Origin of the sequence: Roseococcus sp. SDR (assembly GCF_019083995.1) — a bacterium.
In the GTDB taxonomy this organism is placed as follows: domain Bacteria; phylum Pseudomonadota; class Alphaproteobacteria; order Acetobacterales; family Acetobacteraceae; genus Roseococcus.
In genome coordinates this window covers 113,094-155,914 of record NZ_JAHRCU010000011.1, presented here as the reverse complement: position 1 = coordinate 155,914, position 42,821 = coordinate 113,094, and the positions used below count along the sequence as shown (strand labels likewise).

Annotated in this window: 44 protein-coding genes (1 of these 44 only partly in view); 20 read left to right on the top strand and 24 right to left on the bottom strand. The window is 71.3% G+C overall.

Annotated features, from left to right (window positions below):
• Positions 1 to 148: 148 nt before the first annotated feature.
• The 3 genes from KTR66_RS14230 to KTR66_RS14220 are packed head-to-tail and all read right to left on the bottom strand — an operon-like array spanning position 149 to position 4,383.
• Complete coding sequence (locus KTR66_RS14230) at positions 149 to 883, bottom strand: SDR family NAD(P)-dependent oxidoreductase (RefSeq protein WP_213613481.1); 735 nt, start codon at positions 881 to 883, stop codon at positions 149 to 151.
• On the bottom strand, positions 880 to 3,348 hold the full coding sequence (gene hrpB / locus KTR66_RS14225) for an ATP-dependent helicase HrpB (RefSeq protein ID WP_213613479.1): 2,469 nt from the start codon (positions 3,346 to 3,348) through the stop codon (positions 880 to 882). The genes KTR66_RS14230 and hrpB overlap by 4 nt, the downstream gene beginning before the upstream one ends.
• Positions 3,349 to 3,378: 30 nt before the next feature.
• The gene (locus KTR66_RS14220; RefSeq protein WP_213613477.1) at positions 3,379 to 4,383 is read right to left on the bottom strand and encodes a zinc-binding alcohol dehydrogenase family protein; all 1,005 of its coding nucleotides are present in this window, start codon (positions 4,381 to 4,383) and stop codon (positions 3,379 to 3,381) included.
• 106 nt (positions 4,384 to 4,489) lie between these two features.
• Between KTR66_RS14220 and KTR66_RS14215 the strand changes: the two genes are divergently transcribed.
• Together KTR66_RS14215 and KTR66_RS14210 are read left to right on the top strand one after the other, a co-directional pair.
• Complete coding sequence (locus tag KTR66_RS14215; RefSeq protein WP_213613476.1) at positions 4,490 to 5,479, top strand: MBL fold metallo-hydrolase; 990 nt, start codon at positions 4,490 to 4,492, stop codon at positions 5,477 to 5,479.
• A 126-nt stretch (positions 5,480 to 5,605) separates the two neighbouring features.
• Complete coding sequence (locus tag KTR66_RS14210) at positions 5,606 to 6,043, top strand: hypothetical protein (protein ID WP_213613474.1); 438 nt, start codon at positions 5,606 to 5,608, stop codon at positions 6,041 to 6,043.
• On the opposite strand, the gene KTR66_RS14205 is transcribed toward KTR66_RS14210, so the two are convergent.
• Positions 6,044 to 6,985, bottom strand: a complete 942-nt coding sequence (locus KTR66_RS14205) for a 2-hydroxyacid dehydrogenase (RefSeq protein WP_213613472.1) — start codon at positions 6,983 to 6,985, stop codon at positions 6,044 to 6,046.
• Between the two features lie 100 nt (positions 6,986 to 7,085).
• On the opposite strand from KTR66_RS14205, the gene KTR66_RS14200 reads away from it, so the two are divergent.
• Both KTR66_RS14200 and KTR66_RS14195 read left to right on the top strand, forming a co-directional pair.
• Complete coding sequence (locus KTR66_RS14200; protein ID WP_213613470.1) at positions 7,086 to 7,817, top strand: metallophosphoesterase; 732 nt, start codon at positions 7,086 to 7,088, stop codon at positions 7,815 to 7,817.
• Between the two features lie 2 nt (positions 7,818 to 7,819).
• Positions 7,820 to 9,190 (top strand): bifunctional serine/threonine-protein kinase/universal stress protein, encoded by a 1,371-nt coding sequence (locus KTR66_RS14195; RefSeq protein ID WP_213613469.1) that lies wholly within the window; start codon positions 7,820 to 7,822, stop codon positions 9,188 to 9,190.
• A gap of 88 nt (positions 9,191 to 9,278) precedes the next feature.
• Here the strand turns inward: KTR66_RS14195 and proC are convergent, their stop codons facing one another.
• On the bottom strand, positions 9,279 to 10,112 hold the full coding sequence (gene proC, locus KTR66_RS14190; RefSeq protein ID WP_213613468.1) for a pyrroline-5-carboxylate reductase: 834 nt from the start codon (positions 10,110 to 10,112) through the stop codon (positions 9,279 to 9,281).
• A gap of 163 nt (positions 10,113 to 10,275) precedes the next feature.
• Between proC and KTR66_RS14185 the strand changes: the two genes are divergently transcribed.
• A complete protein-coding gene (locus KTR66_RS14185) occupies positions 10,276 to 11,301 on the top strand; it encodes a P1 family peptidase (RefSeq protein ID WP_213613467.1) in 1,026 nt (341 codons plus the stop codon).
• Positions 11,302 to 11,316: 15 nt separating this feature from the next.
• Here the strand turns inward: KTR66_RS14185 and KTR66_RS14180 are convergent, their stop codons facing one another.
• Positions 11,317 to 11,682, bottom strand: a complete 366-nt coding sequence (locus KTR66_RS14180; RefSeq protein WP_213613466.1) for a hypothetical protein — start codon at positions 11,680 to 11,682, stop codon at positions 11,317 to 11,319.
• 153 nt (positions 11,683 to 11,835) lie between these two features.
• Between KTR66_RS14180 and KTR66_RS14175 the strand changes: the two genes are divergently transcribed.
• Positions 11,836 to 13,770 (top strand): methyl-accepting chemotaxis protein, encoded by a 1,935-nt coding sequence (locus tag KTR66_RS14175; protein WP_213613465.1) that lies wholly within the window; start codon positions 11,836 to 11,838, stop codon positions 13,768 to 13,770.
• On the opposite strand, the gene KTR66_RS14170 is transcribed toward KTR66_RS14175, so the two are convergent.
• Both KTR66_RS14170 and KTR66_RS14165 read right to left on the bottom strand, forming a co-directional pair.
• Positions 13,767 to 14,747, bottom strand: coding sequence for an N-acetyltransferase (locus tag KTR66_RS14170; RefSeq protein WP_249732113.1), 981 nt, complete (start codon positions 14,745 to 14,747; stop codon positions 13,767 to 13,769). The genes KTR66_RS14175 and KTR66_RS14170 overlap by 4 nt on opposite strands.
• A 56-nt stretch (positions 14,748 to 14,803) precedes the next feature.
• Positions 14,804 to 16,006 (bottom strand): pyridoxal phosphate-dependent aminotransferase, encoded by a 1,203-nt coding sequence (locus KTR66_RS14165; RefSeq protein ID WP_213613461.1) that lies wholly within the window; start codon positions 16,004 to 16,006, stop codon positions 14,804 to 14,806.
• A 179-nt stretch (positions 16,007 to 16,185) separates the two neighbouring features.
• On the opposite strand from KTR66_RS14165, the gene KTR66_RS14160 reads away from it, so the two are divergent.
• The 5 genes from KTR66_RS14160 (at position 16,186) to KTR66_RS14140 (ending at position 22,809) form a co-directional block, all read left to right on the top strand.
• A complete protein-coding gene (locus tag KTR66_RS14160; protein WP_213613459.1) occupies positions 16,186 to 18,894 on the top strand; it encodes a calcium-binding protein in 2,709 nt (902 codons plus the stop codon).
• 56 nt (positions 18,895 to 18,950) lie between these two features.
• Positions 18,951 to 19,907, top strand: coding sequence for an acetyl-CoA carboxylase carboxyltransferase subunit alpha (locus KTR66_RS14155; RefSeq protein ID WP_213613456.1), 957 nt, complete (start codon positions 18,951 to 18,953; stop codon positions 19,905 to 19,907).
• Positions 19,907 to 21,373, top strand: a complete 1,467-nt coding sequence (locus KTR66_RS14150) for an MFS transporter (RefSeq protein ID WP_213613454.1) — start codon at positions 19,907 to 19,909, stop codon at positions 21,371 to 21,373. Before KTR66_RS14155 ends, KTR66_RS14150 begins: the two co-directional genes overlap by 1 nt.
• A gap of 5 nt (positions 21,374 to 21,378) precedes the next feature.
• On the top strand, positions 21,379 to 22,053 hold the full coding sequence (locus tag KTR66_RS14145; RefSeq protein ID WP_213613453.1) for a type II CAAX prenyl endopeptidase Rce1 family protein: 675 nt from the start codon (positions 21,379 to 21,381) through the stop codon (positions 22,051 to 22,053).
• A gap of 207 nt (positions 22,054 to 22,260) precedes the next feature.
• Positions 22,261 to 22,809, top strand: coding sequence for a transposase (locus KTR66_RS14140; RefSeq protein WP_213613452.1), 549 nt, complete (start codon positions 22,261 to 22,263; stop codon positions 22,807 to 22,809).
• A 57-nt stretch (positions 22,810 to 22,866) separates the two neighbouring features.
• On the opposite strand, the gene KTR66_RS14135 is transcribed toward KTR66_RS14140, so the two are convergent.
• Positions 22,867 to 24,030: a tetratricopeptide repeat protein gene (locus tag KTR66_RS14135; protein WP_213613451.1), complete on the bottom strand. Its 1,164-nt coding sequence runs from the start codon at positions 24,028 to 24,030 to the stop codon at positions 22,867 to 22,869.
• 157 nt (positions 24,031 to 24,187) lie between these two features.
• Here KTR66_RS14135 and KTR66_RS14130 point away from each other — a divergent pair, with 157 nt between their 5' ends.
• A complete protein-coding gene (locus tag KTR66_RS14130) occupies positions 24,188 to 25,171 on the top strand; it encodes a tripartite tricarboxylate transporter substrate binding protein BugD (RefSeq protein ID WP_213613449.1) in 984 nt (327 codons plus the stop codon).
• Here the strand turns inward: KTR66_RS14130 and KTR66_RS14125 are convergent.
• The 6 genes from KTR66_RS14125 to KTR66_RS14100 form a co-directional block, all read right to left on the bottom strand.
• Entirely contained in the window at positions 25,140 to 25,730 is a 591-nt protein-coding gene (locus KTR66_RS14125) for a hypothetical protein (protein WP_213613447.1), read from the bottom strand. The two genes, KTR66_RS14130 and KTR66_RS14125, sit on opposite strands and share 32 nt — an antisense overlap.
• Complete coding sequence (locus KTR66_RS14120) at positions 25,730 to 26,395, bottom strand: C39 family peptidase (RefSeq protein ID WP_213613445.1); 666 nt, start codon at positions 26,393 to 26,395, stop codon at positions 25,730 to 25,732. Before KTR66_RS14120 ends, KTR66_RS14125 begins: the two co-directional genes overlap by 1 nt.
• Positions 26,396 to 26,397: 2 nt before the next feature.
• Positions 26,398 to 27,456, bottom strand: coding sequence for a hypothetical protein (locus KTR66_RS14115; RefSeq protein WP_213613443.1), 1,059 nt, complete (start codon positions 27,454 to 27,456; stop codon positions 26,398 to 26,400).
• 85 nt (positions 27,457 to 27,541) lie between these two features.
• Entirely contained in the window at positions 27,542 to 27,895 is a 354-nt protein-coding gene (locus tag KTR66_RS14110; protein ID WP_213613441.1) for a hypothetical protein, read from the bottom strand.
• Between the two features lie 70 nt (positions 27,896 to 27,965).
• Positions 27,966 to 29,318: a cyclopropane-fatty-acyl-phospholipid synthase family protein gene (locus KTR66_RS14105; protein WP_213613439.1), complete on the bottom strand. Its 1,353-nt coding sequence runs from the start codon at positions 29,316 to 29,318 to the stop codon at positions 27,966 to 27,968.
• Positions 29,319 to 29,376: 58 nt separating this feature from the next.
• On the bottom strand, positions 29,377 to 29,562 hold the full coding sequence (locus KTR66_RS14100) for a rubredoxin (protein ID WP_213613436.1): 186 nt from the start codon (positions 29,560 to 29,562) through the stop codon (positions 29,377 to 29,379).
• 81 nt (positions 29,563 to 29,643) lie between these two features.
• Between KTR66_RS14100 and KTR66_RS14095 the strand changes: the two genes are divergently transcribed.
• Complete coding sequence (locus tag KTR66_RS14095) at positions 29,644 to 30,135, top strand: nucleoside deaminase (RefSeq protein WP_213613434.1); 492 nt, start codon at positions 29,644 to 29,646, stop codon at positions 30,133 to 30,135.
• Positions 30,136 to 30,173: 38 nt separating this feature from the next.
• Here the strand turns inward: KTR66_RS14095 and KTR66_RS14090 are convergent, their stop codons facing one another.
• On the bottom strand, positions 30,174 to 30,755 hold the full coding sequence (locus KTR66_RS14090; protein WP_213613421.1) for a glutathione S-transferase family protein: 582 nt from the start codon (positions 30,753 to 30,755) through the stop codon (positions 30,174 to 30,176).
• A 74-nt stretch (positions 30,756 to 30,829) separates the two neighbouring features.
• Here KTR66_RS14090 and ettA point away from each other — a divergent pair, with 74 nt between their 5' ends.
• Genes ettA through KTR66_RS14075 form a run of 3 tightly spaced genes read left to right on the top strand, consistent with a single transcriptional unit; the run spans position 30,830 to position 33,617 of the window.
• Positions 30,830 to 32,509, top strand: coding sequence for an energy-dependent translational throttle protein EttA (ettA, locus tag KTR66_RS14085; protein ID WP_213613419.1), 1,680 nt, complete (start codon positions 30,830 to 30,832; stop codon positions 32,507 to 32,509).
• Positions 32,510 to 32,512: 3 nt separating this feature from the next.
• Positions 32,513 to 33,091 carry a hypothetical protein gene (locus tag KTR66_RS14080; protein WP_213613417.1) on the top strand — a complete coding sequence of 193 codons (579 nt, stop codon included), beginning with the start codon at positions 32,513 to 32,515 and terminating at the stop codon, positions 33,089 to 33,091.
• A 4-nt stretch (positions 33,092 to 33,095) separates the two neighbouring features.
• On the top strand, positions 33,096 to 33,617 hold the full coding sequence (locus tag KTR66_RS14075; protein ID WP_371819128.1) for a GNAT family N-acetyltransferase: 522 nt from the start codon (positions 33,096 to 33,098) through the stop codon (positions 33,615 to 33,617).
• Here KTR66_RS14075 and KTR66_RS14070 read toward each other — a convergent pair.
• The 6 genes from KTR66_RS14070 to KTR66_RS14045 form a co-directional block, all read right to left on the bottom strand.
• The gene (locus KTR66_RS14070; RefSeq protein WP_213613413.1) at positions 33,614 to 34,180 is read right to left on the bottom strand and encodes a hypothetical protein; all 567 of its coding nucleotides are present in this window, start codon (positions 34,178 to 34,180) and stop codon (positions 33,614 to 33,616) included. The genes KTR66_RS14075 and KTR66_RS14070 overlap by 4 nt on opposite strands.
• Positions 34,181 to 34,288: 108 nt before the next feature.
• A complete protein-coding gene (locus KTR66_RS14065; protein ID WP_213613411.1) occupies positions 34,289 to 36,262 on the bottom strand; it encodes a DNA/RNA helicase domain-containing protein in 1,974 nt (657 codons plus the stop codon).
• Between the two features lie 58 nt (positions 36,263 to 36,320).
• Complete coding sequence (locus tag KTR66_RS14060; protein WP_213613409.1) at positions 36,321 to 37,199, bottom strand: DMT family transporter; 879 nt, start codon at positions 37,197 to 37,199, stop codon at positions 36,321 to 36,323.
• Positions 37,200 to 37,314: 115 nt separating this feature from the next.
• Positions 37,315 to 38,460: a GNAT family N-acetyltransferase gene (locus KTR66_RS14055; RefSeq protein ID WP_213613407.1), complete on the bottom strand. Its 1,146-nt coding sequence runs from the start codon at positions 38,458 to 38,460 to the stop codon at positions 37,315 to 37,317.
• 26 nt (positions 38,461 to 38,486) lie between these two features.
• On the bottom strand, positions 38,487 to 38,954 hold the full coding sequence (locus tag KTR66_RS14050) for a RidA family protein (RefSeq protein WP_213613499.1): 468 nt from the start codon (positions 38,952 to 38,954) through the stop codon (positions 38,487 to 38,489).
• On the bottom strand, positions 38,951 to 40,453 hold the full coding sequence (locus KTR66_RS14045) for a TSCPD domain-containing protein (RefSeq protein WP_213613405.1): 1,503 nt from the start codon (positions 40,451 to 40,453) through the stop codon (positions 38,951 to 38,953). The genes KTR66_RS14050 and KTR66_RS14045 overlap by 4 nt, the downstream gene beginning before the upstream one ends.
• Positions 40,454 to 40,601: 148 nt before the next feature.
• Here KTR66_RS14045 and KTR66_RS14040 point away from each other — a divergent pair, with 148 nt between their 5' ends.
• Genes KTR66_RS14040 through KTR66_RS14025 form a run of 4 tightly spaced genes read left to right on the top strand, consistent with a single transcriptional unit; the run spans position 40,602 to position 42,068 of the window.
• Positions 40,602 to 40,955, top strand: coding sequence for an NADH-ubiquinone oxidoreductase subunit NDUFA12 family protein (locus KTR66_RS14040; protein ID WP_213613403.1), 354 nt, complete (start codon positions 40,602 to 40,604; stop codon positions 40,953 to 40,955).
• A gap of 35 nt (positions 40,956 to 40,990) precedes the next feature.
• On the top strand, positions 40,991 to 41,494 hold the full coding sequence (mlaD, locus tag KTR66_RS14035; RefSeq protein ID WP_213613400.1) for an outer membrane lipid asymmetry maintenance protein MlaD: 504 nt from the start codon (positions 40,991 to 40,993) through the stop codon (positions 41,492 to 41,494).
• Complete coding sequence (locus KTR66_RS14030; protein ID WP_213613398.1) at positions 41,491 to 41,703, top strand: hypothetical protein; 213 nt, start codon at positions 41,491 to 41,493, stop codon at positions 41,701 to 41,703. Before mlaD ends, KTR66_RS14030 begins: the two co-directional genes overlap by 4 nt.
• Positions 41,700 to 42,068, top strand: a complete 369-nt coding sequence (locus tag KTR66_RS14025) for a DUF2155 domain-containing protein (protein WP_213613396.1) — start codon at positions 41,700 to 41,702, stop codon at positions 42,066 to 42,068. Before KTR66_RS14030 ends, KTR66_RS14025 begins: the two co-directional genes overlap by 4 nt.
• Here KTR66_RS14025 and KTR66_RS14020 read toward each other — a convergent pair.
• Positions 42,055 to 42,630 (bottom strand): DUF4214 domain-containing protein, encoded by a 576-nt coding sequence (locus KTR66_RS14020; RefSeq protein WP_213613394.1) that lies wholly within the window; start codon positions 42,628 to 42,630, stop codon positions 42,055 to 42,057. The genes KTR66_RS14025 and KTR66_RS14020 overlap by 14 nt on opposite strands.
• A protein-coding gene (locus KTR66_RS14015) for a glycosyltransferase family 1 protein (protein WP_213613392.1) crosses the window boundary here: on the bottom strand, positions 42,627 to 42,821 show its 3' portion. 1,146 nt of this gene lie beyond the right edge of the window; 195 of the gene's 1,341 nt are visible here — the last part of the coding sequence; the start codon falls outside the window, past its right edge; its stop codon occupies positions 42,627 to 42,629. Before KTR66_RS14015 ends, KTR66_RS14020 begins: the two co-directional genes overlap by 4 nt.

The following is a 42,821-nucleotide window of genomic DNA, read 5'->3' as shown; positions in this document are numbered from 1 at the left end:
CGGCGTCTGGAGCCTGCACTTCATGCGTTTCGATCTCGGATGGATTGACACCAGAGGCCCTAAGGCCATCCTCAAAACCGTCAGGGATGTCCCCGAACACCCGTCAAACATCTTCCCAGTCTGAACAAGGCCCCAGACCCCCTTCGTTTCAGGTCTCGGCGCCGCCATTCACCGCCAGCATCTGGCCGTTGATGAAGGCGCCTTCGTCGGAGGCCAGCAGGCGCACCATGGCCGCCACTTCGGCGGGCTGGCCGAGGCGGCCGACGGGGACGCGCACCACCATCTCCTGCCGGTGCGCATCGGGCGCCACATCCTCGTCATCCGAGGCGATGGGGCCTGGCGAGATGGCGTTCACGGTGACGCCCTTCGGGCCGAATTCCTTGGCGAGCGACTTGGTCAGCCCCCAGACGCCATGCTTGGCGACGGAGACGGGCGCGCGGCCGGCATAGCCATGGATGGCGTTCATGCCGGCGAAGTTCACGATGCGGCCCCAGCCCGCTTCCAGCATGCCCGGCAGGCAGGCCTGGGAGAGCCAGATGGCGGCCTCGAGATCCACCGCGATCACGCGGCGGTAATCGGCCTCGGTGAGGTCGAGGAATTTGTTGCTGGGGCGCAGGGCGGCGTTGTTCACCAGCACATCCACGCGGCCGAAGCGGGCGATGGCGGCCTCGGCCAGGCGGCGGCAGGTGGCGCGGTCGCCCACATCGCCCATGGCGACATGCGCTTCGACGCCCAGCGCGCGGGCCTCCTTCGCCACGCGCTCGCAGGCGGCCTGGTCGGTGGAGCCGTTGATGACGACGTTCATGCCCTGCTTGGCGAGGGCGAGGGCGACCGCGCGGCCGATGTTGCGGCCGGCGCCGGTGATGAGGGCACAGCGGGTCATGGGCGTCTTCCTTCCGGTGGAGCTTGCGCGAGGGCCGGGTTTTCCGGCCAGTCATGCTTGGGGTAGCGGCCGCGCATCTCCTTGCGCGCATCGGCCCAGCCGCCCTGCCAGAAGCCGGCGAGGTCGGCCGTGATGGCGATGGGGCGGCCGGCGGGGGAGAGCAACGCCACTTGCAGGGGCACGCGCCCACCCGCGAGCGGCGGCATGGTGCTGAGGCCATAAAGGTGCTGCGCGCGGGCCTCGAGCGTCGGGATCTCGGCCGTGTAGTCCACGGCGGCGCTGCGGCCCTGGGGCAGGGCAATGCGCGGGGGGAGTGCCGCGTCGAGCGCGCGGCGGAGATCATGCGGCAGCAGCATGGCGTGCAGGTCGAGCGATTTCAGCTCGGCGAGTTTCGTCAGGCCGTTGCAGTAGGGCGCCAGCCATTCCTTGACGGTGGCGGCGAGGGTGGCGTCGCTCACATCGGGCCAGGGCGCGCCCTCCAGCGCCTGCATGCGCGCGATGCGGGCGCGGAGCTGCTTCGCGGATTCGCTCCAGTCGAGGTCGCGGAAATTGCGCTCGGCGGCGGCTTCGGCCAGCGCTTCGGCCATGGCGGCGGGGTCGGCGCCCGCGAGGGGGGATTCCTCCAGGATGAGCGGGCCGAACATCAGGCGGCGGCGGGCCAGGACGGCGCCGGCGCGGGCGTCGAAGCTCGCGCCCTCGACGGTCACGAAGCGTTCGGGGAAGCGGGCTTCCAGCAACGAGCGGCTGATGGGCGCTGCCATTCGGATGCGTGCCTCGGTGCCCTTGAGTTCGAGGTCGGCGACGGCGAGCAGGCTTTGCTTGGCCAGCGGATCGGCACTTGAAAGGCGCGCCCCCTGGCCGGAGGCGAGGCGGAAGGCGCCATCCATCGTGCCGCGCTTCAGTGCGATGCGGTCGGGGAAGCCGGCGGCCAGCAGCGCGCCGGCATCGCCCTCGGACGGCGTATTGCCATGCACGCCGAGGCGGCGGCGATGCAGCGCGGCGGCGCGGCGGATGGCGCGCAGCGCGATGCCGTCGCTCTCGGCATGGGCGTGGCCGTGCAGCACGTCGAGGCGCAGCGTGATGTCGGCGGGGGGCTCGCGGCCGCGCAAGGGGTCGCGCTCTTCGAGCAGCGCCGCGAGGTCGGCGGCGAGTGCGGCTTCCCCCTCGTTCTCGACGGCGCACATCATGCGGGCCAGGCGCGGATGCGTGCCCATGCGCGCCATGCGCTGGCCGGTCACGGTGATGCGGCCCTGCGCATCCAGCGCGTCGAGGTTGCGCAGCAGGGCGCGCGCGGCGGCGATCTGGCCGGCCGGCGGCGGATCGAGGAAGGGGAGCGCCGTGGGGTCCGCGCCCCAGGCGGCGCAGTCGAGAACCAGGCCGGAGAGCTCGGCCTCCAGCATTTCGGGGCGGTCCTGGAGCGCCATGCCGCGCTGCGTCGCCTCGCTCCAGAGGCGGACGGCGACACCCGGCTCGGTGCGGCCGGCGCGGCCGGCGCGCTGCTCGGCGGCGGCGCGGCTGATGCGGACAGTCACCAGGCGCGTGAGGCCTGTCGCGCCATCCAGCCGCGGGGCGCGGCGGAAGCCGCCATCCACCACGATGCGCACGCCCGGCACGGTGAGCGAGGTCTCGGCGATGCTGGTCGCCAGCACCACGCGGCGGCGCGGGCCTTGGGTGAGCGCCTTGTCCTGCTCGGCGGGCGAGAGTTCGCCATGCAGCGGCAGCACATCGGCGTCGAGGCCGCCCAGGCGCTCGGCGGTGCGGCGGATTTCGCCCCAGCCGGGGAGGAAGGCCAGCACATCGCCGGGCTCGCGCGCCATGATGCCGCGGATGGCCACCGCCATGGCCTCCGGCAGGTCGCGCAACTCGGTGATGTCGCGCTTCACATGCTCGATGCGGACCGGATGGGCGCGGCCGGCGCTTTCGATCAGCGGCGCGTTCAGCAGGCGGGTGAAGGCGCCGCCGTCCAGTGTCGCGGACATGGCCAGCAGGCGGAGTTCGGGGCGCAGCCCGGCTTGCAGATCCAGGCACAGGGCGAGGCCGAGATCGGTGTCGAGATGGCGCTCATGCGCCTCGTCGAAGATGACGGCGGCGACCCCTTCGAGGCCAGGATCGGATTGCAGGCGGCGGACGAGAAGGCCCTCGGTGATGACCTCGATGCGTGTCGCGGCGGAGGTGGCGCGGTCGAGCCGCGTGGAGAGGCCGACCAGGCCGCCGGGCTGCTCGCCCAGCAGGGACGCCATGCGGCGCGCGGCGGCGCGGGCGGCGACGCGGCGGGGTTCGAGGACGAGGAGTTTCTGATCGCGCGCCCAGGGCTCGTCGCGGAGCGCCAGGGGCACGAGCGTGGTCTTGCCCGCGCCGGGCGGCGCGACCAGGACCGCGTTGCTGCCCTCGCGCAGCGCATCGCGCAGCGCGGGCAGCGCCTCCTCGACGGGGAGCGTGGGCTCGCCCCTGGTTCCTTCAACCAAGGGCGTGAATCCGCCGCATCAACACCAACCTTATTCCCAGCCTTCGGCCACCGCCTTGCCGATCATGGTGCCGCTTTCGACGAGCTGATGCCCTGCGGCGATGTTGGCGGCGTTGATGCGGCCCAGATGCTTCGTCATCGTGTGGCGCAGCTTGCCCTGCTCGATGAGGGTGGCGACCTCGTTCAGCAGCAGGTGCTGCTTCGCGATGTCTGGCGTCTTGTAGATGGCGCGGGCGAACATCGCCTCCCAATGGAAGCTCGCGGCCTTGGATTTGAGGCGGCCGATCTCGATCGTGCTGAAATCATCAATGGCGCAGAGCGCACCCTGCGGGGCGACGGTCTCGCACAGCGCGCGCCAATGCTTCGCGGTCTGCGTGGTGGAGAAGATCCAGGGGATCGCATGGCCCAGCGCGCGGGCCTGCGCCACGAGGTCCTGGCTGTGGTCCAGCACCTCATGCGCGCCGAGCGCGTGGCACCAGTCGCGCGTCTCGGGGCGGGAGGCGGTGGTGACCACGGTGAGGTTGGTGAGCTGGCGGGCGAGCTGCACGGCCATGGAGCCCACGCCGCCGGCGCCGCCGATGATCAGCACCGCGCCCTTGCTTTCGCGCGTGATCCTGAGCCGGTCGAACAGCGCCTCATAGGCGGTGATGGTGGTGAGCGGCAGGGCGGCGGCTTCGGCGACCGACAGGGTCTTGGGCTTGCGGCCGACGATGCGCTCATCCACCAGATGGAATTGCGCATTGCTGCCGGGGCGGTTCACCGCGCCGGCGTAATAGACCTCATCTCCCTCGTGGAAGAGCTGCGCCTTGTCGCCCCGCGCACGCACCACGCCGCAGCAATCGAAGCCCAGGATGCGCGGTTCGCCGGCCGGGTCGGCCGCCGCGCGCAGCTTGGCGTCCACCGGGTTCACCGAGACGGCGCGGACCTCCACCAGCATGTCATGCCCGCGCGGGGCGGCGGGCTCGGGCAGGATGAGGTCGAGCAGCGCATCCTCATGCGTGGCGGGGTGGCAATGAGTATAGGCGACGGCCTTCATGCTGGGCATTCCTCGGGCGGATTTCTTGCGCGAGTCATACGCGAAGGGCTGACAGGGCGCGAGCGCGCCCCTAATTCTGTATGCACCGTCATCAAGGAGCCATGTGATGCAGGACCTCGCCTTCGCGCGCCGCGCCACTCTGTTGGGCGCGGCTGCCGCCGCGACGCTGGGCGCCGCGACCACCCCCGCCGCCGCGACCGGCGTGCCGCCGCAGAAGGGCGCGAACCCGCCCCGCTTCCAGCGCCTCAAGGTGGGCGATGTGGAGGTGACCACGCTGCTGGACGGCGCCATGCAGGGCCAGGCGTCGAACATCCCGAACTTCTTTCCCGACAGCACGCCCGAGACCATCGCGCCGCTGCGCGCGCGGGCCTTTGCCATCGAGGCCGGGCTGCACCAGCCGGTCGGCGCCTATCTGATCAACACGGGCCGCAACCTCGCCATGATCGATTGCGGCGGGCATTCGAGCTTCATCCCGACCACGGGGCAGACGCTGGATGCGCTGCGCGCCAGCGGCTACACGCCCGAGCAGGTGGATACGGTGGTGCTGACGCATATCCACCCCGAGCACGCGCTGGGGCTGAGCTATGACGGCGTGACCCGCAACTTCCCCAATGCCGAGATCGTCGTCACGCAGATTGACCACCAGTTCTGGACGGACCCGGCGATGGAGAGCCGCGTCCCGCAGGGGCAGCGCTTCATCGAGGCGGCGCGGCGGGCCATCCGCCCCTATCAGGGCCGCATCCGCACCACCGAGATGCGCGAGGGGCTGGAGGTGATCCCGGGCGTCTTCATGGACCCCGCGCCGGGCCATACGCCCGGCCATGTCAGCTACCGCGTGACGAGCCAGAACCAGTCCATCTTCATCTGGGGCGACATCGCGCATCAGATGGTGATCCAGCTCGCGCGTCCGCGTTGGCGCGTGGGCGTGGATGTGGACAGCGCCATGGGCGTGCAGAGCCGCCTGCGGACGCTGGACCTGCTGGCGACCGAGGGCGTGCTGATGGGTGGTGTGCATGTGCCCTGGCCGGGCTTCGGGCGCATCATCCGCGATGGCGAGGGCTATCTCTACGTGCCGCGGCCCGCGCAGTTCACCTGAATTCTGCCGGGCGGATTCACGCCATGGCCGTTCCGGCCATGGGCGATCCGGCCGGAGCGGTTCATTTCGCTGTTGGCGCGGGCGGGGGAATGTGCGGAAGATGCATCTTCCCCCGGAGCCCGCCCGATGAAGCCCTCGACCCTCGCCTTCGGCTTTCTCTGCGCCTTTCTCGGCGTGTTCTTCTTCCACCAGGCGGTGATCGGCTTCTACCACGGCATGGGCTGGGGGCCGAACCCGCCCTTCCGGCAGAACCCCATCGCGCCCTTCGGCGTGCCCCAGATCTGGAATGCCTGCTTCTGGGGCGGGATGTGGGGGATCCTCTTCGCGCTGCTGGAGCCCAAGCGCCCGGCCTCCATGCCGCTCTGGCTCTTCGCCGTGCTCTTCTGCCTGGCGCTGCCGCTGGTGGTGGGCGCCTGGATCCTGGTGCCGTTGATCAAGGGCCTGCCCATGTTCGCCAATGGCAACACGACCGCGATGCTGCGCAGCCTTGGCATCTACAGCGTCTGGGGGATCGGGCTTGCGGTCTTCTGGCGCGGGCTGCCGGCGGTGTTCCGGAAGGCCTGATCAGGCGACGGGTGTCAGCACCGGCTTGCCCGCGAAATGCGCCTGGAGATTGGCGACGACCATGCTCGCGGTGGCGAGGATGGATTCGGGCGAGCGGCCGGCGATGTGCGGCGTGATGATGAGGTTGGGCAGGGCGCGCATCGCGTCCGGCACCTCGGGTTCGCCATCCACCACGTCGATGGCGGCGCCGGCGATGCGGTTCGCGCGGAGCGCCGTGATCAACGCCTCCTGGTCCACCACGCTGCCGCGGCCGATATTCACCAGGTAGCCCTGCGGCCCGAGCGCATCCAGCGCCGCCGCATCCACCAGGTGCCGCGTGGCCGCGCCCCCGGGGGCGGCGATGAGCAGCACCTCCGCCCATTCGGCCAGCGCCTGGACGGAGGGGAGCCAGCGATGCGGGACACCCTCGCGCGGGCGGCGGTTGTGATAGGCGATCTCCATGCCGAAGCCGCCTTGCGCGCGGGCGGCGATCATCGCGCCGATCTCGCCGAGGCCGAGGATGCCGAGGCGCCGGCCGCTCACCATGGGGCGGGGCCAGCGCACGCCCATCCATTCGCCGGATTTCACCGCGGCATCGAGGCGCGGGATGTCGCGCAGCAAAGCGAGCGTCAGCGCCATGGCGTGGTCGGCCACGGAGGGTGCATTGGTGCCGGGGCCGTGCGTGACCACGATGCCGCGCGCGCGGGCCGCCGCCACATCGATATTCTCGGTCCCCACCGCGATGGCGCAGATGATCCCGAGCTTGGGCAGCCGGTCCATCTCGGCCGCGGTGAAGCCGGTCGCGCCATTGGTCAGCACGCAGCGCAGATCGGGCATGCTCGCGATGGCCTGGGCGCGCGCTTCGGGGCCCAAGGCCACATGCGGCGTGAAGCCGCCTTCCGCGATGCGGGCGAGCCGGTCGGCGTCGAGCGGGTTGAGGACGAGGAGCGGGATCGGGGCCATGCCCCTTTCTCGATGGCGCGCGCTGGCCTGTCGAGGGGTTGCGCTGGATCATGTCGGCCGCGCCGCCCGCACGGTTAGGCTCGCGGCTGGAAGGACACGCATGCGCATCGCCCTGCTCGCCGACATCCACGGCAATCTGGAGGCGCTGGAGGCCTGCCTCGCGCATGCGGCGGCGCAGGGGGCGGAGCGACTCGTCTTCCTGGGGGACCTGGTGGGCTATGGCGCCGATCCGGGGGCGGTGGTGGCGCGGGTGCGCGCGCTGGACGCCGTGACGCTGCGCGGGAATCACGACGAGGCGGCGCTGCATGGGCCGGTGGGCTTCAGCACGCTGGCGGCCGAGGCGATGCGCTGGACGCAGGGGCGGCTGGATGCGGCGGCGAAGCAGTATCTCGCGAACCTGCCCTACACGCATGAGGAGGAGGACCGCCTCTACACCCATGCCGATGGCTCCGACCCCGCCGAATGGCGCTATGTGACCGATGCGCGGGAGGCGCGGCGCAGCCTGGAGGCGACGGCGGCGCGGCTCACCTTCTGCGGGCACACGCATCTGCCCGCGCTCTTCGGCCTGACGGCGACGGAGAAGCTGCTGCATCACCGCCCGATGGATGACCTGATGCTGCCTTTGCTGCAGCCGCGCCGCTGGCTCGGCGTGATCGGCGCGGTGGGGCAGCCGCGCGACGGCAATCCGGCCGCCTGCTACGGGCTGCTGGACACCACGCGCGCCGAGTGCGGCTGGATGCGCGTGCCCTATGACATCGAAGGTGCCGCGCGGAAGATCCGCGCCGCGGGCCTGCCCGAGGCGCTGGCCGCGCGCCTTTTCGAAGGACGCTGAGCATGCCGCGCCAGGCCGGGGAATTCACGCTGGGCGAGGTGGTGCACAAGGGCGGCATGGCGGTGCTGCGCGCGGCCACGCATCCGGCGCATGACATCCCGATCCTCGTGAAGTTGCCGCTTCTGGCGGAGGGCGAGGACCCGGCCGCCATCGTCAGCTTCGAGATGGAGCAGATGATCCTGCCGCGCCTCGATGGCCCGCATGTGCCGCGCTGCCTCGGCGTCGGGCATGAGCCGCTGCCCTGGATCGCGATGGAGCGCATCCAGGGCGAGACGCTGCTGCCGCTGCTGGACCGCCTGCCGCTGCCCATCGCGGAGGTGGCGGAGGTGGGTGCGCTGATCGCCGAGGCGCTCTGCGCGCTGCATCGCCAGGGCGTGGTGCATCTGGATGTGAAGCCGGGGAACCTGATGCAGGTGGGGGGCCGCATCGTCCTGCTGGATTTCGGCCTCTCGCACCATGCGCATCTGCCGGACCTGATGGCCGAGGAATTCCGCCTGCCCTATGGCTCCGCGCCCTATATGGCGCCGGAACAGGTGATGGGCATCCGCGGCGACCCGGCCTCCGACCTGTTCGCGCTGGGGGCGCTGCTCTATGCGCTCACCACCGGGCGCAATCCCTTCGGCGACCCGCAGCACATGGCGCAGATGAAGCGCCGCCTCTGGTGGGACCCGCCGCCGCCGCGCGCGCTGCGCCCCGATTGCCCGCCCTGGCTGCAGGAGATCATCCTGCGCAACCTGGAGCCCGAGCCGCAGCGCCGCCACCCGACGGCGGCGCAGCTCGCCTTCGACCTGCGCCATCCGGAGCAGGTGAGCCAGACGGCGCGCGCCGAGAAGCTGAAGCGCGACCCCTGGACGGCACGGGTGCGCCGGCGCTTCCACCCGGACCACCAGCCGCGTCTGAAGCGCGACGCCATCGCCATGGCGCAATCCGGCGCGCCCATCATCATGGTGGCGGTGGATCTCGGCGGGATGACGCCGGAGCTGGCGGCCGCGATGCACGGCATGGTCACGCAGATCATGGCGACGCTGCCGGGCGCGCGCGTCGCCTGCGTGAATGTGCTGCTGCAGAACCTGCTGCGGCCCGACCTGACGCTGGACGAGGATGGCCGCAACAAGCATCTGCAGCGCCTGCTGGAGCTGCGGCACTGGTCCGCGCCCCTGAAGCTGCCCGAGGCGCGGCTGACGCATCACGTGCTGGAGGCGACAAGCCCGGGCGCGGCCCTGCTGGAATACGCGCAGCAGAACCGGGTGGACCACATCATCCTGGCCGCGCGCGCCCCCAGCCTCGGCCGCCGCGTGCTGGGCAGCGTCGCGGCCGAGGTGGCGCGGGATGCGCCGTGTTCGGTGACCGTGGTCAGGCTGCGCCCGACCTAGATCGTGATCCGCTGCCGCCGGATCACGATCCAGCCTCTTTGAGAGGATGATTCACCGCTTCGGTGATTTCACCTCAGCGGATCATGCTCTAGCCCGCCAGTTCGCGCGAGCGCGCCGTCGCGGCCTCGATCGCCTCCAGCATGAGCGCGGGCCAGGCCTCTTCGCGCATCAGGACGGCCAGCGCGCGCTCCGTCGTGCCCTTGGGGCTGGTGACGTTGCGGCGGAGCTGCGCCGCATCCTCCGTGCTGGCACCCAGCAGCGCGCCGGAGCCGGCCACGGTGGCGCGCGCCATGCGCCGGGCGAGGTCGGGGGGCAGGCCCTGGGCGAGGGCCGCCTGCTCCATCACCTCGGCCAGCAGGAAGACATAGGCCGGGCCGCCGCCGGAGATGGCGGTGACGGGGTCGATCAGGGCTTCCTGCTCCACCCAGGCGGCCTCGCCGATCGCGCCCAGCAGGCGGTCGCTCAGCGCGCGCTGTTCGGCGCTGACGCCGGGGCCGGCGCAGGCCACGGTGAAGCCCATGCGGAGCGCGGCCGGCGTGTTCGGCATGGCGCGGATGATGCGGGCATTGCCGCCCAGCATGGCGTTCATGCCGCCGATGGTCTTGCCCGCCATGATGGAGAGGAACACCACGCCCGGCCCCGCCAGATGCGCCAGCGCGGGCAGCGCGTTCGGCGCCTCCTGCGGCTTGGTGGCGAGGATGATGGCCGCCGGCGCGAAGCCCGCCGGGATGTCCGCGATGCTCGCCACATGGCGCACCCGGCCGGCGAAGGCGCTGACGGCGGCGGCGTTCGGCTCCACCACCACCGTCTCGGGCGGCAGGCCGAGCTCCAGCCAGCCGGCCAGCATGGCGCCGCCCATCTTGCCGCAGCCGATCAGAAGCAAGGGGGGGAGCAGGAGGGGAGGAAGGGCGGAGTTGGTCATGTGGGGCGTTCCTGAGCGTTGGAGCGAAGTGTAGCCGCTCGCGCCCCGGCGCGGGAGGGCGGGGCGGCTGAGGTGGATCAAGGCATCAGGCCTCGCCATCCGCGATGCTGCCGGCATCCGCGCCACGCAAGGGATGCGCGCGGCCATGCCAGGGAGGATCCCCATGTTCGTTCGACGCCGCCTGCTCATTGGCGCGCTGGCCGCGCCCGCGCTGCTGCGGCCGGCCGCGGCGCAGCGCCCGCTGGGCAGCCTGCCCTGGCAGGAGGGGCTGACGCCCGTGATCGTCGAGGAGGGCGTGCGCTTCGACCTGCCGGGCGTGCAGATCGGCACGGCGGAATACCGGGAGGGGCCGACGGGCTGCAACGTCTTCCACTTCCCCGAGGGTGCCATCTGCGAGGTGGATGCACGCGGCGGTTCGCCCGGCGTCTACTATCCCTCCACGCGCATCCAGGCGCTGTTTCTCTCGGGCGGTTCGCTCTACGGGCTCGAGGTCGGCACCGGGATCGCGCGGGAGATGTTCGCCGAGCGGCAGCGCGCGGTGGTCGGCGCCATCGGCCTCGTGAGCGGCGCCATCATCTTCGACTATGTGCGGCGGGACACGCTGGTCTTCCCCGACCAGCGGCTGGGGGCGGCGGCGTTTCGCGCGGCGCGGCCGGGGCGCTTCCCGGTGGGCGCGCGCGGCGCGGGCTGCTCGGCCTCCGTCGGGCAGATCGGCAGCCGGCGCTTCCTGCCGGAGCAGGGCGGGCAGGGCTGCGCCGTGGGCAAGATCGGCGATGCGACCATCGGGGTCTTCACCGTGCTCAATCCACTGGGCGGCATCTATGACCGGCAGGGGCAATTGCTGCGCGGCTTCATGGATCGCGAGACGGGGCAGCGCCGCCCGCTGGACGACATCCTGCGACACCACCCGCAGGAGCTGGGCCTGGTGCAGGGCACGGGGGGCAGCCACACCACCATCACGGCGGTGATCATCGACCGCGCCGTGCCGGCCTGGGATCTGCGGCAGATGGGACGCCAGATCCATGCGGCCATGGCGCAGGCCATCCGCCCCTTCCACACGCCGCTGGATGGCGACGTGCTGTTTGCCGTCTCGACGGGGCGGGAGCCCTTGGCGCTGCCCGCGGCGCTGGCGGCGGAGGTGGGGTCCCAGCTGGCGCTGGACGCGATCTACAGCGCCATCCCGGCGTGATGATCGCGCCCCGCCTCAGCAGGTGACGCGGAGCCTCAGCACCGCGACCTGGGCGGACCAGGCGGGCAGCACCGACATCTCGGCCGGGATGGTGACGAAGGCGATCTCCTGGCTCTGGCCCGGTGCGAAGCTGTAGCGCTGGGTGGGCGCGGGCGGCGCGCCCTCGACCGGCGGAAAGCCGATGATCGGCGCGATGGCGGGGCCGTTGTTCTGCAGCACCACGTTCAGGTTGACCCAGCGCGGGTCGTTCGTGCGCGCGCCGAAGATGCGCGTGGCGACGAGCTGGCCGTTGCACCAGCTGGGCATGCCCTGGGCGGCGGCGGGAAGCGCGCCCGCGAAGCTGGCGGCAAACAGGGTGGCGGCGAGAAGCGTGCGGGGCATCCGGGTGGTTCCGTCCAGGTTTCGCCCGGTGTGCCATGCCCTCGCCGGCGGCTCCAATCGGCCGTGCCGATGCGCGGGATCGGCGCGTCCGGCTTAAGCCTCCCTTCATGAGCTGATTGTAACCGGGTGGCGATCCAGCTGGGACCCCTTGCCATGTCGCTTTCCCGCCGCCTCTCCCTCATGCTCGGCGCGCTGCTGCTGCTCTCGCTGCTGGGCGCGGCGGCGACGCATGTCCTGCTGGGCCGCGCCGGGGCAGATTTCAGCCGCAGCCAGGGCGCGGCGGACCGGCTTTCGAGGGTGCTGCAGCTCGAGATCGACCTCACCTCGGCGCGCAACCAGATCAACATCTGGCTGCAGCGGGCGAACCCGGCGCAGGTGCGCGCGGCGGATGACTTCCTCGCGCGGCTCGACAGCGGCGCGACCGGCCTCGGGCAGGAGGCGGGGCTGAGCGAGGCGCAGCGGGCGCAGCTCACCGCCTTCCAGGCGGCGCGGGTGGGCTACCTGAATTCCTGGCGGCAGATGCAGGAGATCGTGGCGGCGCGCGTGGCGGCCGAAACCGAGATGATGCGCGCGGGCGATGGGCTGTTCCGCGGCCTCGGCGCCCTCAGCTCGGAGGAGGCGCAGGCGGTGGAGCGGCCGGCCATGGCCGCGCGGGTCGCGGCGCTGCGCTACCGCCTCGAGCCGCAGACCGAGCAGCGGGACGCGGCGTTGCGCGCGGGCGAGGCGGCGGCCCTGGCGCTGCGGCGCGCCGGCATCACGGCCACCTCGCCGGTGGGCGTCAGCTTCCAGGACTGGCTGGCGGCGACGCAGGCGATCATCAACCAGTCGCAGCGCTTCGCGGAGGTGCTGGTGGATTTCCGGGCGCAGGGCAATGCCATGTCCGCCGCCATCGCCGAGTTGCGGCGGCTTGAGGGCGCGGCGGCCCAATCGGCCCAGGCGGAGGCGGCCGCCGGGCTCGCCTCCACCGAATGGGTGGCGCTGCTGGCTTCGGCGCTGGTGATCCTGGGCGGCATTGCCTGCATCATCGCGCTGATCCGCGCCATCGTGCCGCCGCTGCGCGGCATCAACGCGGCGATGGGCCAGGTGGCAGGCGGCGATTTCGAGGCCGCCATTCCCTTCCTGCAGCGCAAGGATGAACTGGGCTCCATGGCGCGCGCCTTGGAAGTCTTCCGCAATGGCCTCGCCGAGACCGCGGCGCTGCGCGCGGCAGCGGAGCGTGACAGGGCCGATGCGGAGGCGGCCCGGCGCGCGGCGCTCACTGAGATGGCCGAGCGTGTGGAGCGCGAGGCGGGCTCGGCCGTGGAGGAGGTGCGGGCCCGCGCGGGTGGCATGTCCGACACGGCCGAGGCGATGGCCGGACACATGCGCGAGGCGGCGCGGGCAAGCGAGGTGGCGACGCAGGCCGCGGGCCGCTCCCTCGACAATGCCCAGGCCGTGGCCGCCGCGACGGAGGAGCTTTCGGCCAGCGTGCGCGAGATTTCGGAGCGGCTGGCCGGCGCCAATGCGCTGACGCGCCAGCTGGCGGAGCGCGGCGATGCGAGCCGCGCCGTGATCGCGGGCCTCTCCGAGGGTGTGGGCCGCATCGGCGAGGTGGTGCGGATGATCTCGGAGATCGCAGGCCGCACCAACCTGCTGGCGTTGAACGCGACGATCGAATCCGCCCGCGCAGGCGAGGCCGGCAAGGGCTTCGCCGTGGTGGCGAGCGAGGTGAAGGACCTGGCCGCGCAGACCGCGCGCGCGACCGAGGAAGTGGGCAAGCAGGTGCAGGAGATCGGCCAGGCGACGGAGGGCGCGGTGCGCGCCGTGGCGGAGATGGCAGGATCCGTGGGCGAGATCGACCGCATGGCGACCAGCATCGCGGCGGCGGTGGAACAGCAGGCGGCCGCCACGCGCGAGATCGCGGCGCGCGTCTCGGATGCGGCGGAGGATGTGCGGGCCGTGTCGGAGAGCCTGGGTCAATTGACCCGCACGACGGTGGATACGGCGGCGAGGACCGAGGCGATGCAGGACAGCGCGCGCCAGACGCGCGAATCGGTGGAGGGCTTCCGCGGCTCGCTGGTGCGGATCGTCCGCAGCGCGACGGGTTAGCCGATCACCTTGTGGAAGAAGAGCGTGTCGCGCGCCACGCCATCCGCATCCAGCGCGTAGCCCGGGATGCGGCCGGATTCCTGCCAGCCGAGGCGGCGGTAGAGCGGTGCCGCGCGGTCCTCGGCGCGGGTGTCGAGCGTCAGCAGGCGGCGGCCGAGGCGCTGCGCGGCTTGTTCGGCGCGGCGCATCAGCGCCTCGCCCACGCCCTGGCGGCGAAAGCCAGGGTCCACCAGCAGCTTCGCGACTTCGGCGCGGTGCGGCTGGTTCTCGGGGGTCGCGAGATCGAGCTGCACGGTGCCGGCGAGGGCGCCGTCGAGCCAGGCGGCGAGCAGCACGCGGTGGCCCTGCGCGACATCGGTGGAGACGCGCTTCCAGAAGGCGCGCGCCTTGGCGGGGGCGAGCGGCGGCAGGTAGGAGACGCTGGCGCCATCGGCCACGCAGGCGATGAGGATCTGCGCGAGGCGGCGCTCGGCGCTGGCGGCCGCCGCGGCGTCGAGCATCTCCACGACCAGGCCGCGGCAGGGCTTGGCGTAGCGGAATTCGAGCGATTTCGAGAGGTCGTCCAGGATGCGGATGGCGCCCTGGCGGACATAGCCGGCCTTCTCATAGAAGGCGTGCGCGGCCTCGAAGCGGGTGTCGGTCCAGAGGACCATCCGCTCGGCGCCTTCCGCGCGGGCATGCGCCTCGGCGGTGGCGAGCAACGCCTGGGCGAGGCCGGTGCCGCGCGCCGATTTCGCGACATACATGCGGCCGATTTCCCAGGCCTGGTCCTCGCGCAGCGGGCGGGTGGCGACCATGCCGGTCCCGTCCTCGGCGAGCCAAAGGCGGCCGCCGAGCTGCGCGAAATGGGTGGCGAGCGCGCGGAGCTCCGGCAGCTCGCCATCCACATCGAAGATGACGCCGGGGAATTCGGCCCAGGCGTCGCCGATCAGGCGGATATAGGTCTCCGCGTCGTCGTCCCTGCCATCACGGAGCATGCTGGCCGGCCGATTCAGACCTCCAGGCGCAAGCACCTTGCGGTCATCGGACGGCATCAGGACAGTCCGCGGCAGAAATCCTGGATGCGGCCGCAGGCCTCGCGCAGGCTCGCCATGTCGGTGGCGTAGCTGATGCGGATATAGGGGGACATGCCATAGGCGGCGCCCTGGACCACGGCCACATGCGCCTCGGTCAGCAGCGCCATGGCGAAGTCGCTGTCGGTCTCGATCTTCGCACCGCCCTTGCTGGTCTTGCCCAGGCAGCCGGCGATGTTGGGGAAGACGTAGAAGGCGCCCTCGGGCTTGTGGCAGGCGATGCCGGGGGCCTGGTTCAGCATGTCCACCACGAGGTTGCGGCGCTCGCGGTATTCGGCCGCGCGCTCGGCCACCAGATCCTGCGGGCCGTCCAGCGCGGCGGCGGCGGCGGCCTGGCCGATGGAGGAGACGCCCGAGGTCGCCTGGCCCTGCATGTTGAACATGGCGGCGATGAGATCCTTGGGGCCGCCGCAGAAGCCGATGCGCCAGCCGGTCATCGCATAGGTCTTCGACGCGCCGTTCACCGTCAGCGTGCGGTTCTTCAGGCGGGGCTCGACCTCGGCGATGGTGCAGAATTCGAAGCCGTCATAGACGAGGTGCTCATACATGTCGTCCGTCATCACCCAGACATGGGGGTGGCGGAGGAGCACTTCGGCCAGCGCCTTCATCTCGGCGCGGGAGCAGGCGGCACCCGTCGGGTTGTTGGGGAAGTTCAGCATCACCCACTTGGTCTTGGGGGTGATGGCGGCTTCCAGATCCTCGGGGCGCAGCTTGAAGCCGTTGTTCTGCGGGCAGTTGATGGTGACCGGCACGCCGCCGGCCACCTTCGCCATGTCGGCGTAGCTGATCCAGTAGGGGGCGGGGATCACGACCTCATCGCCCGGGTCCACCGTCGCCATCAGGGCGTTGAAGATGGCCTGCTTGCCGCCATTGGTGACGAGGATCTCGTCCAGCGCGTAGTCGAGGCCGTTGTCGCGCTTGAACTTGCGCTGCACGGCCTGCTTCATCGCGGTGGTGCCGCCCTGGGGGGGATACTTGGTGTCGCCCTTCAGGGCGGCCTGGTGCGCGGCCTCGATGGCATGGGCGGGGGTGTCGAAATCGGGCTCGCCGGTGGTGAGGCTGATGACCTTGTGGCCCTGCGCGGCCAGTTCCCGCGCCTTGGCGCCCATGGCGACGGAGGCGGAAACCTTCACATTGGCAAGGCGTTGGGCGAGGGCGGGCATTCGGCAAGTCCTGATGTTGCGGCAAGGGCGCCAAGCTTAGGCCCGGCCCCCCGGCGCGCCAACCCGGCGAGACCCGTCTCGGCTGTCCAGATTTTGCTCGACCTCCCCGCGGTGCATGCCGGAGCCTGCTTGCGGCGACTTGCCGGAAGCCCGCAGCGCGGATCAGAAGGAGCAAGCCGATGCCCTCGCCCAGCGTCACGGATGTCGCCATAGCGCCCCTCGGCCCGATGACCGGGCCACGGCATATCAGGGTCTCCGTCGGCGTGGACGGCATCCCGACCGGCGACGCGCTGGGCGGCGACGTCTCGGCTGACGGGCGCTATGTGGTGTTTCTCAGCACCGCCTCCAACCTTGTCGCCGGCGACAATAACGGCGCCCCGGACATCTTCCGCAAGGACCTGCTGACAGGCGTGGTCGAGCTGGTCTCCGCCACGGCCGCGGGCGTGGTCGGCCATGGCGCGAGCGGCCTCGCGGCGGGGGCGACCGGGGTGGGCGCCAGCAACTGGTCCATGCCGACCATCTCCGAGAATGGGCGCTTCGTCGGCTTCGTCAGCGCCGCGCAGAACCTGCCCGGCGCCATCGCGGGCGCGGTGCATGGCTACGTGAAGGACATGGTGACGGGCACCGTGTTGAACCTCTCGCAGACGCTGCTGCCGGCGCTGGGGCCCGCCGGCGCGCTGCTCGAGCTGGGCGCCCAGCTCAACAAAGTGAGCATGGGCGAGAGCGGGCGGGCGCGCGTGCAGCTCGAGAACGTGCCCCCCGGCGTCGCGGAATTCTGGGAGGTGGCGGTCAACCCGGCGGGCTATTCCTACGTCATCGGGACGCTGCCCAACACGCCGCAGGTGCCCTCCTTCTTCGGCCTCTATGGCTATGGCCGCCCGGGCCCCACCCTCACGGGCGCCATCGGCCCAGTGTCGGGCTGGGACGTGCCGACGACGCGGCTGCTCTCCTGGACGCTCGATAACATCCCCGCACTCGGCGACAGCAACGGGCTGGGCGATGTGATCCTCACCGGGCCTGGCGGGGCGCGGGTCATCTCGCGCCAATTGAGCGGGCCCGGCGGGACGACGCCGGCCGAATCCAACCAAACCTCCTATCCCGGCTTCCTCTCGCGCGACGGCAGCCTCGCCACTTTCTTCACCGATGCGGTGAACATCGAGGCGGGGGCGGCCACCCCGGGCGGCGGGCTGATCGTCAGCGGGCCGACCACGGTCTGGGCCTATAGCGACCCGAGCCCGGCCGCCATCGCCGCCCGCGCCGCCGCCATAGCGGAGAACCGCACCGCCTCGCTCAGCTTCGGCGTGGACGATGCGACGAGCTTCCGCGTCACCTGGGGGGACGGCACCAGCACCAGCGGCAGCACGGGGCTGGCCAGCGAGATTGGGCTGGAGAAGACCTACGCGGCGAATGGCAGCTACACGATCGTGATCCGCCTCACCGGGCCCGACGGGGTGGTGAACGAGGCGGTGGGCCTGCATCTGCTTGACCGCGCGACGGCGGCCTTCGTCAGCGGATCCAACCGGCGCGACATCGTCTTTGCCGGGGAGCAGGACGATACGATCGAGGGCCGCGGCGGCGATGACGTGATCCATGCCGGCGGTGGGAATGACCTGATCGTGGCCGGAGCGGGGGCCGATACGGTGTTCGGCGGCGCGGGCAATGACACCTTCGCCGATGGACGCGGGCTTGCCTTCCCTGACGTCTATGTGGGCGGGGCCGGTGTCAACACCGTGAACTACGCGACCACGCGCGAGGCGCTGACGATCCGCCTCACCGGCGAGGCGCTGGAGTTCGGCGCGACGGAGGCGGGGAGCGGCACAGTGCACACGCTCACCGGGCCCGTGACGGATCGGCTCTTCGATATCCAGAACGTGATCGGCGGCGACGGCGAGAACCTCATCTATGGCTCGGCTGAGGCTAATGTGATCCGCGGCGGGCGCCTGGGCGATTATCTGGCGGGCGAGGAGGGGAATGACAGCCTTTGGGGCGGCGCGGGGAACGACGTGCTGCGGGGCGGCCCGGGCGATGACACGCTGGAGGGCGGGGACGGCCATGACCAGCTCATCGTCACCGGTGGGCAGTCGGTGGCGCATGGCGGTGGGGGACGGAACTCGCTGCTGTTCGAATATGACATGACGGTGGATGACAGCTCCGTCTGGGTCGTGGACATGGTGGCGGGCCTTGCCACCCGCGCGGCGGATGGGGCGCGGGTGATCTTCAGCGGGATCACCGAGATGGCCGGCGTTCGCGGCCTGGAGGTTACCGGCACCGCGGCCAATGAGACCTTCCTGCTCAATGAATACGCCTCGGTCTTTCACGGCGGCGGGGGGTTCAACACCCTCTCGGCGCGCGAGATCTTCATCGGCTTCGTGATCGATGCGAGCGCGCCCACCGGCACGGCGCAGAGCAGCTTCGGCGGGCGGGAGGGTGGGCCTGCCGTCACGACCTTCACGCGGATGCGCGGCTTCGAGGGCAGCCAGGGGCATGACACCATCATCGGCTCGGCATCGGCCGACCGGATCTCGGGGCTGCTGGGTGATGACGTGCTGGAAGGCGGCCCGGGGCAGGACACACTCATTGGTGGCTGGGGGGCGGATGCCTTCGTGCTCGGCCTGCATGGCACGGCGGATACGGTCGAGGATTTCGTGAGCGAGACAGACCAGATCTGGGTGCGGGCGGCGGATGTCGGGCTGCCGGCCGGGGCGCTTGATCCGGCGCGGTTCACCTTCGGGCCGGCGGCCGTGGGGCCGATGGCGCAGTTCGTCCATGATGCCGCGACCGGTGCCTTCTTCTTCGATGCGGATGGCGACGGGGGACAGGTGGAGCGGCCCATGGCGCTGCTGGGCATCGGCCGGGTGGTGCTCGCCACCGACGTGCTGATCGTCTGAGGCGGCGCCGCCCCCCTGTTTTCCCGGGGGCGGGTTTCCGCTAGACGCACCCGACCATGCGCCACTTCCTCGATTTCGAAAAACCCATCGCCGAGCTGGAAGGCAAGGTGGAAGAGCTGCGCCGTGCGACGGATGCGGGCGGGATCGACGTGGCCGAAGAGGTCTCGAAGCTCCGGGACAAGGCCGAGAAGCTGCTGGCCGCGACCTATGCGAAGCTCTCGCCCTGGCAGAAGGCGCAGGTGGCCCGCCACCCCGAGCGGCCGAAATGCCTGGATTATGTGGGCGCGCTGATCGAGGAATGGACGCCGCTGGCGGGCGACCGCGCCTTTGCGGATGACGCCGCCGTGATCGGCGGGCTGGGGCGGTTCCGGGGCCGGGCCGTCGCGGTGCTGGGCACCGAGAAGGGGCGGGACACCGAGACCCGCGTGAAGCATAATTTCGGCATGGCCAAGCCCGAGGGCTACCGCAAGGCGCGGCGCATCATGGAGCTGGCCGGGCGCTTCGGCATGCCCATCATCTCCTTCGTGGACACTTCGGGCGCCTTTCCGGGCATCGAGGCCGAGGCGCGGGGCCAGGCGGAGGCGATCGCGCGCTCCATCGAGGCCGGGTTGTCCGCGCCGGTGCCCTTCGTGGCCACCATCATCGGCGAGGGCGGTTCGGGTGGGGCGATCGCCTTGGCGGCCGCGGACCGGGTGCTGATGCTGGAACATGCCATCTATTCGGTGATCAGCCCGGAGGGCTGCGCCTCCATCCTCTGGCGGGACGCGGCGCAGGCGGCGACGGCGGCCGAGGCGCTGAAGCTGACCGCCGAGGATCTGAAGCGGCTGGCGCTGATCGACGCCGTGGTGAATGAGCCGCTGGGCGGCGCGCATCGCGACCCGGGCGGCACGATGGAAACGGTGGGCGAGGCCGTTTGGGGCGCGCTGGAGCCGTTGCTCAGCCTGGACGGCGCCACGCTCAAGGCGCGGCGGCGCGAGAAATTCCTGGAGATGGGCCGCAGCGCGGTGGCCTGATGGACCCGCTCGAAGCAAGACGGGCGTTCTTCCGGGCCTTTCCCACGATCGCGATCGCGATCTTCGTCACCGCCATTGACCAGACGATCACGGCCACCGCCTTGCCCGCCATGGCGGCGCAATTCGGCGTGGTGGAGCGGATTTCCTGGGTCGTCGTCGCCTATCTGATCGCGGCGACGATCGCGGCCCCCATCTTCGGGCGGCTGGGGGATGCCTATGGGCGGCGGCCCATGCTGTTCATCGCCTTCGTGCTGCAGGGCTTGGGCATGCTGGCGGCGGGGCTGGCGCCGAGCTTCGAGGCGCTGCTGGCCGGGCGCGCGCTGCATGGCTTCGGCGGCGGTGCGCTGCTGACGCTGGCCATGGCGCTGATCGGCGAATCCGTGCCGGCGCGGGAGCGGGGGCGGTACCAGGCCTATCTGGTGGCGTGTTTCATGGGGGCCTCGGCCGCCGGGCCGCTGGCGGGCGGGTGGCTGACGCAGAGCTTCGGCTGGCGCTGGGTGTTTTTGGCCGGGCTGCCGCTGATCGCGGTGGGGTTCGCCATGGCCTGGCGGCTGCCGAAGCGCGGGCTGGCGGGCGGGAGCTTCCGCTTCGATGCGGCGGGGACGGCGCTGTTCACGCTGTTTGTCGCGCTGCTGCTGCTGATGCTGGACCGGGCGCAGCGGATGAACCCGGCGGATTACGCGGTGGCGGCGGGCTTTGCCGCGGCCGGCGCGCTGGCGCTCTGGGCGCTGCTGCGGGTGGAGCGCGTGGTGCCGGACCCGCTGCTGCCGCTGCCGGTGCTGACGGACCCGGTGATCTGGCGGACCAACCTGCTGGCGGCCTGCGTCTCGGGCACCATGGTCTCGCTGATTTCCTTCCTGCCGCTCTATCTCAGCGTGGTGCGGGGCGTGGAGATCGCGACCGTGGGGGCCATGCTGCTGCCGATGAGCCTGGGCGGCGGGACGGGGGCGCTGATCAGCGGCACCTTCCTGGCGCGGACGGGGCGGAACATGCTGCTGCCCTCGGTCGGGCTGGTGCTGGCGACGGCGGTGCTCTGCGTGATGGCCTTCGGCGCGGGGCGGATTTCGCTGACGTGGTTCCCGTGGCTGGTGGCGCTTTCGAGCCTGGGCTTCGGCTGCACCTTCCCGGCGGTGCAGACCACGGTGCAGGTGGCGGCGGGGGCGGCGCGGCTGGGGGTGGCGACGGCCTCCGTGCAGTTCATGCGGAATTTGGGCGCGGCGGCCGGGACGGCGGTGCTGGGGGCGATGATCTTCGTGGGCTTCGCGCTGGCGGACCCGGAGGTGGCCGAACGCTTCGCGGCGGCGATGCGCGGCGGGCGGGAGGCGCTGGCGAACCTGCCGGCGGGTGAGCGCGCGGTGATGGCGGAGGGGCTGGCCATCGGGTTCCGGGCGATGTTTGCCGGGGCGGCGGTGATGACGGGGGTGGCGGCGGTGCTGGCGTTTCGGGTGCCGCTGAGAAGGGTTTGAGGGCCATGCGCGCTGCCTTCCTCGTGTTCCTGGCGGGGCTGACGGGCCTGGGCGCGCTCTGGCTGGTGCTGCCGGAGATTCCGGGCGTGCCGCGCGCCGCCTTGCTGGTGAATCCTCTGCTCCTGCTGGCGCTGGGGGCCGCGCTGGGCGGCTGGGCGGCGCCACGCGCGGGTTTCGCCGCGCTGCGGCCGGCCGGTTGGGCGCCGCGCGGGGCGGAGCTGGGGCTGGGCCTGGCGCTCGGGCTGCTGGTGGCGCTGGCGGACCACGCGACGCGCGGCCTCTGGCAGGGGGCGGGCGGCGTGCCGCCGAGCCTGGTGCAGGGCTGGCAGCCGGTGATGCTGCCGCTGGGCGTGCTCTATGGCGGGCTGACCGAGGAGGTGATGCTGCGCTGGGGCGTGATGAGCCTGGCCGTGCTGGCGCTGGGCCGGCTGCTGCCGCGCCGCGCGGCGGTGGGGCTGGGCTGCGCGCTGGCCGCGCTGATCTTCGCCATGGGCCACCTGCCGGCGCTGGCGGCGAGCGGCGCCGCGCTGGACGCGCCGCTGCTGACGCGGACCCTGGTGCTGAATGCGGGGCTTGGCGTGGTCTATGGCTGGCTCTTCGCGCGGCGGGATCTGGCGGCCGCGATGCTGGCGCATGCGGGGACGCATCTCGGGTTCGCGGTGGCGGCGGCGCTCGCCTAGCGGCCCGCGGCGAAGCCCGAGGATCGCGCACCCGACGCGCGGCCTCGCTGAGCAAAATGTTCTTGTTTTGTTCTGTTTTTTGCGCTACAAAACCCGATGCGCGACGAACTCGACCTCCTCCTCCCCGCCATCTTCCGAGCGCCCCGGGTTTATCCGCGCGGGCCTCGGCCCCGGCGGCCGTCCTGGATTCTCGTGCCTTATGACAAGATGACGGATGAGCAGTGGACGGTGCTCTCCATCTATCTGCCCATGCCGCAGCGCGGGCGGCCCTGTGACCAGCGGGCGCGGATGGATGCGATCTTCCGGGTGGCGGCGACGGAGGGGCCCTGGCGGGATCTGCCGGCGCATTATGGCCAGGGCGCTTCGGTGGCGCGGCATTTCCGGCGGCTGACGCATGCGGGCGTGTGGGAACGGCTGCTGGTGGCGCTGGCGGCTTCGCGCCCGGGTTCGGTGTTGCGGCAGATGGAGGGGTTGATCTGCCGGGCGGCGCGGCGGGCCATTCGCCTCCGGGGCATTGCGCTGATCGCGCTGGTACGGCGGCTGGGGCTGTTCCGGGCCTTGCCGGGGCCGCCCTTGATGATGCCGGACCCGGATTTGTCCGAAATCATCCTTCGCCTGCCCATCGCCGCGCAATTCGCGCGGTGGCGGGAGGATCTGGCCGGCATGCTGCGCATGATCAAGGCGCTGAAGGCGCTCCACAGCCTCGCCGGGGGCCGAAGACGCATCCCCCGGGAGGTCCGCGAGGCCTGGTTATAGATGATGGTCGAGGAAGCGAGCTTCCTCGTGGGGGTCCAGGGGGCAAAGCCCCTTGGTCTACCTGTGGGCTCTGATCAGGATGCCATTCACGGGCTGCCCCTTCTCCTGCCGCAGCACCGCGTCTTCCCGCCGCACAAGGGTCAGCCCGGCCTGGGCGGCGAGGGTCAGGGCGTGGTCCGGGTTGTGGCGGAAGCGCATCCCTTCGCCCAGCGCCACCGGCTCCGTGCCGGTTTCCAGGCTGAAGAGGGCGGTGCCGCCGGGTTTGAGGGCGGTGGCGATGGCGGTGAAGGCGGGCGTCAGGTCGCCCAGGTAGTTCAGCACGTCGGCGGCGGCGATGAGGTCGTAGCGGGCCGGGTGTTTCGGCAGGAAGTCCAGCAGATCGGCCTCGTGCAGGGCGGCGTAGAGGTTGCGGGCGCGGGCTTCGGCCAGCATGCGGGGGGAGAGGTCGAGGCCCTCCAGCCGGGTGGCGTGGGGCTTGAGGGCCAGGCCGGAGAGGCCGGTGCCGCAGCCGAGGTCGAGGGTGCGGCCGGGCGGGAGGTCCGTGATCAGGGCGGCGAGGAGGGCGGGGGTGCGGTAGGCCAGCGCGCCTTCCAGCTCGGCATCGAAGCGGGGGGCGAAGGCGTCGAAGAGGTCCCGGACGTAGGCGGCGGGGGCGCGGTCGGGGATGGGGGCGGCGCCGAGGGCGGCGAGGAGGAAGCCCGCCTGCTCGGCCAGGCGGCCGCGCACGCGGAGCGCGGCGGCGCGGGCGAGGTCAGGCTTGTTCGCCTCGCGGGCGGCGTGGGCGAGGGCGAGCCAGGGCTCGGGCGCGTCGGGGTGCAGGCGGGTGGCGGCGTCGAGCGGGGCGAGGGCGGCTTCGGGCTGGCCGGCGGCGGTCAGGGCCTGGCCCAGGTTGCGGAGGCTGATCGCGTCCTGCGGGTTGAGGGTGACGGCGCGGGAGAGGGCGGCGATGGCCTCGGCCAGGCGCCCGGCCTCGGCCAGGGTGGCGCCCTGGTTGGCGAGGAAGAGGGGGCTGTCGGGGACGCTCGCCACGGCGCGGGCGGCGTGGGCGAGGGCCGAGGGGAGGTCGCCCTTCTGGCGGGCGGCGACGCCGAGGAGGTTTTCGGCATCCGGGTGGTGGGGGGCGAGGCGCAGCGCGCGGCGGTAGAGGCTGACGGCCTCGTCGAGGCGGCCTTCGCGGTGGCGGGAGATGCCGCGCTGGAGGAGTTCCTCTGCCGTCGTCATGGGGCGGTGGTCATGGCGTCAGGGCCTGCGTTCCATGCATGGCGGATAGACAATCCCGGGGCGGGGGGCCAGTCGCTTTCCGATTGCAAAAAAAGTTGAACATGACGAAGAAGCCATCACTTCACGGCCATCCCAAGAAACTCCTGAGGAGGATCGCATGACCCGTCTGACCCGGCGCCAGCTGCCGGCCCTTGTCGCCGCCGGCATGGCGGCCCCGGCCCTCGCTTCGGCGCAGGCCTATCCGAGCCGGCCGATCACCATCATCGTTCCCTTCGCGGCCGGTGGCCCGACGGACACGGTGGCCCGCCTGCTGGGCGAGGCGATGGGGCGTGACCTCGGCCAGTCCGTGGTCGTCGAGAATGTGGGCGGCGCGGGCGGCACGCTGGGCGCGCAGCGCACGGCGCAGGCCCGGCCGGATGGCTACACGCTGCTGGTGCACCACATCGGCATGAGCACGATCCCGACGCTGTATCGCCGCCTGGCCTATGACCCGATCAACGGCTTCGAGACGGTGGGGATGATCACCGAAGTGCCGATGACGATCGTGGCCAAGCGCAACATCGCGGCGAACAACCTGGCGGAGCTGGTGGCGCTGGTGCGGCGCGAGCGGGACAAGATCAACCTGGCCAATGCGGGCGTGGGCGCGGCCTCGCACCTCTGCGGCCTGCTGTTCCAGCAGGCGATGAACGTGCCGCTGACGACGGTGCCCTATCGCGGCACGGGCCCGGCGATGAACGATCTGGTGGCCGGCACGGTGGATCTGATGTGCGACCAGACGACCAACACGACGGAGCACATCCGCGCGGGCACCATCAAGGCGTTTGCGGTGACGACGAACAACCGCGTCTCCTCGCTGCCTGACCTGCCCACGGCGGCTGAGGCGGGGATGCCCGGCTTCGAGGTGAGCGTGTGGCACGGGCTCTATGCGCCGCGCGGGACGAATCCGGAGCTGGTGACGCGCCTCTCGCGCGCGCTGCAGGTGGCGCTGCGTGACCCCGGGCTGATCCGCCGCTTCGCGGATCTGGGCACCGAGCCGGTGCCGCAGGAGAAGGCGACGCCGGCGGCGCACAAGGCCTTCTGGACGGCGGATATCGCGCGGTGGCGCCCGGTCATCCAGGCGGCGGGGCAGTTCGCCGACTGATGGGCTGGGCCGGGGCCTCGATGAGGCGGAACCCGGCCGGCACCTGGAACAGCGCGGGGTCCGCCGAAATCATGCGGATCCCGCTCTGGCGGGTTTCAAGAGTGATCAGCCCCTCGGGGCTCTGCTGGAGCTGGCGCGCCTCCAGCAGCACGCCGTCGCGGCGGCAGAGATGGCGCGCCACCTCATGCCACTGGCCGCTCACGCCCTGGACCTCCTGGATGAGGAGGATGCCGGCGCGCTGCGCCTCCTGCCGCTCGCGCCCGGGCGGTGGGGCCGGGGGTGGCGGCATGCGGAGGGCGACGGGCGGGGTGGCGTTGGTGGTGAAGACGGCGTTGAGGCCGGGCGTCATCAGCGTGACGAGGCGGGCCTCGCCCGGGGCGGGGGTTTCGAGGCGCAGATTGGGCCCGGCCTGGAAGACCTGCGCGGTGGCGGGGGGCGCGTTGCCCCAGGAGGTGACGCGTGTCGCGGTGTAGCTCGGCTGCCCGAAGCGCGCACAGCGCGGGTCGGCCATCGCGAGGGCCGGCCAGAGCAGCAGGGGGAGAGCAAGGGCGGCGCGCATCAATAGGGGATCGGAAAGCTGGTGAGCGGCATGACCATGCCCTGGATGGCGCGGGCGGTGGTGCTCTCGACCGAGACGCCGTCGCGCACGGCCTGAAGGGGGGAGGTGCCGGGCAGGCCTTCGCCGCGGCGCCAGACGGCGAGCACGGCGCCGGTGAACTCGCGGCGGAACTCGTCATCCAGCATGGTGACCTGGCCGCGGATCGGGTCGGCCAGGTAGTGGAAGCCGTCGCGGCTGGCGCGCAGCACGGAGAAATGCTCCCACTCGCCCTTGTCGAGATGGATGATGACGGGGCCGGCGATGCGCGGCAGCTCACGCGGGGCGATGCGGGCGGCCTGGGCGGCGAAGCCGAGCTGGCCGGCGGCGAAGATCAGATCCTCCAGGGAGAAGCCGGTTTCCTGCTTGCGGGCCCACTCGGCCTCGGTCGGGTAGCGGCGCATGAGCATCCCGATGACCTCGGCCTCGCTGGTGGGGCGGCCCAGGTAATGAGTGAGGAGCGTGGCGAGGGAGGCGCTGCCGCAGGAGAATTCGAGCACCTGGCGGACGACGTTCTGGAAACGCCGGGCCTGCCAGGATTGCGGGCGGCGCATCAGCGGCTCCTGCGCGCGGGCCGGGACGGGCGCGAGGGCGGCGAGGGCGAGGAGGGTGCGGCGTGAGGGGCGCATCGTCAGAACCTGTAACGCAGGCCGAGACCGACCTGGACATTGGGGCTTTCGGAGACGAGGCCCATGCCGAGCGAGGGCTCGATCCAGAGGCCCGGGGCCACGCGCTGCACGAGGGAGAGGCGCAGGACCGCGGCCTCGCTGGCGGTGGCGCGGTACTGCACGGAATTGGCCTGGAGCGCCGCGGTGTAGCTGCCGATGAAGGTGAAGCCGAGCGTCGAGCGGTCGCTGAGCGCGAAGCTCATCCCCGCATTGTAGTTGATGCGCCAGCCCGGCCGGAAGGTGATGCCCGACTGCTCGACCGGGAAGGCGTACTCATAGGCGACACCCCCGAAGAGCACGAGCGGATCCACCGTCTTGAAGAGCTGCACGCCGCCGCGCAGCGCCCAGGCGGCGCGGGTGGAGACGAACTGGGTGATGTCCACCGGCACCTGCTGCGGTGTGATGCCCTGCTCGGGGCTCACGAAGGGCGAGGGGCCGGTGGGTGTCACGAGGGCCGCGGTGAAGACGGCGCCGGGGCGATATTCGCGCTCGCCCCAGCCGCGGATGTTCACCTGCGCCGTCACGTCGCCCATGGCCCGCGTCTCGCGATCGGTCACGAAGGTGGGCGAGAACTCGAAGGAGCGGGTGGCGATGAAGAAGGGCAGGGTGACGGAGGCCTCGACGCCGTCGAGCAGGCCGACGCGGCCGGTCAGCACGGCGGAGCCGCTGCGGTCGGAGGAGACGGTGCGGCGGTCCCGCAGATAGCCGAGGTCGAGGGAGAGCTCGACCTTGCCGGGGCGCAGCGTCACGGCCTGGTCGCGGAAGACGAAGGCCTCCTGCGGGATTTCCTCCTCGCGCGGGTCGCGCAGGCGGGCGGGGGCTTCGGCCGGGGCTGGCGCGGGCGGCGGGGCGGGGGCTGGCGTGGCGGCGATCGGCGCTGTGGCGGCGGTCCGGCTGGGCGCCGGGCGGGGCGGGCGCTGCGGGGCGCGCTCCAGCTGCTCCAGCCGCTGCTCCAGCAGGCGGATGCGTTCCGTCAGCGCGGCGCGGTCACCGTCGGATTGGGCGATGGCGGGAAAGGCCACGCTCCCGAGAAGGAGCGCGGCGGGAAGGACTGCCCTCTTGGCGATGCGGGGCCGGACATCCTGTCGGCGCGATGGCATGGGGCGGCTACATGCCGGCCGCGGAATAGGCGGCTGCCCAGGCGCTGTAGAGATGCGCGTAGTAGGCGTACCACGCGGCCGCCGAGTAGTAGGACTGCTCCATCCAGGAGCCGCTCGCCGAGTAGTAGCGGGCATAGAAGGCAAAGACGTAGGCGCTGTAGGAGAAGGAGACGGCCAATCCGCCAAAGTAGTTGGCGAGCTCACCCCGCGCCGTGATGTCCCGCGCGGCCTCCTGCGAGATGGCTTCGATGGCCGCCCCCCCGAAGATCGGGCTGCGATCGGCCCAGGCGGGCGTCTGGAGCAGGGCGGCGAGGGCCAGGCTGGCCGCGAGCCAAAGTCGGGAGAAGCGGGTGAGCATCATGAGGGACCGTCCTTTTTTGGGGGTCCCTCACGCTATCGAGGCCGGCTTAAGACAAGGTGAAGCGCGGCTCTCAGCCCGCCGGATAGAGATCGGCCCGCGTCAGCGGCAGGCCCGAGGGGCCGCGCGTGCGCTTGGTGGCGACGGTCTGGAAGATGCAGACCGTGCCGCGCTCGAAGGCCAGCGCGCAGCCGGCGAGGTAGAGCAGCCAGATGCGCGTTTTGGCCGCACCCACCTCGGCCTCGGCCGCCTTGCGGTTGGCGTAGAGGCGCTCGGTCCAGATGCGGCAGGTGCGGCCGTAATGCTCGCGCCAGTTCTCCGTGTCATGGATCTCGAAGCCGTTGCGCTCCATGGAATCCGTGCTGCCGCCGATGTGGTCCAGCTCGCCGCCCGGGAAGATGTAGTTCACCAGCGCCGCGAATTCCGGGCGCTTCTTGCGGAACTCGCGCTCGTTCTTCTTCATCGGCCGCGCGATGGCGTGGTGCAGGTAGATGCCGCGCGGGCGCAGCAGATTGCGGATCTGGCGGAAATAGCCCTCGCGGTTGTCGAGGCCGATCGCCTCATACATCCCGATCGAGGCGATCTTGTCGAACTCCATCCCCTCCAGGCTGCGGAAGTCGCGCAGCTCGATCGTGACACGGTCCTCGAGGCCGAGGCGCTTCACCTTCGCCACCGCGAAGTCGTACTGCGCCTGGCTCAGCGTCACGCCATGCGCCTTCGCGCCATAGTGCTGCGCCGCGTGGCAGACGAGGCCGCCCCAGCCGCAGCCGATGTCCAGCATGCGGTCGCCCGGCTGCAGCCGCAGCTTCCGGCAGATCATGTCGAGCTTGGCCTGCTGCGCCTCGGCGATGGTGTCATTGCCGTTGGGGAAGTAGGCGCAGGTGTAGACCATCTCGGGGTCGAGGAAGAGCGAATAGAACTCGTTCGAGAGGTCGTAGTGGAACTGGATCAGCGCCGTGTCGTCGCGGCCTTCCTCGAAGCGCGCGGTCTGCGCGCCGGCATAGGCGTGGCCCCCGGATTTCTTTGCTTGGTTCGCCTCGCCCGGCCCGAAGAGAAAGGGCAGCAGCGCGCGGAAGGCGGCGAATTTGTCGATCTGCTTCAGCAGGCCCCGCGTGCGGCGATTGCCGATGCGATCCGAGAAGGCCAGCAGGCTGCCGCCTTCCAGGTCGATCTTCCCCTCGGCCATCAGGTCGAACAGCGTGGGTGTCTTCGGCTTGCGCAGCAGCCGCGTGATGGCGGAAGGGTCATTGATGGCCAGCGCGAGGTCCCCGCTCCAGCGCGAGCCGAGCGGCACCGCATGCCCATCCCAGAGCCGCACCGCGAGATCGAGTTCGAGCTTGCTGCCGAGGTCGGCGATCAGCCGGCGCAGCGCCGCAATGCGGCGGTCCGGTGTGGCAGGGGAAGCGGGGTTGGGTTCGGGGGCCATGGTGGCGCCCTCTTAAGCGCAAGCCCCGCCCGGCGGAAGGGTGCGGCGGAAGGCCGCCTCAGCCGACCTTCCGCATCACGAAATCGCTCTTCGCCGCGCCGCAATCCGGGCAGGACCAGGTCTCGGGCACGTCGCGCCAGCGGGTGCCGGGGGGCAGGCCATCCTCCGGCGCGCCCTTCGCCTCGTCATAGACATAGCTGCACAGCTCGCATTCCCAGACGTGGAACGGTTCCTCGGCGCCCATGCGGCCCTCCCTTGGTCACGCGCGAGCATCGGAAGCACGCCGCGCTTCCGTCAAGCCCGCCGGGCGTGGCAGGCTCGATCCATGCCGCTCGACGATATCGCCCTGCTTCGCCACAGCCTCGCCGTCGCCCGCCGCGCGCGTGCCAACGGCAAGCACCCGTTCGGCGCCATCCTGGTGGATGGAGAGGGCCGCGTGCTGATGGAGCAGGAGAATGCCTTCGACACCGAGGGCCGCACCGGCCATGCCGAGACAGTGCTGAGCCGCCGCGCCTGCGCCGCCTATACGGCAGAGGAACTGGCGCAGACCACGATGTATGTGAGCGCCGAGCCCTGCGCCATGTGCGCCGGCAGCCTCTACTGGGCCGGCATCGGGCGGCTGGTCTATGCGATGAGCGAGCACAAGCTCGGCCGCATCATCGGCCCGCATCCGGACAATCTGACGCTGGACCTGCCCTGCCGCACCGTGCTGGCGGCCGGCCAGCGGCCGGTGGAGGTCGTCGGCCCGCTGCTGGAAGAGGATCCCGAAGCCATCGCCCTGCACGACGGCGCCTGGGATCACGCGCCTGGAGGCTGATTCACGCCTTTGGTGCCAGCACCAAAGGCGATCAGACTCTAACGCGGCAGCTCATACCCCATCGCCGCCTCCTCCCGCAGCACGCGCTGCACGGCGGGGCGCGCCAGCACCCGGTCGTGATGGGCGGTGAGGCGTGGGAATTCCCCCGGCTCCAGCGCCGCGCCGCCGCGGAAGCGCCAGAACAGGCGGAACAGATGGATGTCGGCGATGGAATAGGCCTCGCCCAGCGTATAGGGCGCCGCGCCCAGCCGCGCCTCGGCCTGCGCCCATACCATGCGGGCATGCTCCAGCCCCTGCCGCCGCGCCGGATGTACCGTGGCCGCCAGGAAGCTCATCCAGGAGATGGCCCGCGCCTCGGCCATGGTGCCCTCGGGCAGCAGCCCCGTCTCCGGGTGCCGCCGGGCCAGCCAGAAGAGAATGGCTGCCACCTCGGTCAGCGGGCCCTCGGGTGTCATCAGCAGCGGCACCTGCCCGGCCGGGTTCAGCGCCAGGAATTCGGGCCGCCGCGTCTCCCGCGCCGCGAGCGAGACCTGCCGCGTCTCGAAATCCGCCCCCACCTCGCGCAGCGCGATATGCGCGGCCATCGAACTGGAGCCCGGCGCCAGATGGAGCGTCAGCACATCCAAGCCCTCCCCATCGGCATCATCCTGGGATAGAAGCCGCGCATCCCTCTCCTTCCCTGCAGGACCGAGCCATGCCCGCCTACCAGTATGTCTATGTGATGAAGGACCTGACGAAGTCCTATCCGGGCGGCCGCGAGGTCTTCAAGGGCATCACCCTCTCCTTCCTGCCCGATGCCAAGATCGGCGTGCTCGGCCCGAACGGCGCCGGCAAGTCCACGCTGATGAAGATCATGGCCGGTATGGACAAGGATTTCGGCGGCGAGGCCTGGGCCGCCGAAGGGGCCCGCGTCGGTTACCTCGCGCAGGAGCCGCAGCTCGATCCCGACAAGACGGTGGGCGAGAATGTCCGCGCCGCCTTCGCCACGCTGGAAGCCCAGCTCAAGCGCTTCAACGAGATCAGCGAGCGCTTCATGGAGGAGATGAGCGAGGAGGAGATGAACGAACTCCTCGCCGAGCAGGGCCAGCTGCAGGAGGCGATCGACGCCGCCGATGGCTGGGAGCTGGACCGCCGCGTCGAGATCGCGCTCGACGCGCTGCGCTGCCCGCCGGCGGAAGCCTCGGTCGAGAAGCTCTCGGGTGGTGAGCGCCGCCGTGTCGCGCTCTGCCGCCTGCTGCTGGAAAAGCCCGACCTGCTGCTGCTGGACGAGCCGACCAACCACCTGGATGCGGAAAGCGTCTCCTGGCTCGAACACACGCTGCGCGACTATCCGGGCGCCGTGCTGGTCGTGACGCATGACCGCTACTTCCTGGACAATGTCACCAACTGGATCCTGGAGGTGGATCGCGGGCGCGGCTTCCCCTACCAGGGCAACTACTCCTCCTACCTCGAAGCCAAGCGCAAGCGCCTGGAGCAGGAGAACCGCGAGGACACGGCGCGCATCCGCACGCTCGCCGCCGAGCAGGAGTGGATCGGGCGCAGCCCCTCCGCCCGCCAGGCCAAGAGCAAGGCGCGCATCGCCCGTTACGAGGAACTGCTGGAGAAGAGCCAGGAGCGCGGCCCCGGCGAGGTCGAAATCCTCATCTCGCCTCCGCCGCGCCTCGGCAACACCGTCATCGAGGCGGAGGGGCTGCGCAAGGCCTATGGCAACCGCCTGCTGATCGACGATCTCAGCTTCAAGCTGCCGCCCGGCGGCATCGTGGGCGTCATCGGCCCCAATGGCGCGGGCAAGACCACGCTGTTCCGCATGATCACCGGCAATGAGGCGCCCGATGCCGGAAGCTTGCGCATCGGCGACACGGTGAACCTCGGTTACGTGGACCAGTCGCGCGACAGCCTGGATGACAAGAAGACCGTCTGGGAGGAGATCTCGGGCGGCGACGACACGATCAACATCGGCAAGCGCAGCATCGCCTCGCGCGCCTATACGGCCGCCTTCAATTTCCGCGGCGCGGATCAGCAGAAGCGTGTGGGCGTGCTCTCGGGCGGTGAGCGCAACCGTGTGCACCTGGCGAAGATGCTGCGCGAGCCGCACAACGTCCTGCTGCTCGACGAGCCGACCAACGACCTCGACGTGGACACGCTGCGCGCGCTGGAAGAGGCGCTGATGGAATTCGCCGGCTGCGTGGTGGTGATCAGCCACGATCGCTGGTTCCTCGACCGCCTGGCCACGCACATCCTCGCCTTCGAGGGCGACAGCCATGTCGAGTGGTTCGAGGGCAATTTCCAGGCCTACGAGGCGGATAAGCGCCGCCGTCTGGGTGCGGCCGCCGACCAGCCGCACCGCATCAAGTATCGTCCGCTGGTCCGGTAGGTCATGATCGAATCCGCGCATGCGCCCGGCGTGCTTGTCGTGGGGCCGGATGAGGTGGGGATCGCCTGCCGCTACAAGGCGGGGCCCTTCGCACGCAGCACGGATGAGGGCGGCCATGCTGACGCCATCCTGCCGCGCGGCGTGCCGGTCGGTTACTACGCGCGCACGAAGCGGGACCGGCGCCTCGCGCTGATCGCGCCCGGCATGGTGCGCGATGCGGCGGCCCTGCTGCGCGACCGGCCGGAATACATGCGCGCGACCGAGGCGCGGGCGCGCATTTGCCCGACCACCTTCTGCATCCTGCGCGTGGGCGAATCCCGCGCCGCCGATTTCGTCTCCATCTGGCAGGAGATTGCCGAGAATCCGCCGCTCTTTCTCGCCGTCGGCGGCAATTGCGCACAGGTGATCGCGGGTGCCCTCATCCGCATCGGCGCCATGCCGCGCGGCTGGGTCCGGCCCGGCAGCCCGGACGGATTGTTCCGTGCGCTGCATGCGGCGGCACCGCTGGCGCGCATCGCCACCGGCTATGCCGAGTTCGAGCCCGACGAGGCCGGCGGCTATCTCATCCGGCTGGAAGGCTGAGGCGGTGTCCCAGGTGCTCGGCCAGCGGCGCAGCATCACGACGCAGCGCCTCTCCCTGCTGCCACCGGGCCTGGAGCACCTGCCCGACCTGATCCGGCTGAAGGCGGATGAGGCGGTGTTCGGCTATATGCTGCACGGCACCCGCACGCCCGAGCGCACGCGCGAGGAGCTGGAGGACGACATCGATTTCTGGCAGGTGCGCGGCTATGGCACCTGGAGCGTCTTCCTGCGCGAGACGGGCGAATTCCTGGGCATTGCCGGGCTGATGGAACGGCCGGATGGGCGCGGCATCGCCGTGCGTTTTGCTCTCTGGCCCGAATGCCGCGGCAAGGGCTATGCGCGGGAGGCCGCACGGGCCGCGCTGGAATTCGGCCATGCGGTGGGCTTGCCCCGCATCATCGGCGTGGCGCGGGAGACGAACCTCGCGTCGCGTGCGGTCCTGAGCGATTGCGGCATGCGCGAATGCGGCGAGTTCCAGCATCGCGGCCACCGCATGGTGGTGTTCGAGAGCCTGGCGAAGGATTAGCCGGGCTTCGGCGCCTCGAAGGGCAGGATGTTGGCCCCCTCCGGACGCGTGACGGCGATGACCTCGGTGCCCGCGACCTGCTGTTCCGCCATCTGTCGCGCATGCCGGTCGAATTCCGAGAGCATGATGAGCGTGTTGCTGCGCGCGCGCCGCACATAGGGCGCCCAGAGCAATGCCACGCTGCCGCCGGGTTCCGGCGCGAAAGCGGCGAGACCGTCGAGATCGGCATGCAACGTGCGGAGTGCCTGCGCCGTGCTGCTGTTGGCGGCAAAGCCCTGCAGCCTGAGCCGCAGCCGCAGCGCCTGGGCCCGATGCAAGAGGGGCGGCCCCTCGCGCCGCAGCAGCGCGATGACATGCGCCACCGTCTCCTGCGTGCCGGAGAGCAGGTCGTGATGTTCGGCCTCGCGCTGCTCCAGTGCTTCCATGCGTTCGAAGACGCTCTCCAGCGCCTCCAGGCTGCGCGCCATGGCGTGCAGCGCCTGGCAGGTGCGCTGGATGAGCGGCTGGAGTGCTGTGGCGTCCGCCTCGGAGGGCGGGGCGTCGGAGGGGAGGCTGTGCGGCATGGGCTTTTCCCGATCTCTCACCGCGGCTCCAGGCTGGCCCGCGGCGCCGTCCTTCGCGGCAGTCGGATGAGGGATGCGCGGAAAAGGTGAAGGCTTCGTGAACAGGCGTCAGAGAAGGCGGAACGGCTCGACGACAGGCTCCGGAGCAAGGACGGGCAGCGGGCGCGCGCCGCAGGCTTGGAGGAAGGCGGCGATGGCGTCCATCTCCGCCATGGGGCGCGTGCGATCATGGAAGGGCTCGGCGGGATCGCTGCCGGGCGGCACCCAAAGGATCGTCTCGCCGCGCGCCCGCGTGAGCAGCACGCGGTATGTGTTGCGGACGAAGTGGAAATCCTTGGCGTCGCGCTGCCAGCCATGGCCCGCGAAGCGCCGCGCCTCCCACCCGGCCGGGCCGCGCAGATAGTCCCCGCCCCAGGCCACACCGGCCACGTCGAGCTCCAGCCCCTGGCAGGCATACTCGGTGGCGGCGACCTCCAGCGCGTCGGAGGCGCGGATGTCCGGCCAGCGGCGCAGGAACCAGTCGGGCACGTCCTTCGCCTCCACCTCGGCGGCGAGGCCCTCTGCGCGCAGCCGCTTGGCGCCCGAACTGCGCAGGAGGCCGGCCCGCCGCTGCCCGCGCGCGAAGCGGCGCAGCCCGGCGCGCACGGCCTCCAGGCTGCGCGTCAGGAAGAAGGGGAAGTCCAGGATGCCGGCAGCGATCCGTCGTGCGACCTCCGCCTCGCCCGTCAGCACCGCATCCACCCAGGCGGCCGAGGCCTCGGTGCGCAGGCTGCGGATCGGCACGGTGAGGTCGAGATCCGGCTCCTCCGTGAGCCAGGGGCGCGGCCCATCGGCCAGCAGCGGCCCGGCCATCGGCGCGGCCCAGGCCCGCCAGCCGAAGCGCGGCACCACAAGCCCCCATTCGGCGAGCCCCGCCTCGCCCGTGTTGATCTCCTGCCCTTGGCCGATCAGCGCGACCACCACCGCCCAGCCTGGCCGGCGGCCCATGATCTCCAGCGTATGCGCGGGCTCGCTCATGGTGAGCCGGGAGGCGCGGTTGCGGCTGCCAGCCCGGGCCTTCGCCTCGTCCCAGGCGCGCTGCGCCTCGTCGAAGACGATGACGCGCTCGGGCGGGAGGCGCGTGGGCGCTTCGACGCATTCCTCCAGGAACCGATGGACGTTCTGCAGCCCGGCCTTCACGCGGCGTTCTGCTTCCTGCGCGTCACATTCACCGCGCGCCACGGCATCGCGCGCAAGTGCTGCGCGCAGCACGGCGACCAGCGGCGCATTGCCCGTCAGGAAGGCCGCGCCATCGCCCTGCGCCGCGCCGAACACCGTGTTCAACCCGCACAGCGTCTTCCCCGCCCCCGGCACGCCGGTGACGAAGACCACGATCCGCGCCTCCTCCCGCCGCGCCGTTTCGATCGCGCGCGCGATGGCTGCGGTGGTGCGTGTCAGGCTCGCGCGATCCGCGCCGGCAGCAGCGATCTCGCCCACGCCGTGCCGCGCATAGAGCATGGTCGCGGCCTCGACGATGTTGGGCACCGGCCGGTAGGGTGCGTTGAGCCACGCCTGCCCATCGAGCGGCTTGACCGGCGCCTGCGCCTGGACCCAGCCAATGATGGCGCCCAGTTCGCGATCCGTGGCGTGCAGCGCGGGCAGCACTGCATCGAGGAACAGGTTCGGCTGTGGCAGGCCCACCGGCGCGCCGCCCGTGACCAGGATGGGCACGATCGGATGCGCGCGGCTGCCGGCATGGAAGTCGCGCAGGTCGAGCGCATAATCCTCCGCCTCGCGCCGCGCCGCGGGCGAACGGTCGTTCAGCTTGAACTCCAGGCAGAGGATCGCACGGTCGGTCAGCAGCACGGCGTCAATGCGCTTTTCCAGCCGCATCAGGTCGAATTCCAGCGCGACGGTCCAGCCGGCGCTGTCATGCGCGCGCAGAGCCTCACGCAGCGTGGCAACCTGGTGCTGCCAGGCCGCCTCCTGCTCGGCGCTGCCGGCGAAGCCGCGCCCCTGCTGGGCCGAGGCGAGGCGGCCCACCGTGTCGGCCGGGTCACGCGCCAGCAACTCGGCGCCCGTGCAGGCGAACCAGGCCCTCATGGGGGAGCAAGAAGTGGCGATGGCATGAAATCAGGCTACCAGGCCCCGCGTCCGTCTGTCAGCGGGAATTCCCCCGCCCCGGCCAGGTCGCCAGCAGCAGGCTCGTCATCATCAACGCGAAGCCCGCCGCATGCACCAGCCCGAACCCCTCGCCCAGGAAGAGCACGGCGGTGACGGCCGCACTCGCCGGCAGGAAGGCGGTGAAGACGCCCGCCGTGGCCGCCGGCACGCGCTTCATGCCGGCGTACCAGAGCAGCAGGCAGAGCACGCTCGCCGTGAGCGAATGGAACAGCAGCAGCGCGAGCAGGGTGGGGTCCGCCAGTGCCGCAACGCTCGCATAGCCGGGTGCGGCGAAGGGCAGCAGGAACACGGCCGAAAACGCCTGCATCCAGAGCGAGGCGGTGATCACCGGCACCGCCCCCGCCACGCGGCGGGCCAGCAGCACATAGATCGCCTCGCCGCAGACGCCCAGGAACACCAGCAGGTTCCCCAGCGCCGAGCCGCCGCTGCCTCCCCCCAGCCGCGCCAACGTGATCGCCGCCATGCCGAAGCCGGCGAGCCCCGCCGCCAACCATTGCCGCGCGGAAAGCCGCTCCCGCAGCCAGAGGAAGCTGCCCAACGCCACCACCGCCGGCAGCGTCGCCAGAACGAGGCCGCCCTCCAGCGCCGAGGTGAAGCGCAAGCCCGCCAGCAGCCCTGCATTGTAGATCGCCGTGCCGAACACGGCCTGGAGGAACAGGTTGTGCTTCACCGCGCCCGGCACGGCCACGCGCCCCTCGATCAGGCGTGCCAGCGGCCAGAGCACCACCACGGCCAGCAGGCAGCGCAGGCATGCGATCATCGCGATGGGCAGCGCATCGGCCAGCAGCTTGGCCACGCCCACATTGGCGCCGACCAGGATCATCGCCAGCGCCAATTGCCCGTAGGCGAGGATCATCCGCGCGAAACCGGCGCATTCGCCGGCCGGGTCTGCTTCGGCACGCCATGCGGCAGGCTCGCCACGATCGTCAGCACATGGGCCTTGATGCGCGCAAAGAAGGGCGACTTCGCCATCAGGCCTCGCCCTCGCGCCGATAGGGCGAAAGCGCCGCCAGCTCTTCCATGCGCTCGCGCAGGGCCGGCCGCTCATGCTCCAGGAAGCGCGCTACCGCATCCGACAATCCGCGATGCGCGATGAGATGCGCGGAATAGGTGGTGGCGGGCAGATAGCCGCGCTGGATCTTGTGCTCGCCCTGCGCGCCGGCCTCGACGCGGCCGATGCCGTGCTCGATCGCGAAATCGATCGCGCGCAGATAGCAGAGCTCGAAATGCAGGAAGGGCACTTCCTCGGTGCAACCCCAGTTGCGCCCATAGAGCGCCTCGCCGCCCAGCAGGTTCAGTGCGCCGGCCACGGGCGTGCCATCCCGCTCCGCCCACATCAGCACGACGCGATCGCCGAGCTTCTCGCCCAGCAGCGGCCAGAAGGATTTGGTCAGGTAGGCGCTGCCCCAGCGCGCATCCACCGTGTTGCGATAGAAGCGATGAAAGGCGTTCCAATGCGCGGGCGTGATCTCTGCCCCGCGCAGCGTCTTCAGCGTCAGCCCGCTTTCCGCCACCGCCCGCCGCTCGCGCTTCAGCGTCTTGCGCTTGCGGCTGGAGAGCGCGCCGAGGAAATCCTCGAAGCAGCCATAGCCCCGGTTCTGCCAATGGAACTGCACGCCGATGCGCTGCAGCCACCCGGCCTCGCCCAGCGCCTCCCATTCCTCCCGCGTGCAGAAGGTGATGTGCGTGGAGGAGAATTTCAGCGCCGCCATGGCCTGCGCCAGCCCCTGCGCCATCGCCGCCACCGGCACGCCCGGCCGCCGCAGCAGGCGCGGCCCGGGCACCGGGCTGAAGGGCACCGCCACCTGCAGCTTGGGATAATAGCGCCCGCCGGCCTGCTCATAGGCCTGGGCCCAGCCATGGTCGAAGACGTATTCGCCATAGGAGTGCGACTTCGCATAGGCCGGCGCACAGGCGACCAGCTCACCTCCCGCATCGCGCAGCGCCAGGTGCTGCGGCAGCCAGCCCGTCTTGGCCGAGGCGCTGCCGCTTTCCTCCAGCGCCGCGAGGAAGGCATGGCTCACGAAGGGATTGTCGCCCGCGCAGGCATCCCACTCCGCCGCCGGAATCTCGGCGATGGCGGGATGCAGGGAGAGGCGGAGCTCGGCGGAATCCATCGCCCGATAATGGGGCGAAACCCGGATTAGGCCAGTTCGAGAATCGCCTCGACCTCGACGGCCGCGCCACCCGGCAGCGCCGCGACGCCCACCGCGCTGCGCGCGTGCCGCCCGGCCTCGCCGAAGACGGCTACGGCGCAGTCCGAGGCGCCATTGATGACCGTCGGCTGATCGCCGAAATCCGGCGTGGAATTCACATAGCCCGTGAGGCGGAGCACGCGCTTGATGCGGTCCAGGTCACCGCCCGCCGCCACCTTCGCGTGGGCCAGCACCGAGAGGAAACATTGCTGCGCCGCGGCCTTTGCCTCCTCGACGGAGACGCCCGCGCCGACATGGCCGGCCGGATGGATCTTGCCATCCTTCCGCGGCACCTGGCCCGAGACGTAGATGATCTTCCCCGAGACGGTGAAGGGCACGTAGTTGGCGATGGGCGCGCCGGCCTCGGGCAGGGTCAGGCCCAGCTCGGCCAGGCGCGTTTCGATCTTCGACATCAGGCAACAACCCTCAGATTGCGTTTCGGACGTTCCGCCACCGTCGGCAGGTCGAGCGGCAGCAGCGGCGATTGCTCCGCCGCGCGGGAGAGGCTGCCCGGCGCCACATCCTCGGCCTCGGGCTGCGGCAGCGCACCGCCCAGATAATCCATGGCGAGCCGCCGGAAGGCCCAGTCCAGCACCGAGGTCGCGCGGGGAATGTCCGGGTCGCCCTCGACCGCGCCGGCCGGGCCGAAGCGCGTATAGGCGAAGGCGTCCACGTAATCCGCGAGCGGCACGCCCCGCGCGAGGCCGGCCGAGACCGCCTGGGCGAAGGCATCCATCAGGCTGCGATAGGCGGCACCCTCCTTGGAGAGGCTGAAGGCGATCTCACGAAGCACGCCATCCTCCTCGGCGGTCCGCAGCGCCACGCGATGCCCGCCGACGGTGACATGCAGCGTCTGGCCCGACTGCCGGCGCAGCGTGGGCCTGGGGGCGGGGGCGGGGCGCGGCGCGGCAGGCAGCGCCACCGGCCCGGGCGGGGCCGCGTGCAGGAAGGGCGCGACAGCCGCCTGCATCGCCCGGCGCGAGGCCTGGCTGACCGGGCCCAGCAGCGCCGCCACGCGCGATTGCGGCGCGCGCATCGCAGCCCGCGTCGGCACATCCACCACACCGGTCGGCGTTTCCACGGCGCGGGTCGCACCCGGCGCGGGCGCGATGCCGGCGGTCTCGGCCCCCAGCAGCGCCTCGGCCGCGTCGGCCGGGGCCAGGGCCACCAGCGCCTGGTGGCGCAATCCGGGCGAGGCCATGGCGGCATCCAGCGCAGCGCGGGCCGCGGCGGCGAGGCCGGGCACCGGCGTCTGCATCGGCGGCTCGGGCCAGATCAGTGCGATCGGCTCACGCGCGCCCAGGCGCTCGGCCATCCGGCCGCTCTGCGCCTCGGCGGCACCGCGTGTGAGCGCCGCGATCCCGGCCGCCACCTCGCGCGCCTCGGCGCTGTCATAGGGCAGGCCAAGCCCGGCCAGCAGGCCCGCGAGGTCGGCGAAGCCCAGGCGCAGCTTGACGGCCTTGCCGCCCGTCACGGCGTCCAGGAAGACCACAGCCAGCGCACAGGCCTCGGCATAGCCTTCGAGGTCGAGTCCGCCCTCGGGTTCCAGGAAGGCGGGCAGGTTCAGCACGAAGCGAGGCTCGGCCTTGGCGTCGCCGCGCCAGCATTCGGCGCCGGGCGCGCCGCGGCGCGTCAGCAGCAGGGCGCGCCAGCCCTCGGCCAGATGCGGCGCCTCGGCCGCTGTGATCAGCCCGGCCTTCTCACCGGATTTCAGCGCCCGCGCGATCCAGGCCTCGGCAATCCGGGGCAGGGCGATGGGGCGCTCCCCCGGGACCAGCGAGGCGAGCGCGGCCGCGGCGTCATCCTCCCAGGAATCCGGCAGGGCGACGGCGCGGGGCGGCGCGTCGGGGTCCGCGCCGATGCGGGTGCGCCTCAGCGCGACCCCTTCCCACAAGCTTCCAGCGATGCGTGCCATGCCCTGAGCCTAACCCGCGCCCCCTCCGCCGGGAAGCCGCATGATGTGGCCAGAACGGGAACGGCCCACAACATCTTGTGGAAAACTCCCATGCCCCTGCACGCCGCCGGATGCTTTGCCGCGCCGCGAAATTGTGGGAAGATGCGGCATGTCCACGATCGATCTCTTCCTCACCCGCATGACCAGCCGCAAGGTCGGCCGGGATGAGGCCGGCAACACCTATTACGAGTCGCGCCGGCCGGACCCGGTCTATGGCCGCACCCGTCGCACGGTGGCGCTGGCCAAGGGCCTGGACTCGTCGGTCGTGCCCCCCGAATGGCACGCTTGGCTGCACCACACCACGGATGCGCCTCTGCCCGAGGCCAAGTATCCCTGGCAGAAGCCGCACCAGCCGAACCTCACCGGCACGCCCCAGGCCTGGCGCCCCAAGGGCCACGACTATGCCGGCGGGCAGCGCCGCGTGACCGGGGGCGATTATGAGGCCTGGACGCCGGGCGGCTGACAGTCCATCTGTCCGTCCATGGAAAAGTTGAACGCATGAAGGGCCGCAGCCTCGCCGAGGTGTTGACGGGCGCCGTGGTCCTGGTCTGCGCCGGGGTCTTCCTGGCCTATGCCATCCTGCATGGCGGCCGCACCCCCCAGACCGACGGCATCGCGCTGACCGCCGAGTTCGACCGCGTGGACGGGCTGAACCAGGGCGCCGATGTGAAGATCGGCGGCGTGAAGGTCGGCTCGGTCAGCGATCTGCGGATCGACCCGCGCACCTTCCAGGCGGTGGTCACGCTGCGCGTCCGCCGTGACCTGGGCCTGCCGGCCGATTCCTCGGCTGAGATCACCTCCGAGGGGCTGCTCGGCGGCCGCTATGTCTCCATCGTGCCCGGCGGTGCGGACCGCGTGCTGGCCGATGGCGGCCGCATCACCGAGACCCAGGGCTCGGTGAGCCTCGAGAGCCTGCTCGGCCGCTTCATCTTTTCGGTGACGCAGATGAATTCAGGGGGCGGTGCCGCCGCCGCCGAGGCGACGCCGGCCCCGCCGCGATGAGCGCGCCGCCCGCCCTCTGGCCGGGCAGCGACGGCCAGCCCATCTCCTGCCGCGAGAAGGTGAAGGTACTGCTGGAGAACCACGCCGAAGCCACACAGGTGCTGCGCGACGCCTTCGAGGATGCCGTGCTGATGGGCGTGGACGAGGCCGCCATGCGGGGCATCCTCGCCGAGATCATCGCCACCCTCCCGAGCCCGCGCCGCAAATGAAGGCGCTGCCCCCCATCCTGCTGGTGCTGCTCCTCGCCGCGCCCCTTCCGCTTGCCGCCCAGGAATGGGTGCCGCGCCGCGTGGGCGAGATCCAGGCGCTCGACAAGGTGAACGCGCGCGTCGCCACGCTGCGCGCGACGGTGGGCGAGCCCACGCGCTTCGGCACGCTCACCATCACGCTGCGTGCCTGCCATGCCCGACCACCCGACGAGGTGCCCGATGCCGCGGCCTTTCTCGACGTCACGGACGCGCAGCGCGGCGGTGGAGATCAGCAGGTCTTTCGCGGCTGGCTCTTCGCCGATGCGCCAGCGGTGAACATGTTCGAGCACCCGGTCTACGACCTGCGGATCCTCAGCTGCCGCTGACGCCCGCGTCACGCTCCAGCAAGCGCGCTTCCAGCCCGCGGATGCGGCGCAGCAGCGGTGCCTGCGCGCCCTCCACCAGGTCGTTCACATAGTCGAGCGACAGGGCCGGCGAGAGGGCAGGGGCGGGCGGCACGGTGCCCGCCAGCGCGGCCTCCAACGCCGCGATGCGCTCCGTCAGCTCGGTCCGCAACCCCTCCAGCGCCGCGCCGAGCGCCATGATCTCGCCCGCGAGCGCCGATTGTTCCGCGGCCGCGGCGGCTTCGCGCGGGGCGGCGATGGCCGCGCGCAGAATCTCGGTGCGCAGGCGGAGCTGGGCGGCCAGCGCCTGCTCGGCCGGCACGGGCCCCGGCGCGTCCATCTGGATGGTGGCCGGTCGCTGCCGCGCCTCCTCGGAACCGAGAAAGGCCTGGACCAGCCCAACCCGCGCCTCGGGCTGGCCGGCAATGAGCCCCAGGTGATGGGCATAACCCGCCTCATCCGGCCAGCGGCCCAGCGCCGCGAGGTAGAGGTTCACGAGGAAATCCTCGTCCGCGCCATGCAGCAATGCGCCCAGCGTGATCATGCCGGTTCTTCACCCGCCGTGAGGACGCCGAGGCGGGCGTAGAGCGCGCGCAGCCGCTCCGCATAGCGCTCCGGGCTGAAATGAGCGGCCCGCTTCGGGCCCGCCGCCTCCAGCCCCCGCCGCAGATCGTCATTGCTGTCCAGCGCCTTCAGCGCCTCGGCCAGGGCCCTTGTATCGGTCGGCGTCACGGT

Excerpts from the sequence above, each read along its gene's own strand:
- KTR66_RS14230 (WP_213613481.1), bottom strand. The coding sequence starts at position 883 with ATGACCCGCTGTGCCCTCATCACCGGCGCCGGCCGCAACATCGGCCGC.
- KTR66_RS14220 (WP_213613477.1), bottom strand. The coding sequence starts at position 4,383 with ATGAAGGCCGTCGCCTATACTCATTGCCACCCCGCCACGCATGAGGAT.
- KTR66_RS14215 (WP_213613476.1), top strand. The coding sequence starts at position 4,490 with ATGCAGGACCTCGCCTTCGCGCGCCGCGCCACTCTGTTGGGCGCGGCT.
- KTR66_RS14210 (WP_213613474.1), top strand. The coding sequence starts at position 5,606 with ATGAAGCCCTCGACCCTCGCCTTCGGCTTTCTCTGCGCCTTTCTCGGC.
- KTR66_RS14205 (WP_213613472.1), bottom strand. The coding sequence starts at position 6,985 with ATGGCCCCGATCCCGCTCCTCGTCCTCAACCCGCTCGACGCCGACCGG.
- KTR66_RS14200 (WP_213613470.1), top strand. The coding sequence starts at position 7,086 with ATGCGCATCGCCCTGCTCGCCGACATCCACGGCAATCTGGAGGCGCTG.
- KTR66_RS14195 (WP_213613469.1), top strand. The coding sequence starts at position 7,820 with ATGCCGCGCCAGGCCGGGGAATTCACGCTGGGCGAGGTGGTGCACAAG.
- proC (WP_213613468.1), bottom strand. The coding sequence starts at position 10,112 with ATGACCAACTCCGCCCTTCCTCCCCTCCTGCTCCCCCCCTTGCTTCTG.
- KTR66_RS14185 (WP_213613467.1), top strand. The coding sequence starts at position 10,276 with ATGTTCGTTCGACGCCGCCTGCTCATTGGCGCGCTGGCCGCGCCCGCG.
- KTR66_RS14180 (WP_213613466.1), bottom strand. The coding sequence starts at position 11,682 with ATGCCCCGCACGCTTCTCGCCGCCACCCTGTTTGCCGCCAGCTTCGCG.
- KTR66_RS14175 (WP_213613465.1), top strand. The coding sequence starts at position 11,836 with ATGTCGCTTTCCCGCCGCCTCTCCCTCATGCTCGGCGCGCTGCTGCTG.
- KTR66_RS14170 (WP_249732113.1), bottom strand. The coding sequence starts at position 14,747 with ATGCTCCGTGATGGCAGGGACGACGACGCGGAGACCTATATCCGCCTG.
- KTR66_RS14165 (WP_213613461.1), bottom strand. The coding sequence starts at position 16,006 with ATGCCCGCCCTCGCCCAACGCCTTGCCAATGTGAAGGTTTCCGCCTCC.
- KTR66_RS14160 (WP_213613459.1), top strand. The coding sequence starts at position 16,186 with ATGCCCTCGCCCAGCGTCACGGATGTCGCCATAGCGCCCCTCGGCCCG.
- KTR66_RS14155 (WP_213613456.1), top strand. The coding sequence starts at position 18,951 with ATGCGCCACTTCCTCGATTTCGAAAAACCCATCGCCGAGCTGGAAGGC.
- KTR66_RS14150 (WP_213613454.1), top strand. The coding sequence starts at position 19,907 with ATGGACCCGCTCGAAGCAAGACGGGCGTTCTTCCGGGCCTTTCCCACG.
- KTR66_RS14145 (WP_213613453.1), top strand. The coding sequence starts at position 21,379 with ATGCGCGCTGCCTTCCTCGTGTTCCTGGCGGGGCTGACGGGCCTGGGC.
- KTR66_RS14140 (WP_213613452.1), top strand. The coding sequence starts at position 22,261 with ATGACGGATGAGCAGTGGACGGTGCTCTCCATCTATCTGCCCATGCCG.
- KTR66_RS14135 (WP_213613451.1), bottom strand. The coding sequence starts at position 24,030 with ATGACGACGGCAGAGGAACTCCTCCAGCGCGGCATCTCCCGCCACCGC.
- KTR66_RS14130 (WP_213613449.1), top strand. The coding sequence starts at position 24,188 with ATGACCCGTCTGACCCGGCGCCAGCTGCCGGCCCTTGTCGCCGCCGGC.
- KTR66_RS14125 (WP_213613447.1), bottom strand. The coding sequence starts at position 25,730 with ATGCGCGCCGCCCTTGCTCTCCCCCTGCTGCTCTGGCCGGCCCTCGCG.
- KTR66_RS14120 (WP_213613445.1), bottom strand. The coding sequence starts at position 26,395 with ATGCGCCCCTCACGCCGCACCCTCCTCGCCCTCGCCGCCCTCGCGCCC.
- KTR66_RS14110 (WP_213613441.1), bottom strand. The coding sequence starts at position 27,895 with ATGATGCTCACCCGCTTCTCCCGACTTTGGCTCGCGGCCAGCCTGGCC.
- KTR66_RS14105 (WP_213613439.1), bottom strand. The coding sequence starts at position 29,318 with ATGGCCCCCGAACCCAACCCCGCTTCCCCTGCCACACCGGACCGCCGC.
- KTR66_RS14100 (WP_213613436.1), bottom strand. The coding sequence starts at position 29,562 with ATGGGCGCCGAGGAACCGTTCCACGTCTGGGAATGCGAGCTGTGCAGC.
- KTR66_RS14095 (WP_213613434.1), top strand. The coding sequence starts at position 29,644 with ATGCCGCTCGACGATATCGCCCTGCTTCGCCACAGCCTCGCCGTCGCC.
- ettA (WP_213613419.1), top strand. The coding sequence starts at position 30,830 with ATGCCCGCCTACCAGTATGTCTATGTGATGAAGGACCTGACGAAGTCC.
- KTR66_RS14080 (WP_213613417.1), top strand. The coding sequence starts at position 32,513 with ATGATCGAATCCGCGCATGCGCCCGGCGTGCTTGTCGTGGGGCCGGAT.
- KTR66_RS14070 (WP_213613413.1), bottom strand. The coding sequence starts at position 34,180 with ATGCCGCACAGCCTCCCCTCCGACGCCCCGCCCTCCGAGGCGGACGCC.
- KTR66_RS14065 (WP_213613411.1), bottom strand. The coding sequence starts at position 36,262 with ATGAGGGCCTGGTTCGCCTGCACGGGCGCCGAGTTGCTGGCGCGTGAC.
- KTR66_RS14060 (WP_213613409.1), bottom strand. The coding sequence starts at position 37,199 with ATGATCCTCGCCTACGGGCAATTGGCGCTGGCGATGATCCTGGTCGGC.
- KTR66_RS14055 (WP_213613407.1), bottom strand. The coding sequence starts at position 38,460 with ATGGATTCCGCCGAGCTCCGCCTCTCCCTGCATCCCGCCATCGCCGAG.
- KTR66_RS14045 (WP_213613405.1), bottom strand. The coding sequence starts at position 40,453 with ATGGCACGCATCGCTGGAAGCTTGTGGGAAGGGGTCGCGCTGAGGCGC.
- KTR66_RS14040 (WP_213613403.1), top strand. The coding sequence starts at position 40,602 with ATGTCCACGATCGATCTCTTCCTCACCCGCATGACCAGCCGCAAGGTC.
- mlaD (WP_213613400.1), top strand. The coding sequence starts at position 40,991 with ATGAAGGGCCGCAGCCTCGCCGAGGTGTTGACGGGCGCCGTGGTCCTG.
- KTR66_RS14030 (WP_213613398.1), top strand. The coding sequence starts at position 41,491 with ATGAGCGCGCCGCCCGCCCTCTGGCCGGGCAGCGACGGCCAGCCCATC.
- KTR66_RS14025 (WP_213613396.1), top strand. The coding sequence starts at position 41,700 with ATGAAGGCGCTGCCCCCCATCCTGCTGGTGCTGCTCCTCGCCGCGCCC.
- KTR66_RS14020 (WP_213613394.1), bottom strand. The coding sequence starts at position 42,630 with ATGATCACGCTGGGCGCATTGCTGCATGGCGCGGACGAGGATTTCCTC.